Annotated in this window: 51 protein-coding genes (2 of these 51 cut by a window edge); 34 read left to right on the top strand and 17 right to left on the bottom strand. The window is 71.2% G+C overall.

Annotated elements, in window-relative coordinates:
• A protein-coding gene (locus IT293_17185; GenBank protein ID MCC6766397.1) for a right-handed parallel beta-helix repeat-containing protein crosses the window boundary here: on the top strand, positions 1-1,041 show its 3' portion. Its footprint begins 36 nt before the window's first position; the window shows 1,041 of its 1,077 coding nt (coding positions 37-1,077); the start codon falls outside the window, past its left edge; its stop codon occupies positions 1,039-1,041.
• Between the two features lie 6 nt (positions 1,042-1,047).
• Here the strand turns inward: IT293_17185 and bfr are convergent, their stop codons facing one another.
• From bfr to IT293_17160, 5 genes are all read right to left on the bottom strand, one after another.
• Positions 1,048-1,527 (bottom strand): bacterioferritin, encoded by a 480-nt coding sequence (gene bfr / locus IT293_17180; GenBank protein ID MCC6766396.1) that lies wholly within the window; start codon positions 1,525-1,527, stop codon positions 1,048-1,050.
• 64 nt (positions 1,528-1,591) lie between these two features.
• Positions 1,592-1,816, bottom strand: coding sequence for a (2Fe-2S)-binding protein (locus tag IT293_17175; GenBank protein MCC6766395.1), 225 nt, complete (start codon positions 1,814-1,816; stop codon positions 1,592-1,594).
• Between the two features lie 111 nt (positions 1,817-1,927).
• A complete protein-coding gene (gene lpdA, locus IT293_17170; protein MCC6766394.1) occupies positions 1,928-3,328 on the bottom strand; it encodes a dihydrolipoyl dehydrogenase in 1,401 nt (466 codons plus the stop codon).
• Positions 3,328-4,635 carry a 2-oxoglutarate dehydrogenase complex dihydrolipoyllysine-residue succinyltransferase gene (gene odhB / locus IT293_17165; GenBank protein MCC6766393.1) on the bottom strand — a complete coding sequence of 436 codons (1,308 nt, stop codon included), beginning with the start codon at positions 4,633-4,635 and terminating at the stop codon, positions 3,328-3,330. The genes lpdA and odhB overlap by 1 nt, the downstream gene beginning before the upstream one ends.
• A 41-nt stretch (positions 4,636-4,676) precedes the next feature.
• Positions 4,677-7,466 (bottom strand): 2-oxoglutarate dehydrogenase E1 component, encoded by a 2,790-nt coding sequence (locus tag IT293_17160; GenBank protein MCC6766392.1) that lies wholly within the window; start codon positions 7,464-7,466, stop codon positions 4,677-4,679.
• 92 nt (positions 7,467-7,558) lie between these two features.
• Between IT293_17160 and glgC the strand changes: the two genes are divergently transcribed.
• The 3 genes from glgC to IT293_17145 are packed head-to-tail and all read left to right on the top strand — an operon-like array spanning position 7,559 to position 11,544.
• Positions 7,559-8,806, top strand: a complete 1,248-nt coding sequence (gene glgC, locus IT293_17155; GenBank protein MCC6766391.1) for a glucose-1-phosphate adenylyltransferase — start codon at positions 7,559-7,561, stop codon at positions 8,804-8,806.
• The gene (locus IT293_17150; protein MCC6766390.1) at positions 8,803-9,390 is read left to right on the top strand and encodes a hypothetical protein; all 588 of its coding nucleotides are present in this window, start codon (positions 8,803-8,805) and stop codon (positions 9,388-9,390) included. The genes glgC and IT293_17150 overlap by 4 nt, the downstream gene beginning before the upstream one ends.
• A gap of 6 nt (positions 9,391-9,396) precedes the next feature.
• On the top strand, positions 9,397-11,544 hold the full coding sequence (locus tag IT293_17145) for a hypothetical protein (protein MCC6766389.1): 2,148 nt from the start codon (positions 9,397-9,399) through the stop codon (positions 11,542-11,544).
• A 7-nt stretch (positions 11,545-11,551) separates the two neighbouring features.
• Here IT293_17145 and IT293_17140 read toward each other — a convergent pair whose 3' ends face one another.
• A complete protein-coding gene (locus IT293_17140) occupies positions 11,552-12,577 on the bottom strand; it encodes a sigma-54-dependent Fis family transcriptional regulator (GenBank protein MCC6766388.1) in 1,026 nt (341 codons plus the stop codon).
• 195 nt (positions 12,578-12,772) lie between these two features.
• On the opposite strand from IT293_17140, the gene IT293_17135 reads away from it, so the two are divergent.
• Complete coding sequence (locus IT293_17135) at positions 12,773-13,657, top strand: hypothetical protein (protein MCC6766387.1); 885 nt, start codon at positions 12,773-12,775, stop codon at positions 13,655-13,657.
• Positions 13,658-13,702: 45 nt separating this feature from the next.
• Here the strand turns inward: IT293_17135 and IT293_17130 are convergent, their stop codons facing one another.
• Complete coding sequence (locus IT293_17130; GenBank protein ID MCC6766386.1) at positions 13,703-14,416, bottom strand: SOS response-associated peptidase; 714 nt, start codon at positions 14,414-14,416, stop codon at positions 13,703-13,705.
• Between the two features lie 65 nt (positions 14,417-14,481).
• Here IT293_17130 and IT293_17125 point away from each other — a divergent pair, with 65 nt between their 5' ends.
• On the top strand, positions 14,482-15,645 hold the full coding sequence (locus tag IT293_17125; protein ID MCC6766385.1) for a cobalamin-independent methionine synthase II family protein: 1,164 nt from the start codon (positions 14,482-14,484) through the stop codon (positions 15,643-15,645).
• A gap of 213 nt (positions 15,646-15,858) precedes the next feature.
• On the opposite strand, the gene IT293_17120 is transcribed toward IT293_17125, so the two are convergent.
• The 3 genes from IT293_17120 to IT293_17110 are packed head-to-tail and all read right to left on the bottom strand — an operon-like array spanning position 15,859 to position 18,427.
• Complete coding sequence (locus tag IT293_17120) at positions 15,859-16,635, bottom strand: SDR family oxidoreductase (GenBank protein MCC6766384.1); 777 nt, start codon at positions 16,633-16,635, stop codon at positions 15,859-15,861.
• Complete coding sequence (locus IT293_17115) at positions 16,632-17,456, bottom strand: SDR family NAD(P)-dependent oxidoreductase (protein MCC6766383.1); 825 nt, start codon at positions 17,454-17,456, stop codon at positions 16,632-16,634. The genes IT293_17120 and IT293_17115 overlap by 4 nt, the downstream gene beginning before the upstream one ends.
• The gene (locus IT293_17110; GenBank protein MCC6766382.1) at positions 17,453-18,427 is read right to left on the bottom strand and encodes an NADPH:quinone oxidoreductase family protein; all 975 of its coding nucleotides are present in this window, start codon (positions 18,425-18,427) and stop codon (positions 17,453-17,455) included. Before IT293_17110 ends, IT293_17115 begins: the two co-directional genes overlap by 4 nt.
• Before the next feature lie 182 nt (positions 18,428-18,609).
• Here IT293_17110 and IT293_17105 point away from each other — a divergent pair, with 182 nt between their 5' ends.
• Complete coding sequence (locus tag IT293_17105) at positions 18,610-19,326, top strand: 1-acyl-sn-glycerol-3-phosphate acyltransferase (GenBank protein ID MCC6766381.1); 717 nt, start codon at positions 18,610-18,612, stop codon at positions 19,324-19,326.
• A gap of 77 nt (positions 19,327-19,403) precedes the next feature.
• On the opposite strand, the gene IT293_17100 is transcribed toward IT293_17105, so the two are convergent.
• Positions 19,404-19,769, bottom strand: coding sequence for an HIT family protein (locus IT293_17100; GenBank protein ID MCC6766380.1), 366 nt, complete (start codon positions 19,767-19,769; stop codon positions 19,404-19,406).
• Positions 19,770-19,904: 135 nt separating this feature from the next.
• Here IT293_17100 and IT293_17095 point away from each other — a divergent pair, with 135 nt between their 5' ends.
• The gene (locus IT293_17095) at positions 19,905-20,951 is read left to right on the top strand and encodes a hypothetical protein (GenBank protein ID MCC6766379.1); all 1,047 of its coding nucleotides are present in this window, start codon (positions 19,905-19,907) and stop codon (positions 20,949-20,951) included.
• 120 nt (positions 20,952-21,071) lie between these two features.
• On the opposite strand, the gene IT293_17090 is transcribed toward IT293_17095, so the two are convergent.
• Together IT293_17090 and IT293_17085 are read right to left on the bottom strand one after the other, a co-directional pair.
• Positions 21,072-21,473, bottom strand: a complete 402-nt coding sequence (locus IT293_17090; protein ID MCC6766378.1) for an MGMT family protein — start codon at positions 21,471-21,473, stop codon at positions 21,072-21,074.
• 79 nt (positions 21,474-21,552) lie between these two features.
• Complete coding sequence (locus IT293_17085; protein ID MCC6766377.1) at positions 21,553-24,024, bottom strand: metallophosphoesterase family protein; 2,472 nt, start codon at positions 24,022-24,024, stop codon at positions 21,553-21,555.
• Positions 24,025-24,265: 241 nt separating this feature from the next.
• On the opposite strand from IT293_17085, the gene IT293_17080 reads away from it, so the two are divergent.
• The 15 genes from IT293_17080 to IT293_17010 all read left to right on the top strand — a co-directional run bounded on the left by IT293_17080 (position 24,266) and on the right by IT293_17010 (position 39,573).
• Positions 24,266-24,784: a CAP domain-containing protein gene (locus IT293_17080; GenBank protein ID MCC6766376.1), complete on the top strand. Its 519-nt coding sequence runs from the start codon at positions 24,266-24,268 to the stop codon at positions 24,782-24,784.
• Positions 24,785-24,796: 12 nt separating this feature from the next.
• Complete coding sequence (locus IT293_17075) at positions 24,797-25,540, top strand: hypothetical protein (protein ID MCC6766375.1); 744 nt, start codon at positions 24,797-24,799, stop codon at positions 25,538-25,540.
• Positions 25,541-25,729: 189 nt separating this feature from the next.
• Positions 25,730-26,335, top strand: coding sequence for a PadR family transcriptional regulator (locus IT293_17070; GenBank protein ID MCC6766374.1), 606 nt, complete (start codon positions 25,730-25,732; stop codon positions 26,333-26,335).
• Positions 26,332-27,798, top strand: a complete 1,467-nt coding sequence (locus IT293_17065) for a polyprenyl synthetase family protein (protein ID MCC6766373.1) — start codon at positions 26,332-26,334, stop codon at positions 27,796-27,798. The genes IT293_17070 and IT293_17065 overlap by 4 nt, the downstream gene beginning before the upstream one ends.
• Positions 27,795-30,350, top strand: coding sequence for an ABC transporter permease (locus IT293_17060; GenBank protein ID MCC6766372.1), 2,556 nt, complete (start codon positions 27,795-27,797; stop codon positions 30,348-30,350). The genes IT293_17065 and IT293_17060 overlap by 4 nt, the downstream gene beginning before the upstream one ends.
• 3 nt (positions 30,351-30,353) lie before the next feature.
• The gene (locus IT293_17055) at positions 30,354-31,070 is read left to right on the top strand and encodes an ABC transporter ATP-binding protein (protein ID MCC6766371.1); all 717 of its coding nucleotides are present in this window, start codon (positions 30,354-30,356) and stop codon (positions 31,068-31,070) included.
• A 73-nt stretch (positions 31,071-31,143) separates the two neighbouring features.
• Positions 31,144-31,617, top strand: coding sequence for a pyridoxamine 5'-phosphate oxidase family protein (locus tag IT293_17050; GenBank protein ID MCC6766370.1), 474 nt, complete (start codon positions 31,144-31,146; stop codon positions 31,615-31,617).
• Positions 31,618-31,843: 226 nt separating this feature from the next.
• Positions 31,844-32,851 (top strand): fatty acid desaturase family protein, encoded by a 1,008-nt coding sequence (locus IT293_17045; GenBank protein MCC6766369.1) that lies wholly within the window; start codon positions 31,844-31,846, stop codon positions 32,849-32,851.
• 58 nt (positions 32,852-32,909) lie between these two features.
• Positions 32,910-33,383: a DUF4345 domain-containing protein gene (locus tag IT293_17040; GenBank protein MCC6766368.1), complete on the top strand. Its 474-nt coding sequence runs from the start codon at positions 32,910-32,912 to the stop codon at positions 33,381-33,383.
• Between the two features lie 15 nt (positions 33,384-33,398).
• Positions 33,399-33,590: a hypothetical protein gene (locus IT293_17035; GenBank protein ID MCC6766367.1), complete on the top strand. Its 192-nt coding sequence runs from the start codon at positions 33,399-33,401 to the stop codon at positions 33,588-33,590.
• Positions 33,591-33,636: 46 nt separating this feature from the next.
• Positions 33,637-34,176, top strand: coding sequence for a hypothetical protein (locus IT293_17030; GenBank protein MCC6766366.1), 540 nt, complete (start codon positions 33,637-33,639; stop codon positions 34,174-34,176).
• Positions 34,173-34,706, top strand: a complete 534-nt coding sequence (locus IT293_17025; protein ID MCC6766365.1) for a hypothetical protein — start codon at positions 34,173-34,175, stop codon at positions 34,704-34,706. The genes IT293_17030 and IT293_17025 overlap by 4 nt, the downstream gene beginning before the upstream one ends.
• 137 nt (positions 34,707-34,843) lie before the next feature.
• On the top strand, positions 34,844-36,376 hold the full coding sequence (locus tag IT293_17020; GenBank protein ID MCC6766364.1) for a right-handed parallel beta-helix repeat-containing protein: 1,533 nt from the start codon (positions 34,844-34,846) through the stop codon (positions 36,374-36,376).
• A 104-nt stretch (positions 36,377-36,480) separates the two neighbouring features.
• Positions 36,481-38,394: a cobalamin-dependent protein gene (locus IT293_17015; protein ID MCC6766363.1), complete on the top strand. Its 1,914-nt coding sequence runs from the start codon at positions 36,481-36,483 to the stop codon at positions 38,392-38,394.
• A 15-nt stretch (positions 38,395-38,409) separates the two neighbouring features.
• Positions 38,410-39,573 (top strand): chromate transporter, encoded by a 1,164-nt coding sequence (locus IT293_17010; GenBank protein MCC6766362.1) that lies wholly within the window; start codon positions 38,410-38,412, stop codon positions 39,571-39,573.
• Between the two features lie 55 nt (positions 39,574-39,628).
• On the opposite strand, the gene IT293_17005 is transcribed toward IT293_17010, so the two are convergent.
• Both IT293_17005 and IT293_17000 read right to left on the bottom strand, forming a co-directional pair.
• The gene (locus IT293_17005; protein MCC6766361.1) at positions 39,629-40,588 is read right to left on the bottom strand and encodes a lytic transglycosylase domain-containing protein; all 960 of its coding nucleotides are present in this window, start codon (positions 40,586-40,588) and stop codon (positions 39,629-39,631) included.
• A 160-nt stretch (positions 40,589-40,748) separates the two neighbouring features.
• On the bottom strand, positions 40,749-41,555 hold the full coding sequence (locus IT293_17000) for an aldo/keto reductase (protein ID MCC6766360.1): 807 nt from the start codon (positions 41,553-41,555) through the stop codon (positions 40,749-40,751).
• Positions 41,556-41,682: 127 nt separating this feature from the next.
• Here IT293_17000 and IT293_16995 point away from each other — a divergent pair, with 127 nt between their 5' ends.
• The 5 genes from IT293_16995 to IT293_16975 all read left to right on the top strand — a co-directional run bounded on the left by IT293_16995 (position 41,683) and on the right by IT293_16975 (position 46,557).
• Positions 41,683-43,893 carry a right-handed parallel beta-helix repeat-containing protein gene (locus IT293_16995; GenBank protein MCC6766359.1) on the top strand — a complete coding sequence of 737 codons (2,211 nt, stop codon included), beginning with the start codon at positions 41,683-41,685 and terminating at the stop codon, positions 43,891-43,893.
• On the top strand, positions 43,890-44,471 hold the full coding sequence (locus tag IT293_16990) for a peroxiredoxin (GenBank protein ID MCC6766358.1): 582 nt from the start codon (positions 43,890-43,892) through the stop codon (positions 44,469-44,471). Before IT293_16995 ends, IT293_16990 begins: the two co-directional genes overlap by 4 nt.
• A 91-nt stretch (positions 44,472-44,562) precedes the next feature.
• The gene (locus IT293_16985; GenBank protein MCC6766357.1) at positions 44,563-44,781 is read left to right on the top strand and encodes a type II toxin-antitoxin system Phd/YefM family antitoxin; all 219 of its coding nucleotides are present in this window, start codon (positions 44,563-44,565) and stop codon (positions 44,779-44,781) included.
• Positions 44,768-45,127: a type II toxin-antitoxin system VapC family toxin gene (locus IT293_16980; protein MCC6766356.1), complete on the top strand. Its 360-nt coding sequence runs from the start codon at positions 44,768-44,770 to the stop codon at positions 45,125-45,127. The genes IT293_16985 and IT293_16980 overlap by 14 nt, the downstream gene beginning before the upstream one ends.
• 8 nt (positions 45,128-45,135) lie before the next feature.
• Positions 45,136-46,557 carry a 3-oxoacid CoA-transferase subunit A gene (locus tag IT293_16975; GenBank protein MCC6766355.1) on the top strand — a complete coding sequence of 474 codons (1,422 nt, stop codon included), beginning with the start codon at positions 45,136-45,138 and terminating at the stop codon, positions 46,555-46,557.
• A 39-nt stretch (positions 46,558-46,596) separates the two neighbouring features.
• On the opposite strand, the gene IT293_16970 is transcribed toward IT293_16975, so the two are convergent.
• Entirely contained in the window at positions 46,597-48,189 is a 1,593-nt protein-coding gene (locus IT293_16970; protein ID MCC6766354.1) for a DsbA family protein, read from the bottom strand.
• Between the two features lie 12 nt (positions 48,190-48,201).
• The gene (locus IT293_16965; GenBank protein MCC6766353.1) at positions 48,202-48,828 is read right to left on the bottom strand and encodes a DUF4143 domain-containing protein; all 627 of its coding nucleotides are present in this window, start codon (positions 48,826-48,828) and stop codon (positions 48,202-48,204) included.
• A gap of 71 nt (positions 48,829-48,899) precedes the next feature.
• Between IT293_16965 and IT293_16960 the strand changes: the two genes are divergently transcribed.
• From IT293_16960 to IT293_16935, 6 genes are all read left to right on the top strand, one after another.
• Entirely contained in the window at positions 48,900-50,627 is a 1,728-nt protein-coding gene (locus IT293_16960; protein ID MCC6766352.1) for a hypothetical protein, read from the top strand.
• 125 nt (positions 50,628-50,752) lie between these two features.
• Entirely contained in the window at positions 50,753-50,998 is a 246-nt protein-coding gene (locus IT293_16955; GenBank protein MCC6766351.1) for a ribbon-helix-helix protein, CopG family, read from the top strand.
• Positions 50,998-51,408, top strand: coding sequence for a putative toxin-antitoxin system toxin component, PIN family (locus IT293_16950; protein ID MCC6766350.1), 411 nt, complete (start codon positions 50,998-51,000; stop codon positions 51,406-51,408). The genes IT293_16955 and IT293_16950 overlap by 1 nt, the downstream gene beginning before the upstream one ends.
• 233 nt (positions 51,409-51,641) lie before the next feature.
• The gene (locus IT293_16945) at positions 51,642-54,233 is read left to right on the top strand and encodes a M1 family metallopeptidase (protein ID MCC6766349.1); all 2,592 of its coding nucleotides are present in this window, start codon (positions 51,642-51,644) and stop codon (positions 54,231-54,233) included.
• A 6-nt stretch (positions 54,234-54,239) separates the two neighbouring features.
• Entirely contained in the window at positions 54,240-55,754 is a 1,515-nt protein-coding gene (locus tag IT293_16940) for a hypothetical protein (protein MCC6766348.1), read from the top strand.
• Between the two features lie 9 nt (positions 55,755-55,763).
• A protein-coding gene (locus tag IT293_16935; GenBank protein ID MCC6766347.1) for a hypothetical protein crosses the window boundary here: on the top strand, positions 55,764-57,263 show its 5' portion. It continues 468 nt past the right edge of the window; the window shows 1,500 of its 1,968 coding nt (coding positions 1-1,500); its start codon is at positions 55,764-55,766; the stop codon falls past the right edge of the window.

The raw sequence follows: 57,263 nt of genomic DNA, 5'->3' as shown, positions 1-57,263 counted from the left end.
GGCGCCATCGCCGCGGCCGCCCTTGCATTCGCGGGGCGGGCCCCGAACGTGCGCTGCGGCGCCGTCGTCGACGCCGAGGCCGTCCTCGACCGCGACCTCCGCTGCGAAGGGATCGCCGTCACGCTGCGCAATCCGCGCAGCGTGCTGCAGCTGAACGGGCACACCATCGCCTCCGCACGCGCCTGCCCCGACGGCGCCGCGCCGAGCGGCATCGCCGTCGAGGGAACGGCCGACGACGCGCAGATCCTCGGTCCCGGCCTCGTGCAGGGATTCGTGACCGGGGTCGCCGTCGCCGACGCCGTCCGCGTCCAGGTGCGCGACGTCCGGATCGCCGACAGCTGCGGCGTCGGCCTCCTCGTCGTCGGCACCGACGGCGTGCGCGTCCGCGACGGCGTCTTCCACCGCAACGGCCGCAGCAGCGAGGAGGGAGGAGCGATCCGTGTCGAGCAGAGCAAGCGCTTCCTCCTCGACGGAGCGGACGTGTTCGCGAACGCGACGGGCGCGAAGGGCGCCGCGATCGACCTCCGCGACTGCGACCAATGCCGGATCGTCGCCAATCGCATCGTCGCGAACGCCGGACCGGGGCTCCGCCTCGATCCCGAGTCGCGCGGCGCGGTGCTCGAACGAAACGTCGTACTCGATCAGCGCGGCGTCGACGTCTTCGACCAGAGCAACGACGGCACCTACGTCTTCAACCTCTTCGAGCGCGGCGACGGGCTGCGCCCGCCCGCCCTCTGGCCGCCCGCCGGGGTGCGGGCCGCGGCCCCCACGGGGCCGACCGGATGCGGTACGATGCACGCCGTCGCGGGGCCTCTCACGACGGTCGGAATCGAATGCCCGACCGCCGGCGGCGTCCGCGGCGTGCGCAACGGCGTCATCGCGTATCGCCTGCTGAACGCCTTCTCGCTGCAGCCCTTTTCGTCGTCGTGCGATCCTGTCGAGGTCCGTCCCGCGGATGACGGCCACGGCGGCGCGGTGCGCTGCACCAACCCGAATCGCCTCTACCCGGCGTTGCTGGAAGTCACCTGCTGCCTGATGTGACGCCCGTCAGTCGTCGTCTTTCCGCACCTGCTGCGCGAGGTAGTGCGCTTCGCCGATCGTCGCCACGAGGTGCAGCTGGGTCTCGAGCCAATCGAGGTGCTCTTCCTCGCTGACGAGGATGTGCTCCGCGAGCTCGCGCGTCCCGTTGTCGCCCACCTCGGAACAGAGCGCGATGCCCTTGTTCAGGCGCGCGACCGCCTCCACCTCGAGCTGCCGGTCGAGCTTCAACTGCTCCGGCACGGTCTCCCCGACGCTCACCTTGTAGAGCCGTTGCAGGTTCGGGAGGCCTTCCAGGTAGAGGATGCGTTCGATGAGGTCGTCGGCGTGCTTCATCTCGTCGATCGACTCTTTCCGGATATGGGCGGCGAGTGCGCGATAGCCCCAGTTCTGACACATCTTGGCGTGGATGAAGTACTGGTTGACCGAGGTCAGCTCACCGGTCAGGACGTCGTTCAGGAACTCGATGACGCGCTTGTTGCCCTTCATGGATCCCTCCTCCGGTTGCGGGTGGCGCCACGCTAGCACGTCGCGCGGTCCCGTCGAGCGAGACTCAGACCTGCCCGGCCGCGAGCGGGGCGGCGTCGGCCGCGTACGCCGACTCCCGAGCGACCGCGGCGCGACACCGGGCGAGGCATTCGCGGATGAGCGGCTTGCAGCCGCCACAACCGGTCCCGGCGCCGCACCGACGTCCGATCTCCTTCACGGTGGTGGCCCCTGCCGTGATGGTCTCGACGAGCTCGCGTTCGGAGACGTTGGCGCACAGGCACACGATCATGGTTGCCTTTGTAGGGACATTGAGAATCATTTTCAACGACATTTCGTCGAGGAGCGATGTCGCGAGTGAAATCAAAGACTTGAGCCGTCGGAAGGGCGCGACCCCGATACCTTATAGGTGGATCGCGCGCTTCCCGACGGCCAGCGCCGCTTCCTTGAGCGCCTCGGCGAGCGTGGGGTGCGCGTGGACGGAGCGGGCGACGTCCTCCGCGGAGGCGCCGAACTCCATGGCGATCGCGGCTTCCGCGATCAGGTCCGAGGCCCGCGGACCGAGCACGTGGACGCCGACGATCCGGTCGGTTCGCGCGTCGGCGAGCATCTTCACCGAGCCGGTGGTTTCGCCGAGACACCGCGCGCGGGCGTTCGCCTGGAAGGGACAGGCGCCGACCGCGAGCGGGATGCCCTGCTGCGTCGCCTCCTCCTCCGTCAGCCCGACGCTCGCGAGCTCGGGCCACGTGTAGACGACGTTCGGGAGCGCCGCGTAGTTCACGTGGGCCGCGTGTCCGGCCATCATCTCGACCACGGCGGTCCCCTCCTCCTCCGCCTTGTGCGCGAGCATCGGTCCGGCGATGACGTCGCCGATGGCGAACACGCCGGCCACGCTCGTCTCGAAGCGTTCGTTCACGACGACACGGTTGCGCTCGTCGAACGCGACCCCGATCTCACGGGCGCCGAGGCCGTCGGTATGCGGGCGGCGTCCGACGGACACCAGCACGACGTCCGCCTCGATCTCCGACGCCTGCCCCTTCGATTCGAGCGTCACCTTCATGCCGCCGGCGGTTCGCTCGGACTTCACGGCCGCGGTCTGGAGCAGGAACGTCATGCCCTGCTTCTGGAGCGCCTTCTGCAGCGCGATGCCCATCTGGCGGTCCATCATGGGCACGATCCGGTCGAGGAACTCGACGACCGTGACCTTCGCTCCGAGCCGCACCCACACCGATCCGAGCTCGAGGCCGATCGCCCCGCCCCCGATCACGAGCAGATGCTTCGGCACCGCCGGCAACGTGAGCGCTTCGGTCGAGCTCACCACGCGCTCGCCGTCGAACGGCAAGGCCGGCAACGGGCTCGGCTCGCTGCCGCTCGCGATCAGGATCCGATCACCGGCGATCGTCTGCTCGCGGTCGCCGTCGCGCACCACCAGCCGACGGGCATCGGCGAAACGCCCCCGCCCCTTCACCCAGTCGATCTTGTTCTTCTTGAAGAGACCGCTGAGGCCGGAGGTTCCGAGCTTCACGACCTTGTCCTTGCGCGCCATCATCGCCGGAAGGTCGAGGGTGACGCCGCTCGCCCCGATCCCGTGGACGGCGAGGCCGCCCGCCGCCTGATGATAGAGCTCGCTCGAGTCGAGGAGCGCCTTGCTCGGAATGCAGCCGACGTTCAAGCACGTACCGCCGAGCGTCGCGTCCTTCTCGACGACCGCGGTCCGCATGCCGAGCTGGGACGCGCGGATCGCCGCCACGTACCCGCCCGGACCCGAACCGATGACGATCAGGTCGTAGGCTTCGCTCGTCATCACACCTCCAGGAGCAAGCGTGCCGGATCCTCCAGACGCTCTTTCACGCGCACGAGGAACGTCACCGCCTGCTCGCCGTCGACCAGCCGATGATCGTACGACAACGCGAGGTACATCATCGGCCGGACGACGATCTGGTCGTCGACGACGACCGGACGCTTCTCGATCTTGTGCATGCCGAGAATGCCGCTCTGCGGCGGGTTCAGGATCGGCGTCGACAGCAGCGATCCGTAGACGCCTCCGTTCGAGATGGTGAACGTACCGCCCGAGAGATCGTCGATGCTGAGCTTGCCTTCGCGCGCGAGTCCGGCGAGTCGGAGGATCTCGCGCTCGATCTCGGCAAACGACCGCCGGTGCGCGTTCCGCACCACCGGCACGACGAGCCCCCGCTCGGTGCCGACGGCGACCCCGAGGTGCACGAAGTGCCTGTAGACGACGTCGTCGCCGCGGATCTCGGCGTTGACCGCGGGGACCTCCGCGAGCGCGGTGACGCAGGCGCGCGCGAAGAACGACATGAACCCGAGCCCGACGCCGTGCGCCTTCTGGAAGCGATCCTTGTGGGCAGCGCGCAGCGTCATGACGGCGCTCAGGTCCACCTCGTTGAAGGTCGTGAGGATCGCCGCCGTGTGCTGCGCCTGGACGAGCCGCTCGGCGATCCGCTTGCGGAGCCGGCTGAGCGGCACGACCTCCTCGCCCTCCTTCGCCGCGCTCGGCGCCGAGACGGGCACGGGGCCGCGCGCCGCCGGCGCCGATGCCGGCGCGATCGACGGAGCCGCGACGGGCGCGGCGGCCGCCGGCGCGGCCTCCTTCTCGAGATGCGCGAGCACGTCGCCTTTCGTGAGGCGGCCTCCCCTCCCCGACGCGGAGATGGCGGCGGGATCGAGCGCGTGCTCGTCGATCAAATGACGAACGGCCGGGCTGAGCGGCCCGACGGGTCGCGGCGGCGACTTCGCCGGCCCTGCGGGCGGAGGCGCGCTCGGGAGCGGCGACGGGGCGGCGGGTGCCGTGGGAGGCGGCGCGGCCGCGGGAGGCGGCGCGGCCGCGGACGGGCTCGGCACCGCGGCAGATGCGCCCCCCTCCTCGACGCGCGCCACGACCTCGCCGACCGCCACGGTCGCACCCGCTTCCTTCACGATGCGGAGCACGCCGGCGCGCTCGGCGGCGATCTCCATGCTCGCCTTGTCGGTCTCGAGCTCGAGCAGGATCTCGTCGCGCTCCACGCGCTCGCCGTCCTGCTTCGCCCAGCGCACGATGACGCCCTCCGTCACCGATTCGCCGAGCGTCGGAATCCGCACCTCGAACGCCATACCGTCCTGTCCTCCTGCCCGCGCGGGTCCGCGCCCGAGTCTCAGCGCGCGAACGCCCGATTGATGAGCTCGGCTTCTTCTTGCTGGTGGATCTTGTAGGAGCCGGTCGCCGGGCTCGCGGCCGCCCGCCGCCCGACGTACGCAAGCGTGTGGGTGTCCGGCAGCACGGAACGCATCTGGTTCCAGATGAAGTGCCAGGCGCCCATGTTGGACGGCTCTTCCTGCACCCAGAACACCTGCCGCGCCGCCGGGTAGCCGGCGAGGATCCCGACGAGCTCCTGGCGCGGGAACGGATGCAGCTGCTCCACGCGAACGATCGCGGTCGTGTCGATCTCGCGCTCGGTCCGCCCCGCCAGCAGCGAATAGTAGACCTTGCCGCTGCAGAGGATCACGCGCGTCACCTTCCGCGGATCGATCGCGACCCCGACGTCGACGGTCCTCGCCGCCGGCTCGTCGAGCACCGTGCAGAACGCCCCGTCGGTGAGCTCGCGCGCCGACGATACCGCCCACTTGTACCGCAGCAGCATCTTCGGGCTCATGATGACGAGCGGCTTCCGGAACGAGCGGTGCATCTGGCGGCGCAGCGCGTGGAAGTACTGCGCCGGCGTCGTCAGGTTGCAGACCTGCATGTTCATGTCGGCGCAGAGCTGCAGGTAGCGCTCGAGCCGGGCGCTGGAGTGCTCCGGCCCCTGCCCCTCCATCCCATGCGGGAGGAGCATCACGAGGCCGCTCATGCGCTGCCATTTCGACTCGGAGCTCGCGACGAACTGATCGATGATGACCTGCGCGCCGTTGGCGAAGTCGCCGAACTGCGCTTCCCAGATCACGAGCTTGTGCGGGTCGGCCCAGCTGAACCCGAACTCGAAGCCGAGGACGGCGTTCTCCGACAACATGGTGTCGAGGATGAGGAACTTGCCCTGCCCGGGTCGGATGTTGTCGAGCGGCACCCAGCGGGCCCCGTTTTCGACGTCGTGGAACACGGCGTGGCGATGGCTGAACGTGCCGCGGCCGACGTCCTGGCCGCTCATGCGGACGGGGGTGCCCTCGAGCACGAGCGAGCCGATCGCGAGCGCCTCCGCGCAGCCCCAGTCGATGTGCTCGCCGTCGCGCACCATGGCCGCGCGCTGCTCCATGAGCTTCACCACCTTCGGATTGGGGTGGAAGCCGTCGGGCACCCGTACGAACGCGTCCGCGACTTCACGCAGCACCTCGGCCGACACCGCGGTCTTCGCGGTCCAGTCGTTGCCCGCCCAGCCGAGCCCGCGCCAGAGCCCGCCGAAGGCGAAGACGGGCTGGCGCGGCATGAAGTCGCGCGCGTACGCCTGGGCGTCGTCGAGAAGGTCTCGGAACGCCTTCATCCGCCGATCGACGTCCGCGTCCGTCACCACGCCGTCGGCGACCAGCCGCTTCCGATAGAGGGCGAGCGGCGTCGGGTGATCCGCGACCGCGCGGTACATCACGGGCTGTGTGAAGGTCGGGTCGTCGAGCTCGTTGTGGCCGTGACGCCGGTAGCAGACGAGGTCGATGATCACGTCCTTCTTGAAGCGCTGCCGGAAGGCGATCGCGAGCCGCGCCGCCTGCACGGCGGCCTCGGGATCGTCCCCGTTCACGTGGAAGACCGGCGCCTGGATGATCTTCGACACGTCGCTCGGATACGGCGTGAACCGGTACGACTCGGGCGAGGTCGTGAACCCGATCTGGTTGTTGACGATGATGTGGATGGTCCCGCCGGTGCGATAGCCCTCGAGCTCCGACAGGCCGAGCGTCTCGGCGACGATCCCCTGCCCCGTGAACGCCGCGTCGCCGTGCATCAGCACGGACACGACGCGCGAGCGCTCGCCGTCGCCGAGGTGGTTCTGCTTGGCGCGCACCATACCCTCGATCACCGGATTGATGGCCTCGAGGTGGCTCGGATTCGCGCTGAGCGACAAGTGCACCTTGTGCCCGGCGCGCGTCACGTAGTCGTGCGAGTAGCCCAGGTGATACTTGACGTCGCCGTCGCCCGTCGCCGCCTTCGCGAGAAAGGTCCCCTCGAACTCGGCGAGAATCATCTCGTAGGGCTTCCGGAGGATGTTGGCGAGGACGTTCAGGCGGCCGCGATGCGGCATGCCGAGGACCATCTCCTCGACCCCGAGGCCGCCGGCCTCCTCGACGAGCGTGTCGAGGAGCGGGATCAGCGCGTCGCCACCCTCGAGCGAGAAGCGCTTGGCCGTCGTATAGCGCAGCTGCAGAAACTGCTCGAAGCCTTCCGCCAGCACGAGATCGTCGAGCACGCCGCGGCGCTCGTCGGCCGAGAGCTCGGGTCGGTTCGACGTCGGCTCCATGCGCTCGGCGAGCCAGAGCCGCTGCTCGCGTTCCTGGATGTGGAAGTATTCGACGCCGAAGGTGCGGCAGTAGGTCGCCTGCAGGCGCTCGATCAGCTCGCCCAGGGCCGCCGTCTTGCATCCCTTGAAGTCGGCGCACGTGATGACCCGCTCCATGTCGCTCGGGCTGAAGCCGAACTCGGACGGCTCGAGGAGCGGATGGCCCGCGGGCGACGGCGCGAGCGGATTCAGGTGCGCCATCAGATGGCCGAGCTCGCGGTACGCGTGCACCAGCCCGAACACGCCGAGCACGGGCTCGACGTCGGGCGCGGTCGTGCGGTGGGGCGCGAGGCGCACGACCGGCGCGGCATGTCCGTTGCCGCCGTGGGCGCCGCCGTCGGCCATCTCGAACCCGGCGAAGAACAACGCCCAGCGTTCGTCGACCGAGCCCGGGTCGGCGCGATAGCGCCGATACTGCTCCTCGACGTAGTCGGCGTTGACCCGGCTCACGAAGTCGAGGGAGCTCATGGTCCGCTCCTTTTAGCCTCTCGGGGGGGAGCCCGCTACCGTGGTCACGCGGAGTTCATCCGGCGAAACGTCTTCTGGTACACTGTCGCGTCATGGCCAGAAGCAGCTCGAGCGACGTCGTCGCGATGGTCCTCGCCGGCGGCGAGGGGAAGCGCCTCTACCCACTGACCCGCGACCGGGCCAAGCCGGCCGTCCCCTTCGGCGGCCGCTACCGCATCATCGATTTCGTCCTCTCCAACTTCGTCAACTCGGGCATCTCGAAGATCAGCGTGCTCACCCAGTACAAGGCGGGCTCGTTGATGCAGCACCTGGCGCGCGGCTGGCAGCTGGCCCCCCAGCTCGGACACTACGTCGCGCCCGTCCCGGCCTCCATGAACGTCGGCCCGCAGTGGTTCCGCGGCAGCGCGGATGCCGTCTTCCAGAACCTCGATGTACTCGAGAACGAGCAGCCGCGCGAGGTCTGCGTCTTCGGCGCCGACCACATCTACCAAATGGACGTCTGCCAGATGCTCGAATACCATCGCGAGCGCGGCGCCGACGTCACCGTCGCGGTGATCCCGGTGCCGGCGGCCGACATGGACCAGTTCGGCATCGTCGACTGCAGCGCCGCGGGCACCATCGTCGCCTTCCGTGAAAAGCCGCCCGTCGACGCCGACGCGACGGGCACGCGGCTCGCGTCGATGGGCCTCTACGTCTTCGACTGCGCGGCCCTCGTCCGCGCGGTGACCGCCGACGCCGAGCGCACGGACTCCTCGCACGACTTCGGGAAGGACGTGCTGCCGCGCATGGTCGAAGGCTCGGCGACCGTCGTCGCCTACGATTTCTCGACCAACACGATCCCCGACATGCGCGACGGTCAACGCGGCTACTGGCGCGACGTCGGCACGATCGACATGTATTGGCGGACGTCCGAGGACCTCATCTCGATCAGCCCGCAGCTCAACCTCTACAACCCGCGCTGGCCGACGCTTTCCGCCTACTATCCGCACCCGCCGGCGAAATTCGTCTTCGCCGATCCCGAAGGCCAGCGGCGCGGCGTCGCGATCGACTCGATGGTGTCGGAGGGGTGCATCATCAGCGGCGGCCACGTCGAGCGCTCGATCTTGAGCCCGCGCGTGCGCGTGAACAGCTACGCCCAGGTGAAAGAGTCCATTCTCTTCGACGGCGTCGAGGTCGGCCGCCACGCCCGCGTCCGGCGGGCGATCGTCGACAAGGGCGTGGTCGTCCCGCCCGGCATGACCATCGGTTACGACCCGGCCGAGGACCGGCGCCGCTTCACGGTGAGCGAAGGCGGCGTGGTCGTCGTACCGAAGAACGCCGACCTCGGCGCGCTGCCATGATCCTTCGTCGCCCGGCGCTCGTAGCGGTCCTGACGGCGGTGGCGCTCGCGGCGCTCGCCCGCGCCGCGGCGGCGATGACGGCGCTCCCCGTCGATCTGCCGGCGATGACGGGACAGGCCGCGCGCATCTTCGTGGGACGGGTCGAGCGCGTCACGAGCGGACGCGACCCCCACGGGCTCCCGGCGACCTGGACGACCTTCCGCGTGTCCGAGCGGCTGAAGGGGCCGGCCGAGGACACCATCACCGTGAAGCAGCTCGGCACGAGCCTCGGCGCGGACGGCGCCCACGTGCTGCCGCACCCCGCGCTCCCGCGCTACCACGCCGGGGAGTCGGTCGTCCTCTTCGTGCATCCCGAGAGCGCGCTCGGCTTCACGAGCCCGGTCGGCCTCGGCCAGGGCTGCTTCCACGTCCGCGGCGAGCCCGACGCCGCCGTCGTCGAGAACGAGGTCGGCAACCAGAACCTCGCGCCGCCGACCGCGCCGCGGGCGCTCGCCGCGCCGGGAGCCGCCACGCCTTCGCCCGGCCCCGTGCCGCTCGCGACCTTTCTCTCGCGCGTGCGCGGGCTCGTCGACGCCGGTCGCTGAGGTCGCGTGCGCCGACGACTCGCTCTCGCCGGCGCGCTCGCGCTGCTCGTGCTCTCGACCGTGCGCGCCCTCGCCGCCGGGCCGCTCTTCGTCAACGACGCCGGCGAGCCGCTCGTATGGCAGGCCCGGCCGGTCCCGTGGAGCTCGGACCGCGGCGGCCTCGGCGTCCTCGACGAGACGGCTGCCCGCCAGCTCGTCGAGGACGCCTTCGCGCTCTGGGCCGCGGTGCCGACCGCCAGCATCTCCTTCAGCGACGCCGGCGCATTGCCGGTGGACGTCGGCGCGACCGACGTCGGCCTCTTCATCGGCGTCTGCGACGACGGTCTGAGCCCGATCGTCTTCGACACCGACGGCACGATCACCGACGCGCTCTTCGGCGCCGGGGCGTCGAACTCCATCCTCGGGTTCGCCGGGCCCGAGTGCGGCTCGTTCTCGCCCCCCGCGATCACCGAGGCTTCGGCGGTCCTCAACGGAAAGTTCATCGACGGCATCGCGAGCGGCGGCAATCCCGAGGTGGACCTCGACACCTTCCGCGGCGTGATGATCCACGAGCTCGGCCACTACGTGAACCTCGACCACTCGCAGATCAACCTGATCGAGGCCTTCGACGGCACGACCGCCGGCGACGACGCCATCGCGACCATGTTCCCCTTCGTCGTGAGCGGTGCCGAGACGGCGACGCTCGCCCGCGACGACGAGGTGTCGCTCTCGGTCCTCTACCCCGCCGCCGACTTCCGCACGACGACCGCGACCATCACGGGCGAGGTCCGCCGCGGCGACATCGACGCGCCGTTCCGCGGCGCGTTCGTGATCGCCCGCAACGTCGACGATCCGCGGCGCGATGCCGTCGGCTGGGTGTCCGGCGCGCGCTACGTGCCGGGCAGCGTCGCGCCGGAGGCCGCCGCGCTCGTCGGCGCCTACGAGCTCGCGGGCCTGACGCCCGATGGCCGCTACACGGTCGAGATCGAGGCCGTGTCACGGCTCTTCACCGGCGGGTCCTCCGTCGGACCGCTGAGCCCGCCGGCGACGCTGCCGGGTCCGCCCGAACAATGGAGCGGCGATGACGAAGCCGCGACCAATCCCCCGGACGACCCGAGCACGCCCGGCGTCGAGATTCCCGTCGCCGCCGGCGAGCTCGTGAGCGGCGTCGACGTAGTCCTGAACGTCACGCCGCCCCCCGCAAACGACGTCTGCGACGACGCGACCGACGTCACGAGCTTCCCCTTCACGACGACCATCGAGACGCGCCTCGCGACGAGCGCAGCGGACGACCCGACGCCGAGCTGCGTCGTCACCCCGAACCCGAAGGCGTCGAAGAGCGTCTGGTTCCGGCTCGTCTCGCCCCTCGCCGGGACGCTCACCCTCTCCACGGCCGGCAGCGACTACGACACGGTGCTGGCCGCCTTCACCGGGACCTGCGGCGCCGTCGCGGGCGTCGGCTGCAACGACGACGGACCGAGCGGCTTCGCCGCCGTCCTCACCCTGCCGGTCGCCGCCGACACCCCGTATCTCGTGGGCGTCACCGACTTCGCGTCGACGGGCGGGACGCTCGTCTTCACCGCGACCTTCGAGCTCGCGCCCCCGCCCGCGTGCCGCGCCGGCGCGCCCGGCGAGTGCATCCCCGGCACCGGCGCGCCGCGCACCGACTGCGTCACCGAGTGGTTCGTGCAGCCGGTCCCGCCGCTCACCAGCGCCCGCCCCGGCGCGCGGAACGTCCCGCGCTACCGCGCGAGCTGCGTCGACGGCGACCCGCGCTGCGACTTCGACGGCAGCACCGCCAAGAACGGCCGGTGCGTCTTCCACGTCGCGATCTGCGCCAACAACGTCGACCCACGTCCCGCCGCCCGGCGCTGCATCCCGTCGGCGCTCGGCGAGTACCGCCTCCTCGCGCCGAGCATCCGGCGGCCGCGTGACGCGGCCGACGCCGCGAACGCGGCCAAGTTGCTCGCGGCCGTGGCGGGCCTCGGGGTCCCGCCCGCGCCGACCGTCAGCGACGACCGCGTCGCCTTCGCCCCCGCCCTGGCGACGCTCGATCGCTGCACGACGCTGCAACCGATCGTGGTGCCGATCGGAACGCGCGTGCTGCGGAGCCGCGCCCTCACGCCCGGCAAGCGGAGCGACACGGATCAGCTCCGCTTGCGCTGCCTGCAATAGACGCGCGTCAGCCGGCGGCGCCGAACCGCCGCCGGACCGCCGCCGACGGCGGCCGGAACGTCGCGCACTCGAGACCGCGGTCGCGCAGCCGCTTGTAGAGCGTCGGGCGGCTCACGCCGAGCTCGCGCGCCGCGCGCGTCACGTTGCCGTCGCAGCGGCGCAGGCACTCGACGAGCTCGGCCGCCCCGAGCGCGACGACCGTCCGCGCGCTGCGCGCCGCGAGCGCGAGGCGCACGTCGGCAGCGCCGATCGCCGGGCCCTCGGCGTAGAGGACGACCTCGCGGACGACGTTCTCGAGCTCGCGCACGTTGCCTGGCCACGGATAGGCGGCGAGCGTCCGCCGGGCCGCCTCGTCGAGCGCGAGTCCCGGCCGCCCGAGGTCGCCGACCGTCCGCGCCACGATCCGATCGGCGAGCTCCATCACGTCGTCGGCGCGGTCCCGGAGCGGCGGCACCTCGATGACGACGCCGCTCAGCCGGTAGTAGCAGTCGGCGCGGAAGGCCCCGCGCTCGACGAGGTCGCGAAGGTCGCGGTTCGTCGCCGCGACCACGCGCACGTCGACGACGACCGGCCGATCGGCGCCTACGCGCTGCACCTCGCCCTCCTGGAGGAGCCGCAGGAGCTTGCACTGGAGGAGCGGCGGCAGCTCGCCGATCTCGTCGAGGAAGAGCGTGCCCCCGTCGGCCTCGGCCGCGCGACCGAGCCGTCGCCCGATCGCCCCCGTGAAGGCGCCGCGTTCGTGCCCGAACAGCTCGGCGTCGATGAGCTCGGCCGAGAGCGCGCCGCAGTTCACCGGCACGAACGGGCCGTGGCGACGCGGACCGCCGCCGTGGATGGCCCGCGCCAGGAGCTCTTTGCCGGTGCCGGTCTCGCCCTGGAGCAGCACGGGCACCGCCGTCGGCAGCACGCGCACCACGCGCGCGCGCAGCCGCTCCATCGCCGGGCTTCCCCCGACGAGCCGGGTAAGCCCGCCCGCCGACGGACCGCGCGGCGTCGCGGCCCGCGCCTCTTCGATCACCGTGAGCGTCGCCATGCGGCCGACGCTACGCATCCGCCGTGTACGGTCGCAACGCGACGAGTAGCCATCGGCCGCCACGCCGGGCGCGAGAACGCCGCCGGAGGCGCTCCACGCGGCGGTAGCGCCCTCCGGCAGCGCACATGCGCGCGCGCTTTCCGGGTTGACTACGTCGCCGCCCGCGGGCAGATGAGGAACAAGGAGGATCTGCCCATGAAGTGCCGTCCGTCCATCGCCGTCGCCGCCGTCGCGCTCCTGCTCGGAGCCGCCACCGTCGCCGCCGCGGGCCAGCGCGCGTGTGTGCGCGAAGCCAAGAAAGATGCCAAGGATTGTGCCGCGAGCTGCAAGGAAACGCTGCAGACCGCCAAAGACGCCTGCCTGAATCGCGATCACGCCTGCGTCGAGGTGTGCCGTGCGAACCGGTCGCAGTGCCGGCTCGACAGCGGCCTCGACGCCCTGATCGACGCCTGCAACGACGCCCTCGAGGCGCGCCGCGCCGAGTGCCGCGCCAACAACCCGCCCGGCGACGATCGTGACCTCTGCATCGACCGGGCGCAGGTCGACGCCTTCGAGTGCCGCGACGCCGCACGCGAGCTCGCGCGGCCGTTGCTGAAGCAGTGCCGTAAGGCCTTCCGCGCCTGCGCCAAGGCCTGCCCGGCGCCCGACCCCGCCGATCCGGCCCTCGATCCGAAGCAATGCATCCGTGACGCCAACGCCGCCGCCAAGGTGTGCGGTGCGGCGTGCAGGGAGGAGCTCCAGGTCGCGAAGGACGACTGCCGCAATCGCGACCACGATTGCATGGAAGCGTGCCGCGCCGATCGCACCGCGTGCCGCGCCCCGGTGCGGGCCGAGTTCGACGCCGCGCTCGCGGTCTGCGCCGCCGATCGCGCGAGCGGCATCGACGGCTGCGTCGCGCAGTTCCCGCCGCCGCGCGACCCGGCCGCGCAGCTCGCCTTCGATCAGTGCGTGGACGGCGTGCAGGTGGCGGCCTTCGTCTGCCGCGACGCCGCACACGAAGCGGCCCGCCCAGGGATCCTCGCGTGCCGGCAGGCGTTCCGCGCCTGCGTCGACACCAATTGCCCGGTGCAGGCCGAGTAACGTCGGGCAGGGAGGCCGGCGCGCACCGCCGGCCTCCCGGATTTTCTAAGGAACCCGGCCCTCGCGCCCCGCGGACGGCACGAGCGGTCGGATGCACTCCGGTCCGTCGTGGCGCGGCGCGTTCACGAGCTTCGAGACCGGGTACGCCTCCATCGCGTCCTCGGGATGGGGACGCAGGAGCGCCACGAGGTCGGCGGGCGACGCGGCGCGCGCGAGCCACGTCGCGCGCGCCGCGCGCGGCACGATCACCGGCATGCGATCGTGGATCGGCGCGACCACGCCGTTGGCGTCGCACGTCACGATCGCGCAGCTGAGGAGCGGCGTCCCCTCCTCCGACGTCCAGCGGTCCCACACGCCGGCGAACGCGAACGGCCGCCGCGAGCGCAGACGGATGAACCACGGCGCGCGCTCGGCGCCGCTCCGCCGCCACTCGTAGAAGCCGTCCGCCACGACGAGACAGCGCCGGCGCGCGAACGCGGCGCGGAAGGTGCGATTCGCGGCGATCGTCTCGGCGCGGGCGTTGATCGCGCGCGGTCCGCCCTTCGGGTCGCGCGCGAACCACGGCACGAGCCCCCAGCGCATGAAGCCCGCCGCCGGGGTGCCCGCTTCCTCGAACGCCGCGCTCCGCGCGACCACGAGCACGTCCTCGCTCGGACACACGTTGAAGCGCGGCGCCGGCGGCGCGAGGGCGTCGAGCCCGACGCCGAACTCCTCGGCGATCGCCTGCGGTGGGCTCGAACGGGTGAAGCGGCCGCACATCGTCGCCAGCGTAGCGCAGGCCTCCCGCTCTTGACACCGCGGGCGCGGACGACGAGGGTCGGCGGATGCTCGCCAGCAGCGACGAGATCCTGACCACCCACGCCGGCAGCCTGCCGCGCCCCCCGGAGCTTCTCGACCTGCTCGTGCGGCTGAGCCGGCGCGAAGTCGTCGACGACGTCGCGCTGGCGGCGGCCGTCGAACGCGCCACGCGCGACGTCGTGGCCAAGCAGCTCGCCGCGGGCATCCACGTCGGGAACGACGGCGAGCAGCCGCGCGAGAGCTTCGTCTCCTACGTCCAGCACCGCATGAGCGGCTTCGGGGGCGCGGGCCAGCGGCCGGTCATGCGCGACATCACGCGCTATCCGAGCTTCCTTCAACTGAAGCTCCCGGACTTCGGCCGCACCATGGTGAGCCTCATGAACACCCCGCAGGCGATCGGGCCCGTCACCTACACCGAACGCCGCCACGTCGAGGAGGAATGCGCGCTCCTGGCACGCGCCACGGCGGACCAGCCGCGGGGGTTCCGCGAGTGCTTCATGACCGCGGCCTCGCCTGGCATCGTCGCGTCGGCGATGCTCAACGCCTCCTACCCCACGTACGGGGAGTACGTGACCGCGGTGGCCGACGCGCTCGCGACCGAGTACCAGGCCATCGTCGCGCACGGCTACGTGCTGCAGATCGACGCACCCGATCTCGCGATGGAGCGGCACACCTCGTACGCCGATCGCCCGCTCGCCGACTTCCTGCGCTTCGTCGACACCAACGTCACGGCCCTCAACCGGGCGCTGCGCGACATTCCCGAGGAGCGCGTACGGCTACACGTCTGCTGGGGCAACTACGAGGCCCCGCACGACGACGACGTCCCGCTCGCGGAGATCCTGCCGCTCCTCTACGCGGCGAACGTCGGCGCGCTCGTCGTCTCGCTCGCGAACCCGCGCCACGCCCACGAATGGCGCTGCTTCCGCGACTACCCGCTGCCGGCCGAGATGCTGCTCATCGCCGGCGTCGTCGACCCGACCACCAACTACGTCGAGCACCCCGAGGTGGTCGCCGACCGCATCGAGCGCGCCGTCGAGGCGGTCGGCGATCCGCGCCGCGTGCTCGCGACGCCCGACTGCGGGTTCGCGACCGCGGCGGGGCTCGGCGAGGTCGCCGAGGAAGTCGTGTGGCTGAAGCTGCGCGCGCTCGTCGAGGGCGCGCGCCTCGCGAGCCAGCGTCTCTTCGCCTGAGAGGCTGTAAAAAAATCCCCTCCCGTCGCCGGGCTTCAGAGCGCCGTCGCATCGCGGCGTCGCAAGTCCTCGGAATACCTTCCAGGTATTTCTGCGGGTTGCTCCTTGCGCTGCTCGGCGCTCTTCGCCCGGCTCGGTCCGGGGATTTCTTCACAACCTCTGAGCCGGCGCGAGAACAGTCGTCGCCGATGACATGCGCCGGAGGCCCGGCGATCAGAACCGCAGGCTCCCCGTGTTCAACCGGCCGCCGCCGTCGACGTGGATGACGGCGCCATTCACGTATCCCGCCCGGTCGGACGCGAGGAAGGCGACGACCTCCGCCACCTCCCGCATCGTGCCGATCCGGTTCACGGGAATCCCCCTCACGGCCCGCGCCCGGAGATCGTCGGGCATCATCTGCATCAGCTCGGTCGCGACGAGGCCGGGAAGCACCGCGTAGCACGTGATGCCGTCGCGCCCGTGCTCGAGCGCCACGGTCTCGGTGAGCCCGAGCAGGCCGGCCTTGCTCGCCGCGTACCCGGACTGATTGCGCCAGCCGCCCGTCGCCGCGATCGACGAGATGTTGACGATGCGGCCCCAGCCGCGCTCGGCCATCGCGCCGATCACGGCCTGGATCAGATTGAAGGCGCCGCCGAGGTTCACCGCGAGATCGCGCTGCCAGTCGGCCCGCGGCATCGCGGCGACCGGCGCGACGTTGTGGACGATCGCGGCGCAGTTCACGAGCACGTCGATCGGGCCGAGCCGCTCGGACAGAACGCCGACGCCGGCACGCACGGCGTCCGCGTCCGCGACGTCGAACACGGCCGCCTCGGATCGACGACCCGAGGCGCGGATCCCGGCGGCGGTCTCCGCCGCCTCGGGCAGCACGTCGTTCACGCCGACGGCCGCTCCACGCTCGGCCAAGAGCACGGCGATCGCGCGACCGATCCCGCGCGCCGCCCCGGTCACGAGCGCGGTCCTCCCCGCCAGGTCCCGGGCGTCGCCGCTCACCGCGCCTCGCCGCGCAGGGTGCGCACCGGGCGGCCGAGCTCCTCGAGCAGCCGCGCGCTGTAGGCGACGCGGCCGTTCGTCGTCTTCGGATCGCAGCACGAGAGCGCCAGCGCCGCCTCGGCGATCACCTCGACCGGCTCCACCATCGACGCGGGAATCCATTGGTCGATTCCCTTCGCCCGCACCCCCGGCGTGAGGACGGCGGCGACCGGCGCGAGCGCGTTCACCGCGATGCCCTCCTCCGCGAGCTCCGCCGCGAGTCCGGTCGTGAAGCGGTTCAGCGCCGCCTTGCTGCTGGCGTAGAGGAGATGGCCGCCGAAGCGCTCCCAGTCGACGAACGGCGGTCCCGACGGGTGCTCGGCGGTCGCCGACGAGACGTTCACGATCCACCCGCGCCGCCGCGCGCGCATGTCGGGGAGCACGAGCTGACAGAGCTCGAACGGCGCGCGCACGTTGCACTCGAACGTGCGGGCGAAGTCGCGGGCGGTGAAGGCCTCGAAGACGCGATACGGTCCGGTCGCGGCGTTGTTGACGAGGACGTCGATCGGACCGAGAGCGGCGCGCGCCTCGGCGACGATGCGCGCGCGCGACGCCGCGTCGAGCACGTCCCCCTGGATCGCAACCGCCCGCCCCCCGGCGTCGGTGATGCGCGCCACCGTCTCGCGCAGCGTGCCCGGGAGCTTCGGGGGGTGGCTGTCGAGGCTGCGCGCGACGGCCGCGACCGCCGCGCCGGCGGCGGCGAGGCGCTCCGCGATGGCCGCGCCGATGCCCCGGCTCGCGCCCGTCACGAGCGCGACCTTCCCCGCGCACTCCCCGCTCACGGGACCAGGACGACCTTGCCCTTCACGCGTCGGGCCGCGAGATCCCCGAGCGCGTCGGCGACACGCGCGAGCGGATAGGTCGCGGAGATGCGCGGCTTCAGCTTGCCGGCCGCGTACCAATCCATGAGCTCGCGGATGTTCGCCTGGTGCCGCGCGGGGTCGCGCATGGTGAACGAGCCCCAGAAGACGCCGACGATCTGCGCGCCCTTGAGCAGCACGAGGTTCAGCGGGATCTTCGGGATCGGGCCCGCGGCGAAGCCGATCACGAGGAAGCGCCCCTCCCAGGCGATCGAGCGGAAGGCCTGCTCCGAGAAGTCGCCGCCGACGGGATCGTAGACGACGTCGGCGCCGTTGCCGCCGGTGAGCGCCTTGATGCGCTCCTTCAGGTCTTCCTTGGAATAGTCGATGCCCTCGTCGGCGCCGTGCTCGCGGCAGACCCGGAGCTTCTCGGCCGACGAGGCGGCCGCGATCACCTTCGCGCCCATCGCCTTTCCGAGCTCGACCGCGGCGAGGCCGACGCCGCCGGCCGCGCCGAGCACCAGCAGGGTCTCGCCCGGCCGCAGCGCCGCGCGGTCCTTTAGCGCGTAGTGCGACGTCCCGTAGGTGAAGAGGAATGCCGCCGCGACGTCGAACGGCATGGCGTCCGGGATCGGCACACAGAGCCGGGCGTCGATCGCGAGCTCCTCGGCGAACCCGCCGAACCCGGGGGCGCCGAGCACGCGGTCGCCGGGCTTCAGTGTCGTCACCTGCGCGCCGACCTTCCGTACGACGCCCGAGATCTCGCCGCCGGGCGAGAACGGCAGCGGCGGCTTGAACTGGTACTTGTTCTCGATGATCAGGAGGTCGGGGAAGTTGACCCCGCACGCCTTCACGTCGACCAGGACTTGATGATCGGTGATCTCGGGCGTCGGCAGCTCCTCGACGACGAGACGTTCCGGCGGTCCGAACTCCTTGCAAACGACGGCGCGCATGCGTGTCCTCCGAGGCGCGGTTGTTACCGCCCCGGTTTCACCGACGCAAATCACGGCGACGACCGACGTCGGCACGCCGCCGGCCCGACCGCGGGTGCGGACGCGCCCCGATCCAGCCCCGACGCGGGCCGCCCTGCCGCCGTTTCCCTTACGCCCCGATCACCTCTATACCTCCGCGGTCCATGTTCAGAGACGCGTTCGGGCGGCTACGGGTGATTCGCTGGGGGATGATCAATCTCGGTGGGTATCTCACCGTCCTGCAGCTGCGGGTCTTGAACCGCCTGCGGATCGAGGGCGTCGAGATCCTGAAGCAGCTGCCGTCGCGCGGCGTGCTGCTGGTCTCGAACCACTTGACGCACTACATGGACTCGATCGTCGTCTTCCACTCGGTGAGCTATCTCCGCCGTCCGTACCTGATCTGGCCGCGCACCGACCTCTACATCGTGGCCGCGCTCGAGACGATGCGCTCGCAGGGCTGGCTGCCGCGCATGATGGCCTACAACGGCACCATCTGCGTCAAGCGATCCTGGAAGGAAGGCGACCGCGCGGTCCAGCGCCCGGTCGATCCCGAAGACGTCCGCAAGATCGGCACCGGCCTCGACGGCGGCTGGGTCCTCACGTACCCGCAGGGCACGACCACGCCGGGGGCGCCGGGGCGGATCGGCTGCGCGCGCATCATCAAGGAGTTCCGGCCGATCGTGGTTCCGGTGCGGCTCGACGGGCTGCGCGAAGCGTTCGACAAGACCGGGCTCAAGCTGCGCAAGCTCGGGAGCGAGCTGAGCATCCGTTACGGCCGGCCGCTCGACATCGACTACGACGGGTCGCTCTCCGACATCCTGCGAACGGTCATGCTCGGGATCGGCGAGGCCGATCCGGACGCCGTGCGCGCGAGCGCGTGACCGAAGCCGCCAGGCGCCGTCCGCGCTGACCACGCAAGCCGAGCGCGGACCGAAGTCCGCGAGCGGCTTCGACACGATCAGCGACGGGTCGGAATGACGTGACGCACCCCGCCGCGCGGGTCGGGATGGTCGCCGGCATAGCGCGGGATCAGGTGGAAATAGGAGTGCGCCACCGACTGGCCGGCGGCCGCACCGTCGTTCACGCCGATGTTGTAGCCGTCGGGGCGGTGTTGCTTGGCGAGGTGCTCGCGCTCGCTCCGCAGGAGGGCGTGGCAGGCCGCCACTTCGGCGCTCGTGAGATCGAAAAAACTCTCGCTGTGACGCTTCGGGATGACCAGGGTATGGCCGGGGGACGCGGGCTCCAGATCGCGCACCACCACCGCCAGCTCGTTCTCGGCGAGCACCCGATCCCCCAGGTCACAGAAGGGACACTCGTGGCTCATGGGTCGCTCCTTACTGATGGGTTGGGTCTTGGGCAGGCCTCCCAGGTTAGGCGAGACCGCCGCCTCGATCAAACGACGCCCCCAAACGACGCCCCGGCTCGACGACCCGGGGCGAGTATGCCACACGCACCCGTCATGACGCGTTCGCCCCTCCTCGCCCCGACCCTGCTCTCCGTGGCGCTCGCCGCGGTCGGCTGCCAGAGCGCGCCGACGACCGGCAGCAGCACGCCCGCGAAGGCGACGGCCTCGCCGACCCGCAGCGCCTGGACGCGGATCGAGCCCGGCGTCGGCGCGATCCGGGTGATCGTCGTCGATCCGCGCGACGGCAAGACCGTCTACGCCGCGACGACCGACGGTGTCCTGAAGAGCACCGACGGCGGCGCGCGGTGGCAGCACACCGGCGCCCTCGAGGTTCGCAACACCCGCGCGCTCGCGCTCGACCCCCAGGCTCCCGACGTGCTCTACGCCGGCTCGGCCAACGCGATCGTGTCGAAGTCCGTCGACGGCGGCGCCACCTGGCGGGCTCTCGAGGTGCCGACGGCGAAGATCGTCCCGGTGCGCGCGCTCCTCGTCGACCCGGCGAGCTCGCAAACCGTCTACGCCGCGATCCCCCGCTCCGGCGTCCTCAAGACGACCGACGGCGGCACGACCTGGAAGCCCGTCGTTCAGGGGCTCACCGAGCTCGACGTGCGCGCCCTCGCCATCGATCCGAGCGCGCCCGCGACCATCTACGCCGGCACCAACGGCAAGGGCATCTTCAAGACCACCGACGGCGGCGCCAGCTGGCGCGCGAGCAACACGGGCCTGCTGAACCTGGTGATCCGGACGCTCGCGGTGGACCCCAAGGCCCCGCAGACGGTCTACGCGGGCTCGAGCGGGTTCGGCGTCTTCAAGAGCACCGACGGGGCCGCATCCTGGAGCGTCGCCGCGACCGGTCTCAAGAGCAAGGTCATCGCGGTGCTCGCGATCGACCCCACGACACCGGCCACGATCTACGCCGGCGCCGCGGGCGGCGCGATGGCGAAAACCACCGACGCCGGCGGGCACTGGACCGACGTGCAGCCGAGGACACGGCGCCAGATCTGGACGATCACGCTCGACCCGCGGGCGCCGCAGACCGTCTACGTCGGCACCGCCGGCGACGGCATCTTCAAGACCACGACGGGCGCCACAGCGGACTGACCGCCGCGCCGACCTCCGCTCCCGCGCCGCGCACCCGGCCGCACGCGGCGCCGCCGGTGCGAGCAACCCCGCGGACAACGCGGGGAAGCTCCGCCGCCGGACGCGACTCGCGCAGAGCGGCTAGAGCTCACCGCGTAGCGTGGTCGTCCACTCGCGGCGCGGGCCCTTCCAGCGCACGGTCGTGAAGTCGACGTAGCCGCGCCGGTCGAACACGACGCCCTCGGCCTCGAGCATCTCCTGCTGGATCCCGGCCTGGAAGCCGTCGCGGTGGGTGCAGCGCCCGGCGGCGCCGATCACCCGCTGCCACGGCACGGCGTCGACGTCCGCGTCGCGGAGCGCGCCGAGCGCCGTGCCGACGGCGCGGGCGCCGCGCGGTTGCCCGAGAATCGCCGCGACCTGGCCGTAGGTCGCGACCTTACCGCGCGGGATGCGCCGTACGAGGCGGTACACGAGGCGATGGAAGGGCGGCGCGTCGCGGCCCCGCGCCCGCGCCAGCCGCGCCCGGCGCGGGCGCGCGATCATCGACTCGCCGGGAAAGCGTCGGCGCGCGGTCGCCATGCAGAGGCGCTCGTAGCACGCGTGCGCGCCGGACGCCCGCGCGTCAGTCGGCGCGGTCGACGAGCGATTTCGCGGAGTGCCGGCTCGCCGGCGGCGAGTAGCCCGACTCCCAGCACACGCCGTCGCTCGACTGGAGCTGCACCGTGAGCGGCAGCGCCAGCATGGCGAGGCTCGGCATGTCGAGCAGCGGTCCGCGGCCGCGGATCGCCACGCGCGCGGCGTTCTCCTTGCTGCCCTCGCGGAGGTCGAGGGCTTGCACGGCGCCGACCGCGCGGTCGGGATTGCGATACGAAAATCCGCGGCGCACGGCACGCCAGCACGCCCGCTCGGTCCGCGAACCGCAGACGCCGCCCGCCGGGGCGACGGCGGCGAGCACGAGCGACCCGCCGCCATCGTACACGCAGAGCCGGTAGGAGGTCGTCGCGAGGGGATTCCCGAAGACGCTCCGCAACACCGCGGATCCGCGACTCCAGCGCCAGGCGACGCCGTCGTTCTTGTCGGGCGTCCGATCGGTGAGCGTGAGCGCGCCGCCGTCCGGCCGGAGCGCGCGACGACACCCGAGCATCGCCAGCGCCGGACAGGCGGTCGTCTCGTTCCCCGGCGTCACCGTCGGGACCGGGAGCACGTCCGACGTCGCCGTCGGCGTCGGCACGAGCACTGAGCTGGCCGTAGGGCTCGGCGTCGGGACGAGCGTCGGAGTAGGGACCGGAGTCGCGGTGCGGGTCGGCGCCGAGGTGGGCGTCGGGGTGGCCGTCGGAATCGCCGTGGCCGTCCGGGTGGCCGTCGGCGTCGCCGTCGGGGTCGCCGTGGCCGTCCGGGTCGCCGTCGGCGTCGCCGTCGGGGTCGCCGTGGGCGTCCGAGTCGCCGTCGGGGTCGCCGTGGCCGTCCGGGTGGCCGTCGGGGTCGCCGTTCGCGTCGGGGTGAGCGTCGGCGTCGCACTCGAGACAGGCGTCGCGGTCGCGGTCGGCGTCGCGGCGCCATCGGTCAACGTCCAGCTATCGAACGTCGTCCCGTCCTCGTCGACGCCGGTGACCGTGAGCGTCGTGTTGTCCGTGAGCGTGACGTACCCGAAGGAGTACTTCCGGCTGTAGCTGCACAGGTCGTTCTGCCCGTTGTAGCCGCAGCCCGTCTGCACCCACGGCGGTTGCCCGTCGGCCGAGCGACACACCTGGCCGCCCTCGTCCGTCGGCAATCCGCCGATCGCGGTCGCCTGGCCGTCGAGCTGCCCGCCTCCGCCCCCGCACGTCACGTAGTACGTGCCCTTGCCGTCGATGTTCGGCGCGACCGCGGACGGATCGCTCGTGGCGGACGACCCGTCGAAGTCGTCCATAAAGCGCGTCCTCTCCCAGAAGTGCTCGTGCCCGTCGAAGACGACGTCGACGCCGCAGTCCTCCGCGATCGGCCCGATGCGAAAGCGGGTCGGCATGTGGCTGCCGCTCGCGTTCCGACGACACACCCCGCCCGTTCCACAGTCCGCGTCGGCGCGGCAGCCCATACCGATCCCGGCGCTGCCGGCATGACACCATCCGTTCCCACACGAGTACGGCAGGTGATGCACAAAGAGGAACTTCCACTTCTTCGTTGCCGTGACGCTGTTCGTGCAGAGGACCTCGCGGAGCCACGCCTTCTCGTCGGCACCCGTCGCCCAGTCTTGCGCGCCCGTCGGTCCCCAATTCGTATTCGCGACCACGAACAACGCATCGCCGGAGGTGACGTAGTACCATGCCTCCTCGCGATCGCCGCCGATGTGCCCGTTCGTCGGCGCCGCGAAGATCATCTTCTGCGGCGTCGACGGCCAGACGGTCAGGTCCGCATCGCCGAGCTCGTTGCCGACCGAGCCGTAGCGTAGATCGTGGTTGCCGATCGTGAAGAACGCCGGGGTGCGCTCGAGCGTCTCCCGGAAGATGCCGAGGACCTTGCTCGACCAGCTCGTCACCGTGTTGACGCCCTGGGAAGTGCCGTACTCGTTGTCGCCGACGGTGATCAGGAGATCGGGATTCCTGGCCGCGATCTGGTTGGCGATCTTCTGCGACGGGCAGGTGCCGCTCGCGTAGCACCAGGCCCCGCCGTCGTAGGCACCGAAGTCGCCGACGATCGCCCAGCTGATCGTGCTGGTGGCGCCGGCGGGCGCCTGGAGCGTCTCGAAGCCGACCGAGGCGCTCACGGGCCGCACGACCGCGCCGTTGGTGCGGAGCTGGTAGTGATAGGTGGTCCCCGGCGTCAGGCCGGTGAGGTCCACGCGGTGGCACGTCCCGGGGTCGCCGAACTCGCACGCCGGCTGCCCCTGCTGCTTCGCGCTGCCAAGCGCGGTGGTGGTCCCGTACTCGACGACGTCGTCCTCCGTGGCGGCCTCGTCGGTCCACCAGAGGATCGTCATGGTGGTCGGATCGTTGGCGGGGTTCTGGACGATGGGTCCACACCCAGGCGCGGCGCCCGGGCAGACGATCGCGACCGCCCCGGCGGCGGTGGCCGAGGTCACGACGAGGCAGAGAGCGAACACGGCGGTCCGGATCATGGCGTCCACGCGGAACACTGGAATCGGATCAGTACGGACGGGAGCCTCCGCGTCGACCGATCCGCCGCGACCACGCGCCACGCCGCCTCAGGCTCCGCGGGAGCGAGTATGCGCCATTGCGCGAGACGGGCCAAGGGACGCGGCCTTCGGACCCGGGGGACGAGGCCGCGTCGCGCGAGGCCGGGTATCGGGTGTCTCGTTTGCCGGCGCCGCCGCGGAGCTGATAGACGACGACGCTTCCGTGACGCGACCCGACGCGCGGCCGCACCGGCGGCGACGAGCTTGGCACGTCGGCGTGCTGGCGTGCGCGCTGATCGTCTCCGGGTGCGCCGTCGCCGACGGCCGCTCCCTCGCGATCGCGGCGGCCGACGCGGCCTCGTCGCGTCCCTGCCCCGCCGCCGACGCGAGCGGCGTCGTGACGCGCGTGAACGAGGCGCGCCGCCGCGCCGGACTCCCCGGCCTCGGCAGCGACGCCAACCTCGCGCGCATCGCCGCCGCGCGCTCGGCCGGGATGGCCTTCGAGAAACGCCTCTCGCACAGCGGCTGGGAGCACGCGCTTCGCCGCGCCGGCCTCCGGGACGACCAGATCGGCGAGAACGTCGCCTACAACTACGCCGATCCCGAAGCCGTGATGGCGGGGTGGATGCGGAGCCCAGGCCACCGCGCCAACATCCTGCGGCCCGCCTTCAAGCGGATCGGCATCGGCTGCGTGATCGACGAGCGCGGCCACCGCTGGTGGACGCAGGACTTCGCCGGCTGACCGCGGCTTCCCATGCCGACGCCGAGCGACCGCGACCTCTTCCTGCAACGCCTCACCGACCCGCGCGCCGTCCCGATCCTCGCCCGCAACGCCATCCCGGTGATCGGCGTCTTCGTCTTCGGCTGGTCGGTGCTGGAAGCGATCGCCGCCCTCTTCCTCGACGCGCTCAGCACGCTCTGGGTGGTCGGCGCCGTCGCGTCCTACTTCGGAGCCAAGCAGTTCGACTACGGCGAGACCGGCGTCCTGGACGCCCTGCACTTCTGGGCCGGCGTGCTCGGGATATTCGTCTTCGTGGCGGGCATCCTCACCTTCGCGCTCGCGGTGCCGACGGCGATGCTGCTGCCGGTCGCGCTGAGCGCCGACGTGGACCCGTGGACGCTCGTCACGAACGGCTGGCTGCCGCGCGCGTTCGGCCTCATGGTGGCGTGCCAGATCCCGAGCTTCGCGCAGCGCATCCGGGTGGCGCAGGCCTCGGGGCTCCCGCCCGAAAAGCTCGGCCTCGACGGCGAGATCGGCTTCCTCCTCCACCGCACCGTCGTCCTCACCGCCGTCGGCTCGTCCCTCGCCGTGTTCGGCGCGTACGGGCTCCCGCTCCTCGTGATCGTCGCGCAGACGATCAGCGCCGCGACCGAGATCATGCGCGACCGCTACATCGGCTACCTCGTGGCGTCGCGGCACGCGCCGGCCGCCGCCGGGACGCCGCCGATCACGCAGCGGGCGCGGCTCCGGCGCTGGCGGAAGCGGAAGCGCCGCTGACAGTCGGCGGCCGGCGAGCGCTGCAGCAGTTGCCATGCTCCGTCCGTGCTTCGAGCCGGAACCATATATCCGCTCTATCTAGTCTCCTCCGGACGCTTTTCGTTGACACGCGGCCGGCCTCCCACCAAAGATCCGCCCGCTCGAAAGCCCCCTGACTGCCAGGCGCCCGCGGCCTAGTAAGGAGCTTGCATGCTGCTGCGCTACGCGATCCTCGGCCTCCTGGATGGGCAGGAGCTCCACGGCTACCGCATCAAAAGCGTCTTCGAGGACCGGATCGGCCCCGCCTGGTCGTTGAACTTCGGACAGATCTACCAGACGTTGAAGGACCTGCGTCGGCGCGGCCTCGTCGAAGGCCGCTTCGATCAGGGTGACGGCCACATCGGGCGCTGGGTCTATACCGTCACGGCGAAGGGACGGCGCTCGCTCGATACGTGGCTCAGGCGCTCCCCGAAGCAGCCCCAGCCGATCCGCGACGAGATCTTCATCCGCCTCCTCGTGCTCGACCGCAAGGATCGCGACGCGTCGCTGAATCAGGTGGCCCGCCAGGAGCACGTCTATCGCGAGCACTTGACCCACCTGACCGTCCATCGCCGCAGCCTCGAACCGGTGAACACGGAAGAGCGTCTGCTCAACTCGCTCGCCGCCGACGCGGCCCTCTTCCACGCCGAGGCCCACCTGAAATGGCTCGAGCATTGCCGAGCGACGCTCCTCGCCTGGCAGCCGAGTGACGACCCGTCAACGGTCAAGGGTTCGCTCTCGGCGAAGCCGACACGCCCGTCGAAAGCACCTCGATGACCGGGGTCGACGACTTCGTTCGCGCGATCGAGGCGCACATGCGCGTCGCGATCGTGAGCTCGCCGATCACGGCGCCGGCCTCGCGCCTCCTCGACGCCGGCGGGAAGCGCCTGCGCGCGCGGCTCGTGTGGTGGGCGGCCGCCGCCTGCCGAGAGCCGCTCCCCGCCACCACCGAGCTGCTGATTCGCGCAGGCTCCGCCATCGAGCTCGCACACCTGGGGTCCTTGATCCACGACGACCTCGTGGACGGCGCCGAGACCCGGCGCGGAGTCGCGACGCTCCATCGCACACACGGAGCGCGCGCGGCGACGGACGCCGGCACCGCGATCGCCCATCTCGCCAACGAGCTCGCGGCCGGACTCGGTATCCATGCCCGCCGGGCGGTGCGTCGAGCGCTCCTCGCAACGTGCCGCGGTCAGATCCGCGAACTCGCCGCGCCGTTCGTTGCCGTCGCCCCCCGCACACGCCTCGCCGTCATGCAGGAGAAGACCGGGGCGTTCTTCCAGCTCGCGGCCGATCTCGGCGCCATCCTCGTCGGCGCCGACCGAGCATCCCGCGCGGCGGTCGCGCGTTTCGCCCGCCGATTCGGGGTCGCATTCCAAATCGCCGACGACATCCTCGATCTCACCGGCGACCCCGCCGATCTCGGCCGCACCAACGGCGCCGATCTCCGCGACGGCGTTCTCACGCTGCCCATTCTTCTCACGAACGATCCGGAGCGGCGGCTGCCGCCGCTGCTCGAACGCATCCGGCGCACCAGAGATGCGAGTGCCGTCGCCGGCTGCGCCGCGCTCGTGATCCAAGGTGGCGGAGTCGCCGCCGCGAGTGCGGTCGCCGAGTGGTGGCTCGGGCGCGCCGTCGAAGCCCTCGCGAGCCTCCCGGGGCGGGAAGCCTGCGACCATCTGGTCGCGCTCGCACAGACTGGCATCATGCGGGGGCTGCGCGTTGCCCTGCCGAGGTTCGCGGATGAGTCTCACGCTCCCCGAAGGCAGCCGTCCGCGGCATCGTTCGTGATCCGACACACGCGCCGCGATGCGGACATCGCGCCCAAGGTGCCGCCCCGGTTGGTTCACGTCCTGGATTGGCTCCATCCGAGCCTCTCCGTAATGGCCGCCTCCCGAGCGGCGGATCGCGTGGTCGACGCGCACCGGATGCGTCTTCGTGAGCACCTCTGTGACGGACGACGATGGTCGCCGGACGCGATGCTCGCGGCAGAGGCAATCGCGCTCGCGCACGCCCTCGCCGATGAAGACAGCTTGGAGCGTGATCCCGTCCGGACGCTCGCGCTCGTCGATGGGCTCCATTGCGCGGCGATCGGATTCCTGTCGATCGCACCCACGTCGCGGGAGCACGCCCAGATGGCGGCGCGAGCCCGGCGGCTCGTAGCGGACCGCGAGCCGTGCGACCAGCCACCGGAGCTCCGCCGCCCCCACGGGCAGCCGGTGGCGCATCTCACGGCGTGACCGCGCTCCTCTTCACCGTCAGCCTTCCGTATCTCCGCGCCCACGCCGGCCGCATTCTCCTCACGCTGCTCGGCGTCGTCATCGGCGTCCAGGGCATGGTCGCGATGGGCGCCCTGAACCATTCCATCATCAAGAGCTTCGAAGCCGGCCTCGAGGCCATCGCCGGCAGCGCCCGCCTTCAGATCGCAGGTCCCGAGACCGGGATTCCCGACACGCTCGCCGAGGACGCGCTACGCGTTCCCGGCGTCCAGAGCGCCGTCGCCATCGTCGACGGCTCGCTGACCTCGGCCGATGATCCTTCGCTCCGGATTCGAACCTTCGGCATCGACCTCTTGAGCATGGTCGGCACGCGCAGCCCACAATTTCCGCGCGAGCACGTTCACATCGCCGACGAGTTCGGCTTCGTGAATTCCCTCGACTCGATCGCGCTCGGCGCGCCGCTCCTCGAGCGGCTCGGCGTCAAGGTCGGCGGCACCGTTCGGCTCGCGACGCCGAGCGGCATCCGGAACTACGTCGTCCGGGGGACGCTCGACGACGTCGGCCCCACCAAGCTGTTCGGAGGCCTCGTCGCGCTGCTCGATCTCCCCGTCGCCGAGACCGTTTTCCTGAGCCCCGGACTCGCCCAGACGATCTACATCCACAACGACCCCGCGGCCGATGTCGACGAGCTTGCCGGTCGCCTGCGTACCGCCATCGGCGATCGCGCCCGCGTCGAGCGCACCGAGGCGCGCGGTCAGCAGATGGACGCCCTGCTCGGCAGCGTCCGCGTCGCCCTCTCCCTCGCCAGCCTCGTCACGATGATCGCGGCCTTCTTCATCATCTACGAAACCATCGCGATCTCGGTGGAGCAGCGCCGCCGGGAAATTGCCATCACCCGCTCCCTCGGATTCACGCGCGGCTCGATCGCGGGCGTGTTCATCCTCGAGTCGTTGATCCTGGGACTCCTCGGCGCGGCGGGCGGCGTGGTCGGAGGCTACATGCTGGCGCGCCTGTCGCTGACGACGGCGGTCGCGGGTATCAGCGGGATGTACTTCACGGTGGCGCCGGGCGAGGTGTCGCTGCCCTTCGCAGCAACGTCGATCGCTATGCTCGTCGGCATTGCGGTCTGCATCGTTGCCGGCCTGATCCCCGCAATCACAGCCTCTCGTGAGCCCGCGGCTCAGGTCCTTCGATCTGCCTCTGGAACATGTACCGAACCGGGGTCCGTTCGTGGAATGCGCATCGGGATCCTAGCCATCCTCGGGGCACTCGTAGCCCTGACGAGCGACCTCCGCCTGGAGAGCGCGGAAATGAAAACATCCTGGATCATGCTCGGGCATTCATTGTTGATCTTCGGGGTGTCGTTCCTTTCGCCTGCGTTCGTTCGCTTGGCGTCGGCCGCAGCGACCTGGTTCGGCGCGCGATCCGACCTCAGCGTCAGCCTCGCCACGGACTTCTTCGTTCGGCGCCCGCGTCGCGTGGCGGCAGCGGCCTCTGCGATCATGGTCGGCTACGCCCTCGTCGTCGTGCTGGGCTCGGTGGTCCACAGCATAAACGCAACTATCTCCCAGTGGCTCCACCTGACGTTCGGTGCCGACATCAGTGTCGGCACGACCCCTGGTTTGAACAGCGCAAGTTTTGAATCTAGCTTGGCTGACAAGCTACGTGGATTGCCAGGAGTAGCGTCCGTGGAGGCTTATCACAAAGGGTTGTTCATCTACGATGGCAAACCCGTGGTCATCTCGGCTTTCGACCGCGAGGGTCAACCAGGTCGCAGCCCCCTGTTGCTTGTTCGCGCCTTACCGGATCCGTATGAGGCTACTGCGAGAGGTTTCTCGGTCATCGTGAGCGAGAGCTTTTCCTTTCGATATGCCGTCGATCTGGGCGACTCGATCCCCCTCGACACTCCGTCCGGCCGGCGGTTTTTTCGCGTCGTGGGCATCGCCAGAGACTACACGATGGATGTGGGCACGATTCTGGTCGATATCCGGGTCTACCGAGACCTGTGGCGTGACTCTCGCCTGACCTACGCTCATGTATGGCCGGAAGTCGGCGCCGATATTCACGCGCTCCGTGACAAGGTGAACGAAGTGGTCGCAAACCACCCGACCGTCACAGTCGTCACGAATACCGAGTTCCGACGAGAGGTCGAAGGTCGGGTCGACGGCTTGCTTCAAGTCCTGGGCTCGCTTCAGGTCTTCTCCTGCGCAATCGCGGTCCTCGGGGTAGTCAATTTCCTGTTGGCGGCGCTGCTCGATCGACGCCGGGAGATCGCCGTCCTTCGGAGTGTCGGACTGACCGCTCCGCAAATCCAGAGATCCGTGATGATCGAAGGTGGAATGGTTGGCGCGACGGGAGCCGGTTTGGGCGTCCTTGCCGGAATACCCGCCTCATATTTCATGGTGAAGCACTCGATGCCGGTAGCCATGGGATGGTCCCTCGACTTCCGCTTCCCCCTGGTCCTTGCGCTCACCACCCTCATCGCCATCACCGTCGCCGCGGCTCTTGCCGCCTACTTTCCGGCGCGACAGATCACCCGGGGGACGATCCTGGCCGGGCTGCAGATGGAGTGAGGCATGCACGAGATCCTGATTCGGCTCGATGGCGTGGAGAAGGTGTTCGAGGCGGGGGCGGGAACCGTGCGCGCGGTCGACCATCTCGATCTCGGGATCCTTCGGGGTGAGTTTCTCACGCTGACGGGACCGAGCGGGTCGGGGAAGAGCACGGTGCTGAACCTCCTGGCCGGGCTCGACACGCCGACCGCCGGCGAGATCACGATCGACGGCCGGCGCCTCTCGGCGATGACGGACGACGATCTCACCATCTTCCGCCGCCGGAGGCTCGGCATCATCTTCCAGTTCTTCAACCTGCTGCCGACGCTGACGGCCGCCGAAAACGTCGCGCTGCCGCTCCGCGCCGACCGCCGGCCGCGGGCCGAGATCGCGGAGCGGGTCGCCCGGGCGCTGGACTCCGTCGGCATGGGACATCGCGCCCGTCATCGGCCCGGCGAGCTGTCGGGAGGCGAGATGCAGCGGGTCGCGATTGCGCGGGCGCTCGTGATCGATCCGGTCGTGCTCCTCGCCGACGAGCCGACCGGCAACCTCGACTCCAAGATGGGCCAGGACATCCTCGAGTTCGTGAAGGGCATGAGCGAACGGACGGGAGTGACGGTGGTGCTCGTGACCCACGACCTGCGCGCGGCCGCCTACGGCGACCGCATGATCACGCTCCGCGACGGCCGCATCATCGACGAGGTGACGGGACCGCATCATCAGGTCGCCCACCACGCTTGACGGATCCGTCGCGTGGAGCAGGCGGCGGTCGCTGCTGGCCGCCAGCCGCCGTTCGCGGCATAGTGCGCGCCGCATGTCGCTCGCCGCGCTCCAGGCGCTCCTCGATCGCAGCGCCCGCACGGCGACGCCGGCGGTCGCCGACTCGGTCGCCTACCCCGGCCGGCAGATGACGGCGGCGGAGCTCGTCGAGTTCTGGAAGGGCGCGCGCGTGATGGCGATGACGACGGTCGGCCCGCACGGCCAGCCGCATTCGGCGCCGGTGCACTCGACCCTCGAAGGGGCGACGCTTTCCCTCGTGATCTACGACAACACGGTCCGCCGCGACGACTTGAGGACCAACCCCCGGGTCTCGTTCACCACCTGGAGAGACGGCGCGGTGGCGATCCTCTACGGCCGGGCGCGCGAGGTGCCGGGAAGCCTCCGCGAGACGCGGCCGGGTCGGAGCGGGACGCCGCGGAAGGTCGTGACGATCGCGGTGGAGCTGACGCGCGCCTACGCCATGCGCGCGCCCGAGCCGGCGCCCGGCGCGCCGCCGCCGCGAAGCTGAGCCTCGCGCACGCCATGGCCGCCGACGCGCCCGAGCGCCGCCTCACCTGGACGTCCTTCCTCGTCCGCCTGATCGTGGCGCTGATCGTGGCGACGCCGTTCGTCGCGATCATCCTCCAGGCGCTCGGCAAGCGCTGAGCGCCGCGCGCCCGGAACGCCTCCGCGCGGTCGCCTGACCGGCGCGCGGCTTCCGCTCGCTCGGCACCTGGTCTAGAGTCGCCGCCGGCATGATCAGCCGCACGGCAGAGCCGGCCTTCCCGGCGCGCGACCCGATGCTCGACGCCGACACATCGATGGCGCCGACGGCTCCCGCGCCCCTCCGGCTCGCCCCCGAGGTGCTGAAGCCGCTCCAGAAGCTCTCGACCGTCCGCGCGCTCCGGGCGCTCCTCGGAACGTGGGGGCTCGTCGCCGTCAGCATCGCGGCGGCGCTCTGGTCGGGGCACTGGGCGGTCTGGATCGCCGCGGCGATCGTGGTCGGACGCTGCCAGCACGCGCTCGCGGTGCTGATGCACGACGCGGCCCACTACCGCCTCTTCGACCACCGCGGCCTGAACGACTTCGCCGGCCAGTGGCTCTGCGCGAAGCCGATCGCGAGCCACCTCTACCTCTACCGCATGGTCCATCTCCGCCATCACAAGCACCTCCACACCGCCGAGGACCCGGACCTGGCGCTCTCGGCGCCCTTCCCGTGCGGCCGCCGGAGCTTCCTCCGGAAGCTGCTCCGCGACGCGACCGGCGTCTCGGCGCTCGCCATGCGCGGCTACGTGACCGTCGACAAGATCTCGGGCCGCATGCGCTTCACGCCGGGCCACGGGAACCTCCTGAAGTACTGGAGCGCCCGGACGGTGGCGACGCGCGCCGCGGCGGTGCTGCTGATCGGCGGGCTCGTGTGGGCGGGCTACGGGCCCGCGTTCCTGGCGCTCTGGGTGCTACCGCTGCTGGTCGTCTACCAGGTGATCCTGCGCGCGCGCGGCGTCCTGGAGCACGCGGCGGTGCCCGACAAGGCGGACCCGCTCAAGAACGCGCGCACCGTCGTCTCGCCGAACCCGCTCGCGCAGTTCTTCTTGAACCCGCACCACGTCGGCTACCACCTGGAGCACCACCTCTACCCCGGCGTGCCCCACTACCACCTGCCGCGTCTGCACGCGGCGCTCGCGGCGACCGGCCGCTTCGGCGGCGCGCTCGTCGAGCGGCGCTACACCGACTCGTTCGCCGCCATCGCGGGGCCTGCCTGAGCCGGGACATCGGCTGACGGGGCCCCGCACCGCCCAAACGAAGGAAGGAGCCGTTCTGATGAACCCTCGCGTCACCACCATCGTCATCGGTGTGCTCACCACGGTCATGGGCGCGTTCGCGCTCCTCTACCCCGAGACGGTGATGAACCAGGTCACCGGCTTCGCCGTCGCCCAGAACTTCACCGCGAACTTCGTCCTCGGCGAGATGCGCGCGACGTACGGCGGCATCTTCACGGTGCTCGGCATCTACACCATCCTCGGCGCGATGGACCCGGCGACGAACCGCGGCCGGCTCCTCATGATCGGGCTCCTCTGGGTCGGCGCCTGCCTCGGCCGCCTCTACGGCGTCCTGATCGACGGCAGCCCCGGCTGGTGGGGCTGGCTCTTGGCGACGTTCGAGGCGGTCGTCGGCGGCATGCTGGTCGCGGTGTCGCAGATGACGCCGGAGGCGCCCGCCGCGATCACGCGCTCGAGCTACACGCCCCCGCCTCCGCCCCCCACGACCCCGACCGCAACGGCGCCCGTCGTCTAGGAGCGTGCGCGCGCCGTGCCCGTCGAGGTCCTCGGCATCGATCACGTCTACGTGACCGTCCGCGATCTCGCGGCGGCGGAGGCGTTCTACGATCGCGCGCTCGTCGGCGTGCTCGGCTACCGCAAGGCGAGCGCGCCGATCGGCGGGGCGCCGGACCACTCCCGGCTGCGACGACACCCGACGACACGGCGCCCGCCGCGTGCTTGACCTTCCGCCGGTCGGCGCAATAAGGCGCCGGGCAAAGGAGACCACCGTGCGCTTCGTCCGCTCGTCCCGCATCATCGTATTCGCCACGCTCGGCGTGCTCGCCGGCTCGCCCGCCCCCGCGCGGGCGGCCTTCCTCGCCTACGACCTGAACGGCACGTGGGCGGGCAAGATCACCTGCAAGGCATTCGTCGCCGGCGTACAGGAGAAGGTCGTGCTCACGCCGACCATGCGGATCTCCCAGTTCGGGCAGAGCATGGGCGTCGAGCTGGACTTCGGCCTCGGCAGCCGCCTGTACGCGGGCCTCGCCAACCCCGACGCGAAGAAGCCCGAGCGGAAAGGCGAGACCGCGCTCATCCGCTGCGGCACCGACAACCAGCTCGGGATCACCACCCCCGACGAGATCGGGCGCATGAGCGCGTCCGCCAAGCCCGGCAAGGTGAAGGCCTCGCTCAAGGGCCTCTCCTTCTACTCGGACGGCGGCACCCACGGCACCTGCAAATGGTCCTGGAAGCGCATCGACACGAACGACGCCGGGCTCCCGACCGAATGCCCCGGCGAAATGATGGAGACCGGAGGTCCCCGATGACGCCGTTTCACCGCCTCGTCCTCGTCACCGGCGCGCTCGCCGTGGCCATCGGGCTCGCCGCGGGGCGCGCGCACGCCGGCGGCATCCCTCCGCTGGATCTGAGCGGCACCTGGACCGGCGTGGTCAAGTGCAAGTCGCTCGCCGGAGGCGTGAAGCGCAAGGTCACCCTGACGCCGATCATGCGCGTCGTGCAGAACGGGAGCGCGCTCGGGATCGTCCTCGACTACGGCACCGGCACCAACGCCTACATCGGAACCTTCGTCCCCGACGCCAAGAAGCCCGACGCGAAGGGCGAGCTCGCGATCCTCTACTGCAAGACCAACGACCGCGTGGGCGACGATCCGGACTTCGACGAGCTCGGACGCATGAGCGTCAAGGCGAAACCCGGCGAGCTCAAGGGGACCTTCAAGGGCGCCTCGATCTTCTCGGATCCCGGCACCTTCACGGACACCGAGGCGGGCACCTGCAAGTGGTCCTACAAGCGCACGGCCCTCGACATGCCGAGCGTTCCGTCGACCTGCGCGCCATGACATCTCGCGTGGCGCGTGGGCGGCGCGTTCGCGTCGTCGCCACGCGCCGCGACGGACGTTCCACCGCGCTCCGGCGCTGAGGTCGCGGCCGCGCACGGGCGGCCGGCTGGCATCTGCGTTGCTCCTCGCCTCCCCGGATGGAGCGGCTCGTTGCCAGACTCGCGCGGTCGTGTGCCGCGCTCGCGCTCGCGTACGCCGTGAGCGCCGTACCGCCCGCCGGCGCCGCCGCCGACGGCAGCGCCCCGGACCACGTCGTCGATGTCTTCACGCCCGGCGCCGACGACGCGGAGCGGGCGCTCCGCGGGAGCTACAGCGGCTTCGGCGGCGCGGCGACGGGCGGCGAAGGCCGGGCGCGCTTCACGGTCACGTCGCTCGCCGACAGCGGCCTCGGAAGCCTCAGGAGCGCGCTCGAGGCGGCCGGTCGGCTCGGCGGCGGCCGGATCGACTTCGCCGTCGGCGGCGACATCGTGCTCCTCGCCGAGCTCAGCGTGCCGGGCGACTCGACGATCGACGGCCTCACCGCGCCCGCCCCCGGCATCACGCTCTGGGGCGACCGGCTCGGCCCCGGCGGCGGCGTCCTCGAGATCCATCAGGGCAACGTCGTCGTGCGCGGGCTCCGCATCCGGAACGCCGTGAACGACGGGATCCAGATCGCGGCGAAGCGCGGAGCGGCGTTCGGACGCATCGTGGTCGACCACTGCTCGGTCACCAACAGCGGCGACGGCGGCATCGACGTGACCGGCGGCGACGGCGCGCTCGTGACCGACGTGACGCTCTCGTGGAACTACCTGGCGGCGAACGGCGGCCCGTGCGCCAAGACGTGGTGCGGCGGCGGCGCGCTCGTGAAGTACGGGGTCACCCGGCTCGCGGCGCACGGCAACGTCTGGGACAAGAACCTGCGGCGGAATCCGTCGATCGACGGCGCGGCGGTCGACGGCGGCGCGCTCGCCGACGTGCGCGGCAACGTGGTGCGCGGCTACGTCGAGAACGGCACGCAGTTGCGCGGCGGCGCGCGCGGCAACGTCGTCGGCAACTTCTTCGGGGGCGCGCGGCCGCTCCTCACGGCCGGCGCGAGCGTCTTCGTCGCCGCGAACGAAGGCGCGGACGCCGCGAGCGCGGCGGCGCCCTTCGACGTCGCGAGCCCGCTCGGCGTCGTGACGGCCGATGCCGTCCTCTCGGCGGCGGGCGCACCGCCCTTCGACGCGATCGACACCGCGTATCGCGACGCGCTCGCCACCTACGAGGATGCGAAGAACGCGCGCGTCGTGCCGTCGCCGGAGCGCGCCGCCCTCGGCCTCGACGACGGTGCGGCGTCCGCCGGGAACGCGCCCCTCGACGCCGCGACGCTCGCGCGGGCGCGCCGGCTGCTGCGGTCGGCGCGGGCGGCCCGGACGCGCGGCGACGCCGCCCGCGCTGGGGCGGACTACGGCGCGGCCGCGGCGCTCCTCGGCGAACCCCGCGGTCTCTACGCGCGCGCCGGCCATCGGGTCGCCGCCGAGGCCGCGCTCGGCGCCTCGGCCGTCGCGGCGGACGCGCGCGCGGCCGAGGCGCACGCGCGGGCCGCACTCGCGCACGCGCGGCGCGCCGGCGATGCCCGCATCGAGCGCCGGGCGGCGCGCCGCCTCGCCGCCGTCGCGGCGATCCTCACGCGGACGGCGCGCAGCAACTGACGGCCCTGGCGCGCCCGCGTACGCGGCGCGCCGCAGGACGCGTCGTCCGTCGCTTGCGCGGGTCGGGGGCCCGCGCCAGAATCCCGCCCCGCGGAGGTTTCCTCATGAGCAAGCCGGAGATGCGCACCCCCTGGATCATTCGCACCTACGCCGGCTTCGGCGACGCCGAGCAGTCGAACCGCCGCTATCGCGAGAACCTCGCCCAGGGGCAGCGCGGCCTCTCGGTCGCCTTCGACCTCCCGACCCAGAACGGCTACGACGCCGACCACCCGATGTCCGAGGGCGAGATCGGCGGCACCGGCGTGTCGATCTCCCACGTCGGCGACATGGAAACGCTCTTCCGCGAGATCGACCTCGGCGCCATCAACACCTCGATGACGATCAACGCGACGGCCGTCTGGCTGTACGCGCTCTACGTCGCGGTCGCCGACAAGCACGGCGTGCCGCGAGCGCAGCTCCGCGGCACCACCCAGAACGATCTCCTGAAGGAGTTCGTGGCGCGCGGCACCTCGGTGTTCGACCCGACGGTCTCGCTCCGCCTCTCGACCGACCTCATCAAGTTCGCGGCCGCCGAGTCGCCGCTCTGGAACCCGATGAACAGCTGCGGGTACCACTACATGGAGTCGGGAGCGTCGCCCGCCGAGGAGGTCGGTTACGCGCTCGGCAACGCGATCCTGATCCTCGAGGCGATCCGGCCGGCGCTCTCGAAAGAAGCCTTCGCCGGCGTGGTCGACCGCATCAGCTTCTTCATCAACTCCGGCATCGAGCTCGTGCCCGAGATCGCCAAGGTGCGCGCCTACAGCCAGCTCTGGACCGAGATCTGCCGGGAACGCTACGGGGTCGCGGCCAAGTGGCGGGCCGGCTGCCAGGTGCGCTCGCTCACGCTCACCGAGCAGCAGCCCGAGGTGAACATCATCCGCATCGCCTACCAGTCGCTGCCGGTCGTGCTGTCGGCCTCGGCGCGGGTCGGCGCGCTCCAGCTCCCCGGCTTTCGCGAGGCGCTCGGCCTCCCCGACCCGAGCGAGCAGATCCTGGCGCTCCGCACGCAGCAGGTGCTGATGTACGAGACCGGCGTCGCCGACTACCCCGACATCTTCGAGGGCTCGAAGGTGATCGAGAAGGCGACCGGGGAGATCAAGGACGAGGCCCGCACGGTCATCGCCGAGATGGAGAAGATCGGCTACGCCGGCTGCATTCCGTGGATCGCGCTGCGGCTCACGTCGTCGCTCGTGAAGTGGCGGCAGCAGATCGAGAGCAAGGAGAAGCTCGTCGTCGGCGTGAACGCGTTCCCCGGCGAGGTCGGCGCGCTCCGCGGCGGCGCCCGCACGCGCGCCGAAGACGCCGTGACGCCCGAGACGATCGCGCAGCGCGTCGCCGACGTGAAGCGGTGGAAGGAGACGCGCGACGCCGGCGCCGTCGCGCGCGCGCTCGCGGAGCTCGAGAAGGCGGCGATCGCCGGCGAGAACCTGGTGCCGCCGTCGATCCAGCTCGCCAGGGCGGGCGGTACGACCGGCGAGTGGACGCAGGCGCTCGAAGAGGCGCTCGGCCAGCGCTACCAGGCACCGCTCGGCTCGGAGATCAAGGACGCGCCGCCGCTCCGCATCCCGCGCGCGCCGAAGCGCATGCGCGTGCTGCTCGCCAAGTCGGGGCTCGACGGCCACGTGAACGCCGTGAAGCTCCTGGCCTTCGCGTGCCGCGAGGCCGGCATGGAGGTCGTCTACACGGGCTTGAAGCAGACGCCCGCCATGATCGTCGCGACGGCGATCCAGGAGGACGTCGACCTCATCGGCATCTCGAGCCTCTCGGGCTCGCACCTCTGGATCGCCCGCGAGGTGCAGCGCGGCCTCCGCGAGTCCGGCGGCGGCGACATCCCGATCGTGATCGGCGGCATCATCCCGGAGACCGATCAACCGTTGCTCCGCGAGCTCGGCTGCCGGCACGTCTTCACGCCGAAGAACGGCGACGTCGGCGCGATCGTGCAGGCGATGATCGACACCGTCCTCGAGCGCGCGGCGTAGCCGCTCGTCGCATACGTGACGCCCGCCGCCTCGGAGCGCTCGGCCGCGCTCGCGCCGTACGCGCTCCGCGACCTCGCCGCCTATTTCCTGCGCCTCGGCACGACCGGCTTCGGCGGGCCGATCGCGCTCGTCGGCTACATGCAGCGCGATCTCGTCGAAACGCGCCGCTGGATCGCGCTCGCCGACTACAAGGAGGGACTCGCCCTCGCCCAGCTGGCGCCGGGTCCCCTCGCCGCGCAGCTCGCGATCTATCTCGGCTGGCTCGGCCACGGCGTGCGAGGCGCCACGCTGGTCGCCTTCGCGTTCGTCCTCCCCTCCTTCCTCATGGTGCTCGCGCTCTCGGCGGCCTACGTCGCGTACGGAGGCCTCGCGTGGATGCAGGGCGCCTTCTACGGCATCGGCGCGGCCGTCATCGCGATCATCGGCCGCAGCGCCTACAAGCTCGCGAAGAGCACGCTGGCCGGCGATCGCCTGCTGTGGGCGATCTTCGCGGTGAGCGCCGGGGTGACGGCATGGACCGAATCCGAGCTGCTCTGGCTCTTCGTGCTCTGCGGGGTGGCCGCGCTCGTGGCGAAGAGCGCGCTGCCGAAGACGCCGCACGCCGCGCTGGTCGTGGCGCCGTGGCTCTTCACGGGTCTGCACGGCGTGGCCGACGCGTCGACGCTCTGGCGCATCGCCTACTGCTTCACCGAGGCGGGCGCCTTCGTGTTCGGCAGCGGGCTCGCGATCGTGCCCTTCCTGCACGGCACCGTCGTGCACGAGCTCTCGTGGCTGACCGAGCGCCAGTTCCTCGACGCGGTGGCGGTCGCGATGATCACCCCGGGGCCGGTCGTGATCACGGTCGCCTTCATCGGATATCTGGTCGCGGGGCCGCTCGGCGCGACCGTGGCCGCCATCGGGGTCTTCCTCCCCTGCTACGTCATGGTCGTGATCCCCGCGCGCTACTTCCGGCGCTCGGTGCACGACCCACGCGTGCGCGCCTTCGTGGAGGGGGTGACGGCCGCCGCCGCGGGCGCCATCGCGGGGGCGGCGTTCGTCCTCGGACGGCGCGCGGTCTACGACCTCCCGACGGCGGCGATCGCGCTCGTCGCCCTCGCCCTCCTGGTGCGCGTGAAGGGCGTCTCCGAGCCGGCGCTGATCGTAGGTGCCGGCGCGGTCGGCGTCGCGCTCGGCAGCTGACCCGCGTGTCGCACCAGGCCCGCGGCGCCATCCCGCCGTCGGACGCGCAACGTCCTCAACGCCGGCGCTTCGCCGCGCGCGCCGGCGCGGCGCCGCGCCGGAGCTCGCCCGCGATGCCCTCGTAGAACTCCTTCAACACGCCGACGTGCGCGAGCGCGATCTGGCGCGCGCCGTTCTCCTCGTCGAGCCAGCGCGGATCGTTCGGACCGTAGTTGTGCAGCGAGTAGAGCCCGACGAATATCGCGGTCAGGCGGTCCCATTCGCTCAGCGTGTCCCACGACGGCGTCTGCTCGACGATCGTCCCCAGGTGCGTGTCGTAGAGATGGGTCAGGAACGCAAGACCCGTTGCGGCGTTCTCGCGCGGGTCGCGGCACGCGTCGGGATCGTCGGCGACGTCGGCGCGCGCGTAGTCGCGCCACGTCCCGCGCAGGAACTGATAGAGCCCGCAGGCCTTCGTCCTCGGATGCTCGGCGGTCGGGTTGAAGCCGGACTCGACGTAGCCGACGGCGAAGGCGACGAGGCCGACCGGCTTCGCGGGCTGGCGCTCCGCGAGGACGCGCAGGATCTCGCGGATCGCGCGGTGTTGGTCCTCGCGCGTGACCTCCCCCCACCGCGGCGAGGCGCCGGCGACCGGCGCCTCCTCGGGCCAGTACGCGACGAGGCCGTCCTCGAGCTCGCGCGGGCCGCAGCCGTCGCCGGCATCCTGCCAGCACATCGCGTTCGCGTCGTCGCTCCGGCACGTGCTCGCGGCCGTTCCCGCGAAGCAGCACTGCGGCCGATAGTCGGGGACCGGCTCGAGCACCGCGATCGGCGGCACCTTCTCCGCGAGCCGCCGCACGAAGTCCTCCCGGACGACGCGCGGGAAGACGGCAGGCGGGCGCGGCGGCGGCGTCCGCCGCACGACGGTCGCCGCGGAGCGCGAACGCCCCTTGCCCTGGATCGACGCCTCGACGTCGCCGGCAGCGGCGGCGAGCGCGAGCGAGAGGACGGCAGTGACGACCGGGAGGCAGCGCATCGAAGGCATCGCCCGCCCGGAGAGTCACGGCAGCGCCGGGGAAGCGCATCGGCGGGAGCCACCGGGTTAGTCCAGGGTGCGCGCGCGAGTCAACGCGGCCGGCTGCGCGAAGGCGCAACTCCGCGTCCCGTCGCGACGACGCGGCGCGCCGCGGACGGGGTCACGCGGTCCGGAGCGCGACCGGCCCCTCCGGAGCGGGAAACGCGCGCGCCAGTTGCTCGCGATCGGCCGCGCTGAGCGCGAGATCGAGCGCGGCGCGATTCTCGCGCACGTGCGCGGGCCGCGACGCCTTCGGGATCGTGACGACGCCGCGCTGATCGAGCACCCACGCGAGCGCGACGGCCGCGGGTGCGGCGCCGTGCGCGTCGGCGATCGCCCGCACCACGCGATGCTTCAGGACCCCGCCGCCGAACGGCGTGTACGCCATCACCGGAATGCGATGTCGCCGGCACCACGGCAGGAGCCCCCAGTCGGCCTCGCGGCGCGCCAGGTTGTACAGGACCTGATTCGCGCCCGCGCGCGTGCCTCCGGCGGCCCGGAGCTCGTCCATGTCGTCGACGTCGAAGTTGCTGACGCCCCACCGCACGATCTTTCCGGCCCGCACGAGGGCTTCGAGCTGCTCGACGACCTCCGCGAGCGGCGTGCCGCCACGCCAGTGCAGGAGGTAGAGGTCGAGCCGGTCGGTACGCAGGCGCTTCAAGCTGCGCTCGCACGCCGCCGCCGTCCCGCGGCGCGTGGCGTTCTGCGGATAGATCTTGCTCACGAGGTAGACGTCGTCGCGCCGGCCGGCGATCGCCTCGCCGACCACCTCCTCCGCGCCGCCCTCGCCGTACATCTCCGCGGTGTCGATGAGGCCGAGGCCGAGGTCGAGTCCGAGGCGCAGCGCCGCGACCTCGTGCGCGCGCTGGAACGCGTCCTCGCCCATGCGCCACGTTCCGAGCCCGAGGCGCGGGATCGTCGTCGGCATGCGGCCATTGTGCTGCGGGAATCGGCGTTGCGCCAGGGTCCGGGCCGGCGCCATACCCTCTGGCGGCGCGCTCGCCCTCCTCGTTGCCGGTAGCGTCGCGTCGAGCCGCCGGCCTATGATGGTCCTCATGCGTGCCGGCCTCCTCCCGCTCGTCCTCGCGCTGGTCTGCCCCCACGTCGCCGGCGCCGCGATCTACACCGTCGCGCCCTCGGGCGGAGACTTCACCGTCATCCAGGACGCGCTCGACGCCGCGCAGGCGGGCGACACCGTCGTCGTGCACGAGAAGCCGACGCCCTACTTCGAGCGCCTCGTCTTCCCGCGGAGCGGCAACGCCGTCGACGGCTTCATCACGCTCACCGCCGCCCCGGACGAGACCCCCATCCTCGACGGGACCGGCGTCGCGGGCGACCAGAGCATGGTCCTCCTCGACTCGCGGTCGTACCTGAAGGTCGTCGGCTTCGAGATCCGGAACAATCCGGGCGTCACCGACGGCTCGGGCGTCCGCATCCTCGGCTCCGGTTCGCACCTCGAGATCCGTGACAACCGCATCCACGACATGCGGGGCCAGAACGCCATGGGCATCACCGTCTACGCGACCGAGCCGACGCCGATCTCGGACCTCGTGATCGACGGCAACGAGATCTGGGACTGCGAGCCCGCGACCAGCGAGGCCCTCACGCTGAACGGCAACGTCGACGGCTTCGTCGTGAGCGACAACTTCGTCCACGACGTCGACAACATCGGCATCGACTGCATCGGCGGCGAGACCGACATCCAGCCCGACCCGGCGAAGGTCTGCCGGAACGGCGTCATCCGCGGCAATCGGGTGGCGCGGGCGCGCTCGAGCTACGGCGGCGGCTTCGCGGCCGGCATCTACGTCGACGGCGGGCGCGACGTCGTGATCGAGAACAACCTCGTGACCGAGTGCGACGTCGGCATGGAGATCGGCGCCGAGAACGGCGGCACCGTGACCTCGGGCATCGTCGTTCGCAACAACGTCATCCACGGCAACGACAAGGCGGGCCTCGGCTTCGGCGGCTACGCCGCATACACGGGCCGCGTCGCCGACTGCCGCTTCACCGGCAACACGCTCTACAAGAACGACACGCTCGGCGCGGGCTTCGGCGAGCTCTGGATCCAGTACGCCGAGGACAACGTCGTGCGGAGCAACGTCGTCTACGCGACCGGCCAGAACAAGCTCGTGGTCTCCGAGTACGGCAACGTGAACACGGTCCTCGACGACAACGTCTGGTGGACCGACGCGGGTCCGGCCGCCGCACGCTTCTCGTGGAACGCGACCGAGTACGTCGGCTTCGCCGCGTACCGGGCGGGAACCGGTCAGGACGCGGGCTCGCTCTTCGCGGACCCGCTCCTCGCGGCGCCCGCGAGCGGCGACTTCCACCTCGGCGCGGGATCTCCGGCGATCGACGCCGGCGATCCGTCGTACGTGCCCGCCGTCGGCGAGACCGATCTCGACGGCGCCGCGCGCAAGAACGGACCCCGCGTCGACTGCGGCGCCGACGAGGCGACGACCTGCGGCAACGGCTCGACGGAGCCGCCCGAGCTCTGCGACGACGCGAATCTCGTCGACGGCGACGGCTGCGACTCGAATTGCACGCCGACCGGCTGCGGCAACGGCATCACGACGGCCGGCGAGCAATGCGACGACGGCGGCACGAGCGGCGGCGATTGCTGCGACGCGGCCTGCCAGCTCGAGGCGAACGGCTTGCCCTGTGACGACGCGAACCCCTGCACGACCGGCGACGCCTGCACGACCGGTGCCTGCGGCGGCGCCACCGAACCGGCGTCCGACTGCACGAGCGCGCTCGGCGGGCAGCTCCAGATCAAGGACCGCACGCTCGCCGGGGCGCCCGACGCCGGCAATCAGCTCGCCTGGCAGTGGAAGAAGGGGGACGCGACGACGGCCGCGGAGGTCGGGAACCCGCTCGCCAGCACGGCCCGCTACGACCTCTGCGTGTACGCGCAGACGAGCGGCGTCTCGTCGCTCGCGGCGCACCTGCGCGTCCCGGGCGGCGGCACGTGCCGCGGCAAGGCATGCTGGAAGACGAGCGGCGGCGGCGGCACGTTCAAGTACGCCGACAAGGATGCCACGCCCGACGGCGTGACCCAGATGACGGTCCGATCCGGCGTCGCCGGCAAGCCGCAGATCCAGCTGAAGGCGCGCGGCATCCATCTCGCCGTTCCCGCCTTGCCCCTGGCGCAGGATCCGGCGGTGGTCGTGCAGCTGCACGCGTCGACGGGCGCGTGCTGGACCCAGGGCTACGGCGCCCCGGCGGCTCGCAGCGACACCGGGCAGTTCAAGGACAAGGCGAATTGAGCCCAACCGTCGCCCACGACCTCGACGAGATGGACCGCGCACGGGAGCGCGGCCATGAGAGCCTCGTGCCCGCGCTCCTCGCCGCCGTCGTCGCGCTCGCCGTCACGCTCGGCATTCCCGCCTCGCCCCTCGCGAGCCCGCTCCTCGAGCCGGGGGATCCGTTCCCGGTGTGGTCGCTCCGCGACCACACCGGCGCCGTCGTCACGTCGCAGTCGCTCGCCGGGAAAACCTACTTGCTGTGGTTCTACCCGAAGGCGCAGACCCCCGGGTGCACCACCGAAGGCCGCGGGCTCCGTGACCGCTTCGAGGATTTCCGGGCGCGCGGCATCGAGATCCTCGGCGTCTCGTTCGACGACCCCGAGGCGAACGCCGCGTTCGTGAAGGCGGAGGGCTTCCCGTTCCGGCTGCTGTCCGACACGGACAAGACGCTCGCGACGCAGGTCGGCGCGGTCTGGGTGAGCCTGCAGCCGGTCCCGAGCCGCATCTCGTACCTCGTCGGCCCGGACGGCAAGGTCCGCAAGGTCTTCGGGGACGTGACGCCCGCGACCCACGCCGGCGACGTCCTCTCCGGGCTCTGAGCCGCGACCCGACCTTCGCCCCCCATCGAGGCCGCCGCCGGCCACCGCACGCCATCTGGACATCTCAGATGACCAGCTATAGAACGTGACCATGCGCCACATCGCGGCCGCCAAGTTCAAGGAGCAGTGCCTCGCCTTGCTGGAAGAGGTCGGTCCGGAGGGAATCGTGATCACCAAGCGAGGGAAGCCGGTGGCGAAGCTCGTTCCACTCACCGCCGATTCCGCCAGCTTGATCGGGGCATTGCGGGGGAAGCTCAAGATCAAAGGTGACATCATGTCGACCGGTATCCGCTGGCATGCTGAATCTTGACACCCACGTCCTGCTGCATGCCGTTGCCGGCCGGCTTTCGACGGCGGAGACGCGTCTGCTGCGAAACGATCAGTGGAGTGTCTCCGCGATCGTGTTCTGGGAGATCGCCAAGCTCGCTCAGCTCGGACGCATCGAGGTCGACCTCGATGACGCGGATGTCGTGCGGGCCCTCGCCCGCGTGCACGTGTGGCCGCTCACCCGCGAGATCGCCCGGACGAGCACGCGGCTCGACGTGCGCAGCGATCCGGCCGATGAGATCATCGGGGCCACCAGCATCGTCCACCGGGTCCCGCTCGTCACCCGCGATCGCGTGCTCAAGCGATCGCGCCTCATCCCCAAGCCGTAGAGGTAGGCATGCCCACGACACGGATCTGCGAAAGCGCCCACGCGGCGGTGGCGGACATCACGGACGGCGCGACGCTCCTGGTGCACAGCTTCGGCCCGCCGCAGGCCTGGCCGACCGACTGCCTGCTGGCGCTCGCCGAGCGCGGCGTGCGGGACTTGACGGTCGTCTGCAACACGCCGGCCGGGGGACCGACGTCGCTCAACGTGCTGGCCGACAAGAAGCAGATCCGCCGGCTGGTGTGCAGCTACCTCGCCTCGCCCGCCATCCCCACGGCGATCGCGGAGCAGGTGCGCGGGGGGGAGATCGAGCTCGAGATGGTGCCGCAGGGCACCCTGATCGAGCGCATTCGCGCTGGCGGGGCGGGTCTGGCGGGCTTCTACACGCCGACCGGCGTCGGCACCGTCGCAGCGCACGGCAAAGAGGAGCGCGAAATCGACGGGCGCCGCTACCTCTTCGAGCGCGCCATCCGCGGCGACTTCGCGCTCTTGCAGGCGCATCGAGCGGACGGCGCGGGCAACCTCACCTATCGCCGCGGCATGCGGAACTTCGCGCCGGCGATGGCCACCGCGGCCGCGACCACCATCGCCGAAGTGAAGGAGATCGTGGGCGTCGGCGGGCTCGATCCGGAAGCGGTGGTGACGCCGGGAGTCTTCGTCGACCGCATCGTGAAGACGACGCTTCAGCTCGACATCGGCGTGCTCCGCCAGATCCTGATGGGCGCGGGACGCACGGTCGCGACCGAGGGCCGCGCGCTCCGCGACGGCGAAGCCACCGGCCTCCCGCCCGAGCTCATGGCGTTGAAGGCCGCCACGCTGCTGCGCGACGGTGAGTACGTGAACCTGGGGATCGGCCTCCCGACGATGGTGTCGAACTTCATCGCCGGCCGCGACGTGACCCTGCACTCCGAGAACGGCATCCTCGGCTACGGACCGTTCCCCGCCGAGGGCGAGGAAGACCTCGACCTCTACAACGCGAGCGGCCAGTTCATCACGCAGCTCCCGGGCGCCGCGTACTTCGATTCCAACGTGTCGTTCGCCATGGCGCGCACCGGCCGCGTCACCACCGTCGTGCTCGGCGCCTTCGAGGTGGCGCAGAACGGCGACCTCGCCAACTGGACGACCGGCGAGGGCAGCAGCGGCGGCATCGGCGGGGCGATGGATCTCGCCGCGGGCGGCGCCCGCGTCATCGCCATCTGCTACCACTGCGAGCGCGGGGGACGCTCCAAGCTCGTCGAGCGGCTCGCGTATCCCGCGACGGCGCTCGGGTGCGTGCAGGCCATCGTCACCGACCTCGCCTACATCGACGTCGACGCCGACGGCTTCCTGCTGCGCGAGATCGCGCCGGGCATCAGCGTCGACGACGTGAAGCGCGCCACCGCCGCGCCGCTGCGCGTGGCGAGCGACGTTCGGGAGATGGATTTCGCCTCGTGAGAGGACCGCGGCATCGATCCGCGGTCCTCGCGCTCCGGGTCAGCCCTGCTTCGCGCCGATCGGCTGCGCGCAGCCCTTCACGTCGGGATTGTCGGCGCAGAACTGCTTCTGCAGGCTCGCCGCGTCGACCGCGTTGAACTCCCGGCGGTTGTTCGAGAGGAAGGTCGGGCTCGCGCCGATCTTCAGGCTCTCGGCGAACTGGAAGGACTTCTTCAGGAGGTCCTTGCCTTCGCCCTCGAAGCACTTCTGGATGACCTTCTCGTCCATGCCGGCTTCCTTCGCGCACGGCTGCCAGCCCGGATTGCGGTAGTCCTTGCTGCGGCACGCCAGGTACTTCGCGAACTGGTGGTCCTTCGGGTACTTCGCCGCGGCGCAGATCTCGCGGAGATCCTCGTCGACCTCGGCCTGCCCGTGCATCGACGTGAGCTTGTCGCCCTCCATCTGACCGATGAAGTGCACGTTCAAGGTGATGTCCTTGCCGAAGTGCTGTACGACGTCGTTCGCCGCGACCATCGCCTGCGCGCCGTACGGACACTGCGACATCACGAACAGGTCGAGCGTGCGCGGCTTCGCCTGGCGACACGCCTTGGCATCCGTGCACTGGTCGTCGGCGCAGTCGGCCTTGCCGTCGCCGTCGTCGTCGAGGCCGCCGTTGTCGCAGATCTCGGCGGTCGGATCGAACTTGGCGTCGAGGCGGAGCGTCCGCCACTTGCCGAGCGGCTGCATATAGCCCTGGAGCGCCGTGTAGCCCTCGGCATCCTTCACGACCTCGTCGGCATCGACGAGGATCGCGGGCAGCACCTTGAAGTTCGGGTCGAGGCCGCGAAGCTCCTGGTAGAGCTTCTTGCCGTCCTCGCTCATGTAGTCGACGTGCTGGACCTGGAGGCCGCCGAGCTCGTTCTTGATGCGCGGCTCGAGCGGCGCGATGTTGCACTCGGCACAGCGCCTGTCCGAGAAGAAGATCGCGTGCACGGCGGGCGGCACGGGGATGTTCTTGCAAGCCTCGGGCTGATCTCCGGTGGTCGCGTTGCACGCCGCCTTCAGGAAGTCGCGGGTCTTGCGGCCGCCGTCGTAGGGCTTGCCGTCGAGGACCATGGTGGGCGAGCCCTGCGCGCCCTTCTGCTGCGCCTCGGCGAACGACGCCGCGAGGAGCTGCTGCCCCTCGTCGCCGTTCACGCAGGTCTCGAGCGCCGCCGCGTCGATGCCCGCCTGGCCCGCGCAATCCTTCCAGTTGGTGTCGACGGCGCGCGGGTTCTTGTTCTGGCAGACGATCAGGTCGAGGTACTTCTTCGGCGCCTGCTTGGCGGCGCAGAGCTGCGCGATGTCGCCCTTCACCTCGGCCGGACCGTGCAGCGACTGGAAGTTTCCGGCGGCGCCGTTGCCGATGTAGCCGATCTTGAGGTTCAGACCGTCGCCGAGCTGCTGCTTCACGGGCGCGACCGCGTTCACCACCTGCACCCCGTACGGGCACTGGGACATCACGTACATCTCGAGCGTGGGTGCGGCGCCTTTGGCCTCGGTCTTGGCGGTCTGGCCGTCGCCGGCGGCTTTGTCGCCGCCCGCTTGGTTCTGGCAGGCGGCCACGGAGACGATCAGCACGGCGGAAAGGAACGTCTTCTGGAAAGTTTTCATAGGTCGCGGAAGTTAGCGCGGCCCGGGCCCGAAGGCTAGCAACTCACGACGGCCGAGCGCACCGCGTCGAAATTTCCGCGCCCTTTCGCGTCCGCCAACAAGCGCCACGCGACCCGGGATGTCAGCGCGAAAAACGAGGCGGCGAAACCAATGCGTGGCCGGCTGGCCGAAGAAGTCTTCGAGCCCGAGACCGCCCGCGCCGATCAGCCAGACGGTCGCCTTGGGATAGCGCTTCCGGAAGGCCTGCAGGCCGCTGACCTTGCCCGGGCGGCCGCTCTTGACCTCCAGCGCCCACACGCGCGTGCCATGGGCCACGACGAAGTCGACCTCGGCGTCGCCGTCGCGCCAGTACGTCACGCTCCAATCCGGCCCCGGCAGACCGTTCAGCAGATGCGCGCCGACCGCGTTCTCGACCAGCCGGCCCCACCAGCCGCCGTCGCCGATCGCCTGGGAAAACGAGCGCAGCGACAGCGCATTCACGAGCGCATTGTTCCAGAGCACGAGCTTCGGACTGCTGCCGCGCTGCTCCGCCGCGGTGGTCTTGCCGACTGTGCGCGGCCCCACGATCACCTGCAGCAGAGGTGTACGCCGCCGGCACGCCGCGGCCAGCTCGTCGACCAGTACGCGGGTGAAGGCCATGACCACCAGCGTCGCGGTGGCAGGGGCGACCGGCCAAGATTACTCAATGACTGAGTAAATTTACTCAGCCGATGAGTACGCTCCGGCTCAGGCAACGGCGGACGCACCGCGCCGGCTATTTCTACAACGGCAGCAACAACGACTTCGCCGTGGTGCGCTACAACAGCGATGGGACCCTGGACGGCACGTTCGGAAGCGGGGGCCAGGTCACAACCCCGGTGGGTACCTTGGACGACAGCGCTTCTGCCCTGGTCGTACAAAGTGATGGCAAGCTAGTGGCGGCTGGCTATTCGTCGACCGGGAGCAGCTTGGCCTTCGCAGTCGTGCGCTATAACAGCGACGGGACGCTCGACGGCACGTTCGGGAGCGGAGGCATCGTCACGACACCCGTTGGGGCGAGCGTGACCGCTGATTCCGCCGCCCTTGTGGTGCAAGGCGACGGCAAGTTGGTCGTGGCCGGAGCTTCCTACAACGGAAGTAACGATGATCTCGCGTTAGTGCGTTACAACACCGACGGGACGCTCGACGGCACGTTCGGGACCGGGGGCATCGTCACGACGCCTGTGGGGAGCAACTACGACCGTGCTCATGCTCTCATGGCCCAGAACGACGGCAAGCTGGTAGCGGCGGGTTATTCTGCCGACGGCAGCAACCCCCGCTTCGCCGTCGTACGCTACAATAGCGACGGGACGCTGGACGGCACGTTTGGGACCGGAGGTAAGGTCACCACGACGCTAAGGAACGTCTTGGTGGGCGATATCGCCCTCGCCATTGTCGTGCAGAGCGATGACAAATTGGTGGTGGCCGGCTCTTCCGTCGGCGGGAGCCGGAGTGACTTCGCGGTAGTGCGCTATGAAGTCGCGCCCGACCCAACCCCAACACCCACGCCGACGTCCACGGCACCGACCCCCACGGCCACCCCGCCCACCTACGATTGCTGCAGCGCCAGCTCCGGGTGTCCCCTCAACGAGCTCGATTGCGGCTTTTGTGCTTGCGGCTTCGATCCCGCGTGTTGCACCGTCTGGACCGAGCAGTGCGCGCGCATTGCGGGATCCCTCTGCGCCGGCGTGTGCCCATGCGCAGCGCCCTCCGCGTGCCCGGGAGGCTCCAACGATCCGCATGCTTGCCTCGACGACTTTCTCTGTTACCAGATGAAGGCATCGTCCGGCGCCGCCAAGTTCTCGCCGGTTTTAGGGTTCGCGTTGCGTGAGACGTTCGAGCTGAGCGCCGACGTGCTGAAGACGAAGACGCTTTGCCTTCCAGGCGACGCGGGCGATGGGACCGTCGACTCGCTGACGCATCACGAAGCGTATCAGGTGAAGGCGCCCGCGGTGGCTGGGCGTGGCACCTTCGGCGTCGTCGATCGCTTCGGGTCGTTGACCGTAACGGGGCTGAAGCTCGAGCGTCTGCTGGTGCCGAGCAACAAGAGCCTGAGCGGCACGCCGTCGGCGCCGCCGGCGGCCACCGCCGACATGTTCGATTGCTACAAGGCGAAAATCAGCAAGACGACGCCGTTTCCCAAAGGGGTTCAGGTGACGGTCACCGACCAGTTCGAGACCGCTCGGCTCTACGACGTGAAGAAGCCGACGCGCATTTGCTTCGCGGCATCGGCACGAATACCGGCCGAGCCCTTCGTCAACCCCGTTGCGATGATGATGTGCTACCAGATCAAGGTCGCCAAGGGCGGGGCGAAGCATGCCAAGATCGTGGATCAGATCGAGATCGCCAATCGTTTCGGGACCGAGCAGCTCGACAGCCTGAAGCAGGAGACGATCTGCGTGCCGGCGCGGCAGCTGTAGAGCGATAATTTTCGACTCTGTTTCTGCGCGGCTTCTCCGGGTCCGCATCGAGGTCCTTATTGGCCCTTGAGGGCGAGGCGAGAGTCGCGTACGGTTCAACACAGTTAAACCACAAGAGGGGTACTATGGCGCGCAAGACCCGCATCCTGGGCTTTTCGGTGGCACCGTCGATCGCGGTGGCGTACGAGCGGCTCGCGGCACGCCAGCGCAAGAGTAAGAGCGAGCTGTTTCGCGAGATGGTCGAGACATACAAAGCGAAGCTCGACGAGGACGAGCTGCTCCGCCTCCAAGCGCGGATGAGCCGCAAGGCACGCAAGCTGCGCGTGCTCACCGAGCGGGACGTGGAGCGCATCGTCTTCAAAGACCGTTGATGCGGGTCGTGTTCGACACGAACGTCTTCATCTCGGCGTTCGTGGTCCCCGCGAGCCAGGGCGAGTATGCGCTCCGCCTGGCGTGTCGCCGGCACTTCCAGCTCGTCACCTCGCTGGCGATCCTCACCGAGACCGCCCGGAAGTTGCATGGGAAGTTCGGCCAGTCCGAAGTCGACGTGCGCAGCGCGCTCAAGCTCGTCAGCCGTGTCGCCGAGATCGTCAAACCGAAGATGCGGGTGACGGCCCTCACCGATGAGCCGGACAACCGCATTCTCGAATGTGCGCTCCAAGGCGAGGCCGACGTGGTGGTGAGCGGTGACCGCCATCTACTCCGCCTGCGCCGGTTCCAGGGTATTCCGATGAGCCGCCTTGCCGACTTCGTACGGATGTTTCCGCCCGTCGAGGAGTGAGTCTCGGAGATCGCCAAGGCCCGAAGCGCGCTGTCGCTGGTCTTCGCATGCCGCTGGGTTCGGGCGTCGTCCGCCCGCGTATTGGACGACGTGGCCGCTCCGTTCCCAGCGGATCGTGCGCGGATCGGAAAACCACACGGTCCCGAAGAGCGGGCAGGCCATCCTCGGCGACTACCCGTATCAGGGCGGGCCGCGCTTGCAGCGCGCCGTAGCGTCAGGAACAGTGCCCCGCCATGACGACGAGCGTGCCCGCGGATCCGGGGGTGAACTTCCGGCTGTCGCGCGAGGTCTGGCCGCGCCGGTACGACGTGCGGCTGGTGCTCGACCTCGAGCATTGGCGCCAGCGCGGATCGGTGGCGATCGAGCTCGACGTGCGGACGGCGACGTCGGTCGTGACCCTCCACGCGCTCGATCTCGACGTGACGTCGGCCCGCCTCGAAGGCCGGGCGCCCGGCCTGCCGACCGAGGCGCGGGTCGTCGTCCACCCGAAGGCGGAGGCGGTGAGCCTCTGCTTCCCCGCCCCCGTGGAACCCGGCGCGGCGACGCTCCGACTCGCCTTCACCGGCGAGATCGTCGAGAAGCTCCGCGGGCTCTATCGCTCGGTGAAGGACGGCGAGCGCTATGCCGCGACGCAGTTCGAGGCCGCCGACGCGCGCCGCGCGTTCCCGTGCTTCGACGAGCCCGAGTACAAGGCGCGCTTCGCGCTCACCCTCGACGTTCCCGCCGACGCGGCGGCGATCGCGAACGGCGCCGTCCTCGCCGAAGAGCCGCGCGCGCCCGGCCGGAAGGTCGTGCGCTTCGCCGAGACGCCGCCGATCTCGTCGTATCTCGTGGCGTTCCTCGTCGGCCCCTTCGAGGCGACCCCGCCCGTCGAGGCGGCGGCCGGCACGCCCGTGCGCGTCTGGCTGCCGCGCGGCCTCGCCGACAAGGGTCTCTACGCGCGCGACGCGCATCGCCAGGCCGTCGAGTGGCTCGCCGACTACACCGGCATCCCCCACCCCTACGGCAAGATCGACGCGATCGGGCTCGCCGACTTCGAGGCCGGCGCCATGGAGAACCCGGGCGCGATCACCTATCGGCTGACCGCGATCGCGGCCGATCCGGCCGAGGCCTCGACCGACACGCTGAAGGACATCTTCTACACCGCCGCGCACGAGCTCACGCACATGTGGTGGGGCGATCTCGTCACGATGGCGTGGTGGAACGACCTCTGGCTGAACGAGTCGTTCGCCACCTTCGTCGGCTGGAAGGCGACCGCCGAGCTCAACCCCGGGTGGGGCATGTGGCGCGACTTCGTCGCGACCCTCTCCCGGCCCTTCCTCCTCGATGCGCTCGTGTCGACGCACCCCATCTCCTTCCAGGTCGAGAACGCCCGCCAGGCGGCCGAGCGCTTCGACGTCATCACCTACTGGAAGGGCGCGGGCGTCGTCCGCATGATCGAGCGCTTCCTCGGCGCCGACGCGTTCCGGGCCGGCGTGCGGAGCTATCTCCGGCGCTACGCCGAGAAGAACGCGACCGCCGACGACTTCTGGCGCGAGCTCGACCAGGCGTCGGGCCGCGATGTGACCGCGATCGCGAACGCCTGGATCCGCGAGCCGGGCCACCCGGTCGTCGAGATCGCGAGCCGCTTCGACGCCACGGGCGCGACGCTCCGTCTCCGGCAGCGCCGCTTCTTCTCCGACCCCGAGATGAGCGGCGTCGCGCCGGCGCAGCGCTGGCCGGTGCCGCTCGTGCTCAAGATTGGCGGCGCGACCGGCATCCGCGAGGAGCGCGTGCTGCTCGCCGGCGACGAGACCGAGGTGGCGCTCGCCGGCGCGCGCTGGGTCTTCCCGAACGGCGGCGGCGCCGGCTTCTACCGCTTCGCGCTCGACGACGCCGCGATCGCGCGCCTCGCCGGCGCGGTCGCGACGGGGCTCGCCCCCGAGGAACGCCTGAGCCTCGTCGGCAACCAGTGGACGCTCGTCAAGGCCGGCATCGGCACGGTCGCGGGCTTCGTGACGCTCGTCCGCGGCTTCGCCGGCGAGCAGGACCGCGCGGTGCTGGAGGCCATCTCGCAGCGGCTCGCCTGGCTCGACACCAACGTGCTCGCCGACGCCGACCGGCCGAGCTTCACCGCGCTCGTCCAGACGATCTTCGGCCCCGAGCTCGCCGCGCTCGGGTGGGATCCCCGTCCCGGCGAGCCCGTCGACGTGCGCGTGAAGCGCGCGGTCGTGACCGGCGCGCTCGGCAATCTGGCGCGCGACCCGGCGGTCCTCGCCGAGGCGCGAGCCCGGCTCGAGCGCTACCTCGCCGACCGCGCCGCGCTCGAGCCGAACCTCGTGCCGATCGTCGCGAACCTCGTCGCGCACGACGGCGACGCCGCGCTCTACGAGCGCTTCCTCGACCGCAAGCGCGCAAGCGCCGCCGACGACCCCGAGGAGGAGGAGCGCTTCCTGCTCGCGCTCGCGGGCTTCGAGGATCCCGCGCTCGTCGCGCGCACGCTCGCGCTCACCTTCACCGACGACGTGCGGCCACAGGACCGCGCCTTCGTGCTGTCGCGCCTCCTCGGCGGACGGGCCTCGCGCCACGCCGCCTGGCGGTTCGTCCGCGACGGCTGGGAGGCGCGGATCCTCCCCATGGATCCCATGCTGCGTCAGTACGTGATCCGCGGCATGTCGATGCTGACGCCGCCCGAGATCGCCGGCGCGGTCGGCGACTTCCTCGCCGCGCACGTTACCGACGACACGCGCGAAACGACGGCGCAGGCCTGCGAGCAGCTCCGCATCGACGCCGCCGCCGTGCTCCGGCTCGGCCCCGAGCTCGCCGCCGCGCTGCGCGCCGCCTGAGCGTCCGTGCCGGCGTCCTCCTCCCGTGGCTGGCTCGCGCTGGCGCTCGTCGCCGGGACGGCGATGCGGCTCGCGCTGGTCGCGCTCGCGCCGCGCTGGGGCTACGCCCTCGATCACTTCGAGGTGCTGGGCATGGGCGAGGTGGCCGCCGCGCGCGGGCTCGTCCACGCCTACTCGGCGCCGCCGGACGCGCTGCCGACGCTGCGCGGCTGGTTCGTGCAGAACGGCGTGCCGGTGGTGCTGCCGCGGCGCGGGGTCTACCCGCCGAACTACCCGCCGCTCGCGACGGCCGTCTTCTGGGCGCAGAGCCGCTGGCTCGGCGTCGGCGCCCCCGACTTCCTCGCGAACACGCCCTACACGCGCCTCGTCACGTCGGTCGTGCCCTGGCTCTTCGAGCTCACGACCGCGCTCGGCGTCGGCCTGCTCGTACACGCGCTCACGGCGCGGACGAGGACGGCGGCCGGCGCCGCGGCGCTCACCTGGTTGGCGCCGCCCCTCATGATGAACACGGCCGTCTTCGGACAGTACGACGCGCTCGCGCTGGCGCCCGCCGTCCTCGCCGTCGCGGCCATGGCGCGCGGACGCTGGATCGCCGCCGGCGCCGCGACCGGCGTCGCGCTCCTCGCGAAGCCGCAGGGACTGCTCGTGCTGCCAATCGCCGGGTTCGCGGCGCTCGTCGCCACGCCGGCGGGCCTCCTGCCGTGCCTCGGACGGCTCGCCCGCCTCGGCGGCGTCGCCCTCGCGACGGTCGCGCTCGGCAGCGCGCCCTGGCTGCTCGCCGACGGCGCCGCGTGGCTCGAGCGCTGTTACCGGATGAACTTCTTCGAGGTGCTCTCCTACACGACGCTCGAAGCCTACAACGTCTGGTACCTGGCGGCGCTGCTGGCGGAGCGCCATCCCGTGTACGACGTGCTGACGTCGACGGTGACCGTCGCGGGGCTCACGCGCGACGCGTGGGGACGCGTCCTGCTCGGCCTCGCGCTCGCAGCGGTCGCGGCGCTCGCGTGGACGCGCCACCGCCGGCGGCCCGCGCTCGCGATCGTCGTCTTCGCGAGCCTCTGGCTCTGGAGCGTGTTCCTCTGGCCGACGCGGGTCCACGAGCGCTACCTACTCTACTGCGTACCGTTCGTGATCGCCGCGGCCGCCGCGCTGCCGCGTCTACGCCCCGTCGTCGCGGCCGTGCTGGTGCTCGCGACGATGGAGCACGCGTGGCCGCTCTGGCGCACCGGGCCCGCGGTCGGGACCTTCGACCGTCGCGCGGTCGAGCGCTTCCACGAGGCGCGCTTCCAGGACTACTGGCAGGGCCGCCCGGTCACCATCGAGAGCGCCAAGGCCGGCCCGAAGCCCGAGGAGTCGCTGCGGCTGGCGTTCACGCGTCATCGCGCCGAGCGCGGCCGGACCCTCTGGCTCGAATGGACGCTCACGCTCCTCTCGCTCGCATCGTACGGCGCGGCGCTCGTCGTCGCCTCGGAGCGTTCGCGCGCTGACGCGCCCGCGGATGATGTGCTAGCGTCCGCCTGACCGTCGCCCATGCCCCCGTCCAATCGCCGCGACCTCGCGCTCTGTCTCGTAGCCTGCGCCCTCCTCCTGCTGCTCCCGTGGGCAGAGCCGCGTCCGGCGGACGACCTCTTCATCGCGCTCGCGGGAGGCCGGGACGCGCTCGCCGGCAGGCTCGGGACGCCCGACGACTGGTCGTACACGACCGGAGGGCGCGTCTGGCTGAACCAGAACTGGGGAAGCGACGTCCTCTTCTACGCGACCGACGCCGCGACCGGACCGGACGGCCTCCTCGCGCTGAAGGGCGTGCTCCTCGTCGCGGCGGCGGCACTCCTCGCCGCCACCGCGCTCGCGCGCGGCGCCGGCGCACCCGAGGCGTGGCTCGTCGCCGGCGTCGCTCTCGCGGCGGGCCGGAGCTACGTCGATCTCCGCCCCGCCCTCGTCGGGCTCGTGCTCGCGTGCGCCTGCCTCGCGGCCCTGGTCCGCGCGACCGCGCGGCCGATCTGGCTCGCGGCGGTGGTCGTGATCCTCGCGCTCTGGGCGAACGCCCACGGGAGCTTCGTCTTCGGGCTCGGCCTCCTCGGCGCCTGGACCCTCGCGGTCGGCGCCTGCGTGCCGCGCATGCTGCCCGCCGCGCTCGGCGCGTGCGCCGCCGCCGTCGCGCTCGCCGCCTTCGCCAATCCCTTCGGCAGCGAGAACCTGGCGCACGCGCTCGTCGTCGGCGCGAGCCCGGCCTGGCGAACGGTGGCCGAGTGGGTGCCGCTCTTCGCGGCCGACGTCACGGCCTTCGGAAGCCGTTGGGAGATCTGCACGCTCGCGGGGGTCTTCGTCGCGCTCCTGGGGGCCCGGCTCGCCGTCGGCCGCGGCGCCCCGGCGCTCGCCCCCGACGACGAGCGCCGCGCCCGCGCGCTCTTCGACGCCGTCGTCCTGATCGCGGTCGCCGTCATGACGGTGCGCGCCCGGCGCTTCGTGCCGCTCGCGCTCGTCGTCCTCGCCGGACCGCTCGCGGCCGAGCTCGCCTGGTGGCGTCGCCGGCTCGGCGGTCCCTGGCCGCTCCGCGCCCTCGCCGTCGGGCTCGCGCTCGCGGCCGCGGCCGCGCTCCCGCCCGTCGCCCGGCGCTATGCCGCCGCCAATCCCGTGTTCGCCGGCCTCTCGACCTTCGAGCGCATGGTGGATGCGCCGACGTTCCCGCGCGACGCCGCGGCGTTCGTGCGCGCCAACGGACTACACGGCCGCGCCTACGCGGCGTGGGAAGCCGAGGGGTTCCTGCGCTGGACCGACACCCCGGTCACGGTGCTGATCGGCGGGCGGGCGCAGCAGGTCTACGACGAGACGACCCTGCAACTGCACAAGGACCTCCGCACCGGCGTCGCGCCGGCGCGTGACGCGCTCGGCGGGTACGACGTCGGGCTCGCGATCCTGCCGATGACGGCGCCGTACGCCCTCCCGCTCGGCGGGCTCGTGTACGCGGAAGGCTCACCGTGGGCGTTCATCTACTCCGACGGCCGCCACGTGGTGCTCGCCGACACGAGC

Source organism: Deltaproteobacteria bacterium (assembly GCA_020848745.1).
Taxonomy (GTDB): domain Bacteria; phylum Desulfobacterota; class Binatia; order UTPRO1; family UTPRO1; genus UTPRO1.
This window is presented reverse-complemented; position numbering and strand designations above follow the sequence as displayed.

Excerpts from the sequence above, each read along its gene's own strand:
- IT293_16970 (MCC6766354.1), bottom strand. The coding sequence starts at position 48,189 with ATGAAAACTTTCCAGAAGACGTTCCTTTCCGCCGTGCTGATCGTCTCC.
- IT293_17020 (MCC6766364.1), top strand. The coding sequence starts at position 34,844 with ATGGAGCGGCTCGTTGCCAGACTCGCGCGGTCGTGTGCCGCGCTCGCG.
- IT293_17110 (MCC6766382.1), bottom strand. The coding sequence starts at position 18,427 with ATGCGCGCCGTCGTTTGCAAGGAGTTCGGACCGCCGGAACGTCTCGTC.
- IT293_16995 (MCC6766359.1), top strand. The coding sequence starts at position 41,683 with ATGCGTGCCGGCCTCCTCCCGCTCGTCCTCGCGCTGGTCTGCCCCCAC.
- IT293_17040 (MCC6766368.1), top strand. The coding sequence starts at position 32,910 with ATGAACCCTCGCGTCACCACCATCGTCATCGGTGTGCTCACCACGGTC.
- IT293_17175 (MCC6766395.1), bottom strand. The coding sequence starts at position 1,816 with ATGATCGTGTGCCTGTGCGCCAACGTCTCCGAACGCGAGCTCGTCGAG.
- odhB (MCC6766393.1), bottom strand. The coding sequence starts at position 4,635 with ATGGCGTTCGAGGTGCGGATTCCGACGCTCGGCGAATCGGTGACGGAG.
- glgC (MCC6766391.1), top strand. The coding sequence starts at position 7,559 with ATGGCCAGAAGCAGCTCGAGCGACGTCGTCGCGATGGTCCTCGCCGGC.
- IT293_16980 (MCC6766356.1), top strand. The coding sequence starts at position 44,768 with ATGCTGAATCTTGACACCCACGTCCTGCTGCATGCCGTTGCCGGCCGG.
- IT293_16950 (MCC6766350.1), top strand. The coding sequence starts at position 50,998 with ATGCGGGTCGTGTTCGACACGAACGTCTTCATCTCGGCGTTCGTGGTC.
- IT293_17140 (MCC6766388.1), bottom strand. The coding sequence starts at position 12,577 with ATGGCGACGCTCACGGTGATCGAAGAGGCGCGGGCCGCGACGCCGCGC.
- IT293_17065 (MCC6766373.1), top strand. The coding sequence starts at position 26,332 with ATGACCGGGGTCGACGACTTCGTTCGCGCGATCGAGGCGCACATGCGC.
- IT293_17055 (MCC6766371.1), top strand. The coding sequence starts at position 30,354 with ATGCACGAGATCCTGATTCGGCTCGATGGCGTGGAGAAGGTGTTCGAG.
- IT293_16955 (MCC6766351.1), top strand. The coding sequence starts at position 50,753 with ATGGCGCGCAAGACCCGCATCCTGGGCTTTTCGGTGGCACCGTCGATC.
- IT293_17085 (MCC6766377.1), bottom strand. The coding sequence starts at position 24,024 with ATGATCCGGACCGCCGTGTTCGCTCTCTGCCTCGTCGTGACCTCGGCC.
- IT293_17025 (MCC6766365.1), top strand. The coding sequence starts at position 34,173 with ATGACGCCGTTTCACCGCCTCGTCCTCGTCACCGGCGCGCTCGCCGTG.
- IT293_16975 (MCC6766355.1), top strand. The coding sequence starts at position 45,136 with ATGCCCACGACACGGATCTGCGAAAGCGCCCACGCGGCGGTGGCGGAC.
- IT293_17095 (MCC6766379.1), top strand. The coding sequence starts at position 19,905 with ATGACGCGTTCGCCCCTCCTCGCCCCGACCCTGCTCTCCGTGGCGCTC.
- IT293_17150 (MCC6766390.1), top strand. The coding sequence starts at position 8,803 with ATGATCCTTCGTCGCCCGGCGCTCGTAGCGGTCCTGACGGCGGTGGCG.
- IT293_17090 (MCC6766378.1), bottom strand. The coding sequence starts at position 21,473 with ATGATCGCGCGCCCGCGCCGGGCGCGGCTGGCGCGGGCGCGGGGCCGC.
- lpdA (MCC6766394.1), bottom strand. The coding sequence starts at position 3,328 with ATGACGAGCGAAGCCTACGACCTGATCGTCATCGGTTCGGGTCCGGGC.
- IT293_17075 (MCC6766375.1), top strand. The coding sequence starts at position 24,797 with ATGCCGACGCCGAGCGACCGCGACCTCTTCCTGCAACGCCTCACCGAC.
- bfr (MCC6766396.1), bottom strand. The coding sequence starts at position 1,527 with ATGAAGGGCAACAAGCGCGTCATCGAGTTCCTGAACGACGTCCTGACC.
- IT293_17015 (MCC6766363.1), top strand. The coding sequence starts at position 36,481 with ATGAGCAAGCCGGAGATGCGCACCCCCTGGATCATTCGCACCTACGCC.
- IT293_16945 (MCC6766349.1), top strand. The coding sequence starts at position 51,642 with ATGACGACGAGCGTGCCCGCGGATCCGGGGGTGAACTTCCGGCTGTCG.
- IT293_16985 (MCC6766357.1), top strand. The coding sequence starts at position 44,563 with ATGCGCCACATCGCGGCCGCCAAGTTCAAGGAGCAGTGCCTCGCCTTG.
- IT293_17000 (MCC6766360.1), bottom strand. The coding sequence starts at position 41,555 with ATGCCGACGACGATCCCGCGCCTCGGGCTCGGAACGTGGCGCATGGGC.
- IT293_17130 (MCC6766386.1), bottom strand. The coding sequence starts at position 14,416 with ATGTGCGGCCGCTTCACCCGTTCGAGCCCACCGCAGGCGATCGCCGAG.
- IT293_17005 (MCC6766361.1), bottom strand. The coding sequence starts at position 40,588 with ATGCGCTGCCTCCCGGTCGTCACTGCCGTCCTCTCGCTCGCGCTCGCC.
- IT293_17050 (MCC6766370.1), top strand. The coding sequence starts at position 31,144 with ATGTCGCTCGCCGCGCTCCAGGCGCTCCTCGATCGCAGCGCCCGCACG.
- IT293_17135 (MCC6766387.1), top strand. The coding sequence starts at position 12,773 with ATGAAGTGCCGTCCGTCCATCGCCGTCGCCGCCGTCGCGCTCCTGCTC.
- IT293_17105 (MCC6766381.1), top strand. The coding sequence starts at position 18,610 with ATGTTCAGAGACGCGTTCGGGCGGCTACGGGTGATTCGCTGGGGGATG.
- IT293_17070 (MCC6766374.1), top strand. The coding sequence starts at position 25,730 with ATGCTGCTGCGCTACGCGATCCTCGGCCTCCTGGATGGGCAGGAGCTC.
- IT293_17160 (MCC6766392.1), bottom strand. The coding sequence starts at position 7,466 with ATGAGCTCCCTCGACTTCGTGAGCCGGGTCAACGCCGACTACGTCGAG.
- IT293_17045 (MCC6766369.1), top strand. The coding sequence starts at position 31,844 with ATGATCAGCCGCACGGCAGAGCCGGCCTTCCCGGCGCGCGACCCGATG.
- IT293_16960 (MCC6766352.1), top strand. The coding sequence starts at position 48,900 with ATGAGTACGCTCCGGCTCAGGCAACGGCGGACGCACCGCGCCGGCTAT.
- IT293_16965 (MCC6766353.1), bottom strand. The coding sequence starts at position 48,828 with ATGGCCTTCACCCGCGTACTGGTCGACGAGCTGGCCGCGGCGTGCCGG.
- IT293_17100 (MCC6766380.1), bottom strand. The coding sequence starts at position 19,769 with ATGAGCCACGAGTGTCCCTTCTGTGACCTGGGGGATCGGGTGCTCGCC.
- IT293_17125 (MCC6766385.1), top strand. The coding sequence starts at position 14,482 with ATGCTCGCCAGCAGCGACGAGATCCTGACCACCCACGCCGGCAGCCTG.